The 56,356-nt window shown below is 64.5% G+C and carries 54 protein-coding genes and 10 pseudogenes (1 of these 64 cut by a window edge); 39 read left to right on the forward strand and 25 right to left on the reverse strand.

Features of this window, described 5'->3' with window-relative positions:
- The coding region (locus LH62_RS25525; protein ID WP_043366759.1) for an IS6 family transposase at positions 1-531 on the reverse strand (531 nt) is incomplete at its 3' end.
- A 263-nt stretch (positions 532-794) separates the two neighbouring features.
- Positions 795-1,205 carry a cupin domain-containing protein gene (locus LH62_RS25530; protein ID WP_043366625.1) on the reverse strand — a complete coding sequence of 137 codons (411 nt, stop codon included), beginning with the start codon at positions 1,203-1,205 and terminating at the stop codon, positions 795-797.
- A 634-nt stretch (positions 1,206-1,839) separates the two neighbouring features.
- On the opposite strand from LH62_RS25530, the gene LH62_RS25535 reads away from it, so the two are divergent.
- The 3 genes from LH62_RS25535 to LH62_RS25545 all read left to right on the forward strand — a co-directional run bounded on the left by LH62_RS25535 (position 1,840) and on the right by LH62_RS25545 (position 3,837).
- Positions 1,840-2,301: a carboxymuconolactone decarboxylase family protein gene (locus tag LH62_RS25535; protein WP_043366626.1), complete on the forward strand. Its 462-nt coding sequence runs from the start codon at positions 1,840-1,842 to the stop codon at positions 2,299-2,301.
- A gap of 2 nt (positions 2,302-2,303) precedes the next feature.
- Positions 2,304-3,239, forward strand: a complete 936-nt coding sequence (locus LH62_RS25540; RefSeq protein WP_052215061.1) for a sigma-70 family RNA polymerase sigma factor — start codon at positions 2,304-2,306, stop codon at positions 3,237-3,239.
- Positions 3,240-3,528: 289 nt separating this feature from the next.
- Entirely contained in the window at positions 3,529-3,837 is a 309-nt protein-coding gene (locus tag LH62_RS25545) for a hypothetical protein (RefSeq protein WP_043366628.1), read from the forward strand.
- Positions 3,838-3,972: 135 nt separating this feature from the next.
- On the opposite strand, the gene tnpC is transcribed toward LH62_RS25545, so the two are convergent.
- From tnpC to tnpA, 3 genes are all read right to left on the reverse strand, one after another.
- On the reverse strand, positions 3,973-5,493 hold the full coding sequence (gene tnpC, locus LH62_RS25550; protein ID WP_043366629.1) for an IS66 family transposase: 1,521 nt from the start codon (positions 5,491-5,493) through the stop codon (positions 3,973-3,975).
- A 78-nt stretch (positions 5,494-5,571) separates the two neighbouring features.
- Positions 5,572-5,922, reverse strand: a complete 351-nt coding sequence (gene tnpB, locus LH62_RS31650) for an IS66 family insertion sequence element accessory protein TnpB (RefSeq protein ID WP_043366630.1) — start codon at positions 5,920-5,922, stop codon at positions 5,572-5,574.
- Positions 5,919-6,320, reverse strand: coding sequence for an IS66-like element accessory protein TnpA (gene tnpA, locus LH62_RS31655; RefSeq protein ID WP_043366631.1), 402 nt, complete (start codon positions 6,318-6,320; stop codon positions 5,919-5,921). Before tnpA ends, tnpB begins: the two co-directional genes overlap by 4 nt.
- Before the next feature lie 92 nt (positions 6,321-6,412).
- On the opposite strand from tnpA, the gene LH62_RS25565 reads away from it, so the two are divergent.
- A complete protein-coding gene (locus LH62_RS25565; protein WP_082012909.1) occupies positions 6,413-6,904 on the forward strand; it encodes a transposase in 492 nt (163 codons plus the stop codon).
- A gap of 78 nt (positions 6,905-6,982) precedes the next feature.
- On the opposite strand, the gene LH62_RS25570 is transcribed toward LH62_RS25565, so the two are convergent.
- Positions 6,983-7,711, reverse strand: coding sequence for a CBS domain-containing protein (locus LH62_RS25570; protein ID WP_052215062.1), 729 nt, complete (start codon positions 7,709-7,711; stop codon positions 6,983-6,985).
- A 353-nt stretch (positions 7,712-8,064) separates the two neighbouring features.
- The gene (locus LH62_RS25575) at positions 8,065-9,099 is read right to left on the reverse strand and encodes an IS110 family transposase (protein WP_043366763.1); all 1,035 of its coding nucleotides are present in this window, start codon (positions 9,097-9,099) and stop codon (positions 8,065-8,067) included.
- Positions 9,100-9,396: 297 nt separating this feature from the next.
- Here LH62_RS25575 and LH62_RS29580 point away from each other — a divergent pair.
- A pseudogene (locus LH62_RS29580) lies at positions 9,397-9,681 on the forward strand (transposase); the annotation flags it as partial.
- Between the two features lie 50 nt (positions 9,682-9,731).
- Positions 9,732-9,989, forward strand: a pseudogene (locus LH62_RS32190) (transposase); the annotation flags it as partial.
- A gap of 69 nt (positions 9,990-10,058) precedes the next feature.
- Here LH62_RS32190 and LH62_RS25580 read toward each other — a convergent pair.
- The 3 genes from LH62_RS25580 to LH62_RS25590 all read right to left on the reverse strand — a co-directional run bounded on the left by LH62_RS25580 (position 10,059) and on the right by LH62_RS25590 (position 12,585).
- Positions 10,059-10,775, reverse strand: coding sequence for an IS6 family transposase (locus LH62_RS25580; RefSeq protein WP_043366635.1), 717 nt, complete (start codon positions 10,773-10,775; stop codon positions 10,059-10,061).
- Positions 10,776-10,976: 201 nt separating this feature from the next.
- Entirely contained in the window at positions 10,977-11,687 is a 711-nt protein-coding gene (locus LH62_RS25585; protein ID WP_043366765.1) for an IS6 family transposase, read from the reverse strand.
- Positions 11,688-11,823: 136 nt separating this feature from the next.
- Positions 11,824-12,585, reverse strand: a complete 762-nt coding sequence (locus LH62_RS25590; RefSeq protein WP_043366637.1) for an SDR family NAD(P)-dependent oxidoreductase — start codon at positions 12,583-12,585, stop codon at positions 11,824-11,826.
- Positions 12,586-12,775: 190 nt separating this feature from the next.
- Here LH62_RS25590 and LH62_RS25595 point away from each other — a divergent pair, with 190 nt between their 5' ends.
- Both LH62_RS25595 and clpS read left to right on the forward strand, forming a co-directional pair.
- A complete protein-coding gene (locus LH62_RS25595; RefSeq protein WP_043366639.1) occupies positions 12,776-13,750 on the forward strand; it encodes a zinc-binding dehydrogenase in 975 nt (324 codons plus the stop codon).
- 113 nt (positions 13,751-13,863) lie between these two features.
- The gene (clpS, locus tag LH62_RS25600; RefSeq protein WP_082012910.1) at positions 13,864-14,160 is read left to right on the forward strand and encodes an ATP-dependent Clp protease adapter ClpS; all 297 of its coding nucleotides are present in this window, start codon (positions 13,864-13,866) and stop codon (positions 14,158-14,160) included.
- A 304-nt stretch (positions 14,161-14,464) separates the two neighbouring features.
- On the opposite strand, the pseudogene LH62_RS25605 reads toward clpS, so the two are convergent.
- Positions 14,465-15,520 (reverse strand): annotated as a pseudogene (locus LH62_RS25605) (IS3 family transposase); the annotation flags it as partial.
- 100 nt (positions 15,521-15,620) lie between these two features.
- Between LH62_RS25605 and LH62_RS25610 the strand changes: the two are divergent.
- Positions 15,621-16,649, forward strand: coding sequence for an IS110 family transposase (locus LH62_RS25610; RefSeq protein WP_043366769.1), 1,029 nt, complete (start codon positions 15,621-15,623; stop codon positions 16,647-16,649).
- Positions 16,650-17,454: 805 nt separating this feature from the next.
- Here the strand turns inward: LH62_RS25610 and LH62_RS25615 are convergent.
- From LH62_RS25615 to LH62_RS25630, 4 genes are all read right to left on the reverse strand, one after another.
- Complete coding sequence (locus LH62_RS25615; RefSeq protein ID WP_082012912.1) at positions 17,455-17,685, reverse strand: hypothetical protein; 231 nt, start codon at positions 17,683-17,685, stop codon at positions 17,455-17,457.
- Between the two features lie 750 nt (positions 17,686-18,435).
- On the reverse strand, positions 18,436-18,735 hold the full coding sequence (locus tag LH62_RS25620) for a hypothetical protein (RefSeq protein WP_043366644.1): 300 nt from the start codon (positions 18,733-18,735) through the stop codon (positions 18,436-18,438).
- Between the two features lie 377 nt (positions 18,736-19,112).
- Positions 19,113-19,607, reverse strand: coding sequence for a transposase (locus LH62_RS25625; protein WP_201445652.1), 495 nt, complete (start codon positions 19,605-19,607; stop codon positions 19,113-19,115).
- Positions 19,608-19,756: 149 nt separating this feature from the next.
- Positions 19,757-20,491 (reverse strand): IS6 family transposase, encoded by a 735-nt coding sequence (locus LH62_RS25630; RefSeq protein WP_052215065.1) that lies wholly within the window; start codon positions 20,489-20,491, stop codon positions 19,757-19,759.
- A 222-nt stretch (positions 20,492-20,713) separates the two neighbouring features.
- Here LH62_RS25630 and LH62_RS25635 point away from each other — a divergent pair, with 222 nt between their 5' ends.
- From LH62_RS25635 to LH62_RS31315, 14 genes are all read left to right on the forward strand, one after another.
- Entirely contained in the window at positions 20,714-21,652 is a 939-nt protein-coding gene (locus LH62_RS25635; RefSeq protein ID WP_201445653.1) for a sterol desaturase family protein, read from the forward strand.
- A gap of 67 nt (positions 21,653-21,719) precedes the next feature.
- Entirely contained in the window at positions 21,720-21,845 is a 126-nt protein-coding gene (locus LH62_RS32470; protein ID WP_255360031.1) for a hypothetical protein, read from the forward strand.
- Between the two features lie 111 nt (positions 21,846-21,956).
- A complete protein-coding gene (locus tag LH62_RS25640) occupies positions 21,957-22,604 on the forward strand; it encodes an IS6 family transposase (RefSeq protein WP_236552696.1) in 648 nt (215 codons plus the stop codon).
- Positions 22,605-22,612: 8 nt separating this feature from the next.
- Complete coding sequence (locus tag LH62_RS25645; protein ID WP_201445654.1) at positions 22,613-23,422, forward strand: LLM class flavin-dependent oxidoreductase; 810 nt, start codon at positions 22,613-22,615, stop codon at positions 23,420-23,422.
- Positions 23,419-24,396, forward strand: coding sequence for a tripartite tricarboxylate transporter substrate binding protein (locus LH62_RS31310; protein WP_052215066.1), 978 nt, complete (start codon positions 23,419-23,421; stop codon positions 24,394-24,396). The genes LH62_RS25645 and LH62_RS31310 overlap by 4 nt, the downstream gene beginning before the upstream one ends.
- A 333-nt stretch (positions 24,397-24,729) precedes the next feature.
- Positions 24,730-25,563 (forward strand): ABC transporter permease, encoded by an 834-nt coding sequence (locus LH62_RS25655; RefSeq protein WP_082012915.1) that lies wholly within the window; start codon positions 24,730-24,732, stop codon positions 25,561-25,563.
- Between the two features lie 3 nt (positions 25,564-25,566).
- Complete coding sequence (locus tag LH62_RS25660) at positions 25,567-26,307, forward strand: ABC transporter ATP-binding protein (RefSeq protein WP_043366645.1); 741 nt, start codon at positions 25,567-25,569, stop codon at positions 26,305-26,307.
- Between the two features lie 31 nt (positions 26,308-26,338).
- A complete protein-coding gene (locus LH62_RS25665) occupies positions 26,339-27,277 on the forward strand; it encodes an ABC transporter substrate-binding protein (protein ID WP_043366647.1) in 939 nt (312 codons plus the stop codon).
- A 2-nt stretch (positions 27,278-27,279) separates the two neighbouring features.
- Positions 27,280-28,224 (forward strand): ABC transporter substrate-binding protein, encoded by a 945-nt coding sequence (locus tag LH62_RS25670; protein ID WP_043366648.1) that lies wholly within the window; start codon positions 27,280-27,282, stop codon positions 28,222-28,224.
- A gap of 3 nt (positions 28,225-28,227) precedes the next feature.
- Entirely contained in the window at positions 28,228-29,223 is a 996-nt protein-coding gene (locus tag LH62_RS25675; RefSeq protein WP_043366649.1) for an isopenicillin N synthase family oxygenase, read from the forward strand.
- A complete protein-coding gene (locus LH62_RS25680; protein WP_043366650.1) occupies positions 29,223-30,200 on the forward strand; it encodes a tripartite tricarboxylate transporter substrate binding protein in 978 nt (325 codons plus the stop codon). Before LH62_RS25675 ends, LH62_RS25680 begins: the two co-directional genes overlap by 1 nt.
- Before the next feature lie 31 nt (positions 30,201-30,231).
- A complete protein-coding gene (locus LH62_RS25685) occupies positions 30,232-31,542 on the forward strand; it encodes an O-acetylhomoserine aminocarboxypropyltransferase/cysteine synthase family protein (protein WP_043366651.1) in 1,311 nt (436 codons plus the stop codon).
- 4 nt (positions 31,543-31,546) lie between these two features.
- Positions 31,547-31,735: a hypothetical protein gene (locus tag LH62_RS25690; protein ID WP_043366652.1), complete on the forward strand. Its 189-nt coding sequence runs from the start codon at positions 31,547-31,549 to the stop codon at positions 31,733-31,735.
- 5 nt (positions 31,736-31,740) lie between these two features.
- Positions 31,741-31,911 carry a hypothetical protein gene (locus tag LH62_RS31315; RefSeq protein WP_160299893.1) on the forward strand — a complete coding sequence of 57 codons (171 nt, stop codon included), beginning with the start codon at positions 31,741-31,743 and terminating at the stop codon, positions 31,909-31,911.
- A gap of 330 nt (positions 31,912-32,241) precedes the next feature.
- Here LH62_RS31315 and LH62_RS25695 read toward each other — a convergent pair whose 3' ends face one another.
- On the reverse strand, positions 32,242-33,276 hold the full coding sequence (locus tag LH62_RS25695; RefSeq protein WP_236552697.1) for a YhcG family protein: 1,035 nt from the start codon (positions 33,274-33,276) through the stop codon (positions 32,242-32,244).
- 138 nt (positions 33,277-33,414) lie between these two features.
- Here LH62_RS25695 and LH62_RS29585 point away from each other — a divergent pair, with 138 nt between their 5' ends.
- Positions 33,415-34,062 (forward strand): recombinase family protein, encoded by a 648-nt coding sequence (locus tag LH62_RS29585; protein ID WP_043366653.1) that lies wholly within the window; start codon positions 33,415-33,417, stop codon positions 34,060-34,062.
- A gap of 28 nt (positions 34,063-34,090) precedes the next feature.
- On the opposite strand, the gene LH62_RS29590 is transcribed toward LH62_RS29585, so the two are convergent.
- A complete protein-coding gene (locus tag LH62_RS29590; RefSeq protein WP_082012943.1) occupies positions 34,091-36,019 on the reverse strand; it encodes an ATP-dependent endonuclease in 1,929 nt (642 codons plus the stop codon).
- A gap of 281 nt (positions 36,020-36,300) precedes the next feature.
- Entirely contained in the window at positions 36,301-36,924 is a 624-nt protein-coding gene (locus tag LH62_RS30620; protein ID WP_144404695.1) for a hypothetical protein, read from the reverse strand.
- Positions 36,925-37,811: 887 nt separating this feature from the next.
- Between LH62_RS30620 and LH62_RS25710 the strand changes: the two are divergent.
- Positions 37,812-38,336, forward strand: a pseudogene (locus tag LH62_RS25710) (IS5 family transposase); the annotation flags it as partial.
- Positions 38,337-38,440: 104 nt separating this feature from the next.
- Here the strand turns inward: LH62_RS25710 and LH62_RS25715 are convergent.
- A complete protein-coding gene (locus LH62_RS25715) occupies positions 38,441-39,691 on the reverse strand; it encodes a glycosyltransferase (RefSeq protein ID WP_043366655.1) in 1,251 nt (416 codons plus the stop codon).
- 265 nt (positions 39,692-39,956) lie between these two features.
- Here LH62_RS25715 and LH62_RS25720 point away from each other — a divergent pair.
- From LH62_RS25720 to LH62_RS29595, 4 genes and pseudogenes are all read left to right on the forward strand, one after another.
- Positions 39,957-40,666, forward strand: a pseudogene (locus tag LH62_RS25720) (IS6 family transposase).
- 60 nt (positions 40,667-40,726) lie between these two features.
- Positions 40,727-41,110 (forward strand): annotated as a pseudogene (locus tag LH62_RS25725) (DDE-type integrase/transposase/recombinase); the annotation flags it as partial.
- Between the two features lie 67 nt (positions 41,111-41,177).
- Entirely contained in the window at positions 41,178-42,212 is a 1,035-nt protein-coding gene (locus tag LH62_RS25730) for an IS110 family transposase (RefSeq protein ID WP_043366656.1), read from the forward strand.
- Between the two features lie 249 nt (positions 42,213-42,461).
- Positions 42,462-42,710, forward strand: a pseudogene (locus LH62_RS29595) (transposase); the annotation flags it as partial.
- 205 nt (positions 42,711-42,915) lie between these two features.
- Here LH62_RS29595 and LH62_RS25735 read toward each other — a convergent pair.
- Positions 42,916-43,917 carry a LysR family transcriptional regulator gene (locus LH62_RS25735; protein WP_201445655.1) on the reverse strand — a complete coding sequence of 334 codons (1,002 nt, stop codon included), beginning with the start codon at positions 43,915-43,917 and terminating at the stop codon, positions 42,916-42,918.
- A gap of 122 nt (positions 43,918-44,039) precedes the next feature.
- Here LH62_RS25735 and LH62_RS25740 point away from each other — a divergent pair, with 122 nt between their 5' ends.
- Positions 44,040-44,681, forward strand: coding sequence for a hydrolase (locus tag LH62_RS25740; protein WP_043366660.1), 642 nt, complete (start codon positions 44,040-44,042; stop codon positions 44,679-44,681).
- 180 nt (positions 44,682-44,861) lie between these two features.
- A pseudogene (locus LH62_RS25745) lies at positions 44,862-45,827 on the forward strand (IS5 family transposase).
- 57 nt (positions 45,828-45,884) lie between these two features.
- Here LH62_RS25745 and LH62_RS29600 read toward each other — a convergent pair.
- Positions 45,885-46,262: pseudogene (locus LH62_RS29600) on the reverse strand (hypothetical protein); the annotation flags it as partial.
- Between the two features lie 298 nt (positions 46,263-46,560).
- Here LH62_RS29600 and LH62_RS25750 point away from each other — a divergent pair.
- The 7 genes and pseudogenes from LH62_RS25750 (at position 46,561) to LH62_RS25775 (ending at position 53,358) form a co-directional block, all read left to right on the forward strand.
- Positions 46,561-47,280, forward strand: a complete 720-nt coding sequence (locus LH62_RS25750) for a response regulator transcription factor (RefSeq protein WP_043366661.1) — start codon at positions 46,561-46,563, stop codon at positions 47,278-47,280.
- A 204-nt stretch (positions 47,281-47,484) separates the two neighbouring features.
- A pseudogene (locus tag LH62_RS25755) lies at positions 47,485-48,340 on the forward strand (IS5 family transposase).
- Positions 48,341-48,516: 176 nt separating this feature from the next.
- Positions 48,517-49,434, forward strand: a complete 918-nt coding sequence (locus LH62_RS25760; protein ID WP_052215071.1) for an AraC family transcriptional regulator — start codon at positions 48,517-48,519, stop codon at positions 49,432-49,434.
- Between the two features lie 192 nt (positions 49,435-49,626).
- Positions 49,627-50,772, forward strand: a complete 1,146-nt coding sequence (locus LH62_RS25765; protein ID WP_201445656.1) for an alpha/beta hydrolase — start codon at positions 49,627-49,629, stop codon at positions 50,770-50,772.
- Between the two features lie 21 nt (positions 50,773-50,793).
- The gene (locus tag LH62_RS29605) at positions 50,794-51,816 is read left to right on the forward strand and encodes an ATP-grasp fold amidoligase family protein (protein WP_144404696.1); all 1,023 of its coding nucleotides are present in this window, start codon (positions 50,794-50,796) and stop codon (positions 51,814-51,816) included.
- A 493-nt stretch (positions 51,817-52,309) separates the two neighbouring features.
- Positions 52,310-52,714 carry a PRC-barrel domain-containing protein gene (locus tag LH62_RS25770; RefSeq protein ID WP_082012921.1) on the forward strand — a complete coding sequence of 135 codons (405 nt, stop codon included), beginning with the start codon at positions 52,310-52,312 and terminating at the stop codon, positions 52,712-52,714.
- A gap of 137 nt (positions 52,715-52,851) precedes the next feature.
- Positions 52,852-53,358 (forward strand): hypothetical protein, encoded by a 507-nt coding sequence (locus LH62_RS25775; protein WP_043366662.1) that lies wholly within the window; start codon positions 52,852-52,854, stop codon positions 53,356-53,358.
- Positions 53,359-53,437: 79 nt separating this feature from the next.
- Here LH62_RS25775 and LH62_RS25780 read toward each other — a convergent pair whose 3' ends face one another.
- From LH62_RS25780 to LH62_RS25795, 4 genes are all read right to left on the reverse strand, one after another.
- Entirely contained in the window at positions 53,438-53,917 is a 480-nt protein-coding gene (locus LH62_RS25780) for a hypothetical protein (RefSeq protein ID WP_201445657.1), read from the reverse strand.
- Complete coding sequence (locus LH62_RS25785; RefSeq protein ID WP_052215073.1) at positions 53,914-54,327, reverse strand: hypothetical protein; 414 nt, start codon at positions 54,325-54,327, stop codon at positions 53,914-53,916. Before LH62_RS25785 ends, LH62_RS25780 begins: the two co-directional genes overlap by 4 nt.
- A gap of 157 nt (positions 54,328-54,484) precedes the next feature.
- Positions 54,485-55,003: a hypothetical protein gene (locus tag LH62_RS25790; RefSeq protein ID WP_201445658.1), complete on the reverse strand. Its 519-nt coding sequence runs from the start codon at positions 55,001-55,003 to the stop codon at positions 54,485-54,487.
- Positions 55,004-55,233: 230 nt separating this feature from the next.
- Positions 55,234-55,767, reverse strand: a complete 534-nt coding sequence (locus tag LH62_RS25795) for a hypothetical protein (protein WP_043366664.1) — start codon at positions 55,765-55,767, stop codon at positions 55,234-55,236.
- A 214-nt stretch (positions 55,768-55,981) separates the two neighbouring features.
- Between LH62_RS25795 and LH62_RS25800 the strand changes: the two genes are divergently transcribed.
- On the forward strand, positions 55,982-56,356 hold the 5' portion of the coding sequence (locus LH62_RS25800) for a hypothetical protein (RefSeq protein WP_144404698.1). The gene runs 219 nt beyond the window's last position; only the first 375 of its 594 coding nucleotides appear in the window; it begins with the start codon at positions 55,982-55,984; its stop codon lies beyond the right edge, outside the window.

The raw sequence follows: 56,356 nt of genomic DNA on the forward strand, positions 1-56,356 counted from the left end.
TCGTCGCGTCGGCTGATGTGAATTCTCGGCCCGGTTATTAAGGCCCTTGTGCTGGCGATGCTCGACCCCAGGCATCACCTCCCGTTTGGCTGCCCCGTAGCTTGGGAGCTTGTCAGTGACCATGACGCGTGGCGCCCGACATTGCCGCTTCAGCAGCTTGCGCAGCAGGCGCTTGGCGGAACGCTTGTCGCGTCGGCTCTGCACCAGCACGTCGAGCACCACCCCGGTTTGGTCCACGGCACGCCAGAGCCAGTGCTGCACCCCAGCGATCTTGGCCGCTACCTCGTCAAGGTGCCACTTGTCTCCGGCACGGGGCAGCCGCCGCCGGATGCGACAGGCGAACTCCCGGCCGAACTTGAGCGCCCACTGCCGCACCGTCTCGTGGCTGACCACGATGCCGCGCGCTGCCAACATCTCCTCGACCATGCGCAGGCTGAGTGGGAAGCGGAAATACAGCCACACCGCCTGGCTGATGACCTCGGCCGGGAAGCGATAGCCGGCATATAGGGACTTGATGGCTGGCGGGCTCATTTCGGCCGTCTACCGGACCGAACCCGGCCAGCCAAGCCCCGCTTAACCTGACGGTGCCCCTGACGCGACTGCCTCCATGGTGATGGCCAGGGCGGCGCCGCCGAGCAAGCGGCGGCGCGAAGGACCGGCCCCAATGATCGTCTCCACTGTTGTCGTCCTTGTTGGAGGAAATGTGCCGTCGCCGCTTCGGTCGAACGTAGGAACATGGACCCGCACGTCGGCGTCAGGACGCTGCCATTGAAGCCGGCCATTATCGCCACTGGTCAGTAGGGCAGCACTAGGTTCCTTTCGCCGGTGTCCACGACGAAGACGGCGAGCAGCTTCGCGGATTCGGTCGTACTCGCGTTGCGGCTCACTGCGTGCCGGTCGCCTGGGTTTTCGGAGAAGTTCTGCCCGGACCGGTACACCGTCTCGGCACCATCGTTCACTTGGCTGACGATGGTACCCTCAAGAACAGTTGCGTAGATGAAGGCCGAGCTTGGATGCCGGTGGGCCGCCGAGGAGCCACCCGGCCCATATTCGACCAGCACGCCCACGAGGCTCTTGCCGGGTACGTTTGGCAGCGGGTGCTCATAGACCTTGGTAACCTTGGCCTCCCCGGGCCCGGCAGCGAATGCCGAAGACATGGCAAGGACCGTCGTAGCCACAGCGGCAAGGAGGGAGTTTCGGAGCATGCTAAAGTTCCTTTTTCAGGTGAACAGGAAGGAATGGTGGTGTCTGTCGCGGCTGACCACGACCGTGGACAAAATGTCGGGCGGGGCCTTCAACGCTCGGGGTCGAGGGCGCCGAAGCACCTCGTGATGCTTGCGACGCAGCCGCTGCACAGTTCTCGGACCAACAAGGCCACCGCCTCGACCAACATGATGCTCATCTGCCTCGTCCTCGCTTCTCGCCACGTTCCATCGGAAATCGCTGGCTTACTTGATAGGACGAGTGGGAGACGGCGGATGTGACATGCCATCGGCAATTTTCTTCAGGCGCCGAGGGCTGCGCTTGGAGTCCGGCGAGGGGTACCATTCGGTCAGGTGGAGATTTAAAACCCCAAAGAGATTGAACGTGGACTGGTCAAGACCGCCCAGGAGGTCGAGGTTCGTCGCGCAACTAGGGCTGGTCTTCCGACCCCAATGGCGATGGTGCGTCCCATGACGCCGCAGGTCTTCGCCCCGTTCCCGCAGGATCGCGCCGGATGGTCTCATGGCGCAACCGCCTGCCAGTCTCTTTCCTTACCCGGGAAAAATCTCAGCGGGTCGCGTCACATCCGGTGTTGCCACCTCGTCTTATGGGCGGAACCCTAGAGAGGATGCCCTTATGACGCCCCGCCTGAACTATTTTGCCGCCGCGCCCAAGCTTCTGCAGGCCATGATGGCCCTGGAGAAGGCCGTGATCTCCAGCGGCCTGGAGCATGGCCTGATCGAGCTGGTGAAGACCCGCGCTTCTCAGATCAATGGCTGTGCCTTCTGCATCGACATGCACACGCGCGACGCCTTGAAGGCTGGCGAAAGCCCGACGCGGCTTTTCCTGCTGGATGCTTGGCGCGAAGCGCCGCACTACACGGACCGTGAGCGCGCAGCCCTGGCCTGGACTGAGGCCCTGACGCTGGTCGCCGAAACCCATGCGCCGGACGAAGCGTATGAGGGGCTGCGGTTCCACTTCTCCGACGAGGAGATCGTGCAGCTGTCGGTCCTGATCGGCACCATCAACGCCTGGAACCGTCTGGCGATCGGCTTCCGCAGCGTTCCCGACCAGCTCCCTGTCGCGGCGGCTGCCTGACCGTGACCGGCGAGCCCGATCCCACGGAGCATTTTATCCCGTTGCATGCCGAGCTGATCGGGCTCGCCTACCGCATGACCGGTTCTTTCGCTACGGCGGAGGATATTGCTCAGGAAGCTTTCTTGCGCTGGAACGCCGCCGACCGGGCGCAGATCGAGATCCCTCGTGCCTGGTTGCTGAAGACTGCGGCGCGGCTGAGCCTCGATCACCTGAAGTCCGCCCGGCACCGGCGCGAAACCTATGTCGGTCCGTGGCTGCCCGAACCCATGCTGGAAACAGAAGAGCCACCCCAACAGGCCGCTCATGAGCAGGCGCAGGACATTTCAGTTGCATTCCTGCTCACCCTGCAGCGCCTTTCCCCGGCTGAGCGCGCCGCGTTCATCCTGCACGACCTGTTTGAAACGTCCTTCGCCGAGATCGCGTCCCTTCTCGGCCGGAGCGAGGCCGCGTGCCGCCAGCTAGCCACCCGCGCCCGAATGCATCTCGGTGAAGCCCAGCCCCGCCACACCGTGACCAAGGAACAAGCGGAGCGCATCGCCCGAGCCTTCTTTGCCGCCTCGCGCGACGGGGACGAAGTTGTCCTGCGCCAAATCCTGGCCGGCGAGGTGATCCTACACACAGATGGCGGTGGTATTCGCAACGCCGCCTTGAACCTGATTAGGGGCGCTGAGAAGGTTACTCGCTTTTTTGCCGGTCTGTCCCGCAAGGGCCGACAGGCACGCGTGCCCCTGCTCCATCTCGGTCGTATCAACAGTTTGCCGGGCTACATCACCCTCGAGGCCGATGGTCTGCCGCAAACCACGGCCCTGGACATAAAAAATGGGAGAATCGTCGCGATTTACATCGTGCGGAATCCAGAGAAGCTAGGTGCGGTACAGGCAAGATTGAGCGCCGAAGTTGCTACTGTTCAGCAGGGCATCGCTCCAATCGCTGAATGAATCAAGTTTGTCTCAGATCGAAGTTGGCCACTTAAGCAGCGCGACAGAGGGCGTAAGCAATGCCTTGGCGGAAGGCAGGCGGGAGTTTCGTAGCGACGAGGGAGTGGCGGGACAGTGCGGAACGCTGATCACTCCAGATTTCCCACAGTACGGCGGCAAGGCTGTCGGCAAAGGCGAGCCGCTGCTCGTGGTACAGGCACTGTGACCTGCCCTTGCTTTGTTGAAACCCTTGGCTAAGTCTGGCGATTGGACTGGCGTTCGACGGAGCTGGGGTGCAAGCGATGCGAGGATGTCGAAGTCGGCGGTGCGAGTTGCCCGCGAGGCGCTAGCGGCGGGCCGGGCAGCCCTGCCGGAGTATGGCAGCCGCTTTTCGCGGCGGGACTACACGCAAGCCCAGCTTTTTGCCCTTCTCGTGCTGCGCCAGTTCCTCCGGACCGACTACCGGGGCGTTGTGGTGCTCGTCGCGAAGTGGGCGGAACTGCGCCGCGCGCTCGGCCTCTCGAAGGTGCCGCACTACTCGACGCTCGCCTATGCTTCGCACCGGATCCTCGCTGACGCCGAGGCTGGGGGGCCTACCGCGAGGCTCAGGCCGTGGTGACCCGGCGTGCCAGCGGGCACGACCTGATCGACGCCGCCCCCGTCGCGGCGGTGGATGCGACTGGCCTCGAGACGCGGCACGTCAGCGCCTATTTTGGGCTGCGGCGTAAGAGTCCGGTGACGCGACGACCGAGTGTCAGCTTGCTGCGGCAGCTGCGTCGCTTGGCAGGTTCCGCGACAGGAACTCGACGACCCGACTGACAAGATGGTCGGCGATGCGCTCCAGCACGCGGCGGAGGTAGGCCTCCGAGTCGAGGCCGTTGAGCTTGGCGGTGGCGATCAGCGAGGCGATTGCCGCAGCACGGTGGCCGCCGGTGTTGGAGCCTGCAAACAGCCAGTTCTTCCGGCCGAGGGCGAGCGGCCGGATGGCCCGCTCGACTGGGTTGTTATCCGCCCCCGGCCTGCCGTCCGCGACGTAGCGTGTCAGCGCGTCCCATCGGCTGAGGGCATAGCGGATGGCCACGGCCAAGTCGCTGTGCCCGGAGACCCGGGCGAGGGTCGCGTCGAGCCAGGTGCGCAGGCCCTCGAGGATCGGCCCCGCCCTCGCTTGGCGCTGCTTGGCCCGCTCATCGGGCGGCTGGCCACGGATGTCCTGCTCGATGGTGTAAAGCAGGCCGATGCGGCGCACCGCCTCGGTCGCCAGCGGCACTTGGCCGGTGGCGTGCAACTCGAAGAAGTAGCGCCGGACATGCGCCCAGCACGCGGCCTCCTGCACCTGGCCGCCGTCGTACAGGCCGTCGAACCCACTGTAGCCGTCGGCCTGCAGCACGCCGCGGAACCCGGCGAGGTGCGCTTTGGGATGCTCGGCCCGGCGGTCCGGACTGTAGCGGTAGAGCACGGCGGGCGGGATCGTGCTGCCATGCGGCCGCTCATCGCGCAGATAGACCCAGAGCCTGCCGGTGCTGGTCCTGCCGAGACCAGGGGCGAGGACCGGCACCGGCGTGTCGTCAGCATGTAGCACAGCGCCCGCCAGGACATGCTGGGCCAAGACGTCCAGCAGCGGCCGCAGCAGTGCCGCCGACTGGCCGACCCAATCGGCCAGGGTCGAGCGCTGCAGGTCGACGCCGTCCCGGGCATAGATCTCGCTCTGCCGGTACAGCGGCAAGTGGTCGGCGTATTTGGCCACCAGCACATGGGCCAGCAGCCCCGCCGTGGCCCGGCCGCGACGGATCGGCAGGCTCGGCGCCGGGGCCTGGGTGATGGCCTCGCAGCCGCGGCAGGAGAACTTCGGCCGCACGTGCCTGAGCACCCGAAACCGGCCCGGCACGTAATCCAGCACCTCGGTCACGTCCTCGCCGAGGCGGCGCAGCGTGCCGCCGCAGACCGCGCAGGCATGGGCCTCCTTGCCGTGCTCCACCACCTCGCGCGGCAGGTGCTCGGGCAACGGCCGCTGGGCAGGCTTGCGGCGCTCCGGCCTGGCCGCGGCGTCCGCCGGATCCTCGGCGGGTGGCGGGGTGGGCGCCTCCGTCTCCAGCTCCTCGAGCGCCGGTTCCAGCTGGTCCGCCTCGGCCGACAGCCGCTCCGACGATCGGCCGAACTGCAGGCGCCGCAGCCGGGCCAGCTGGAGCCGGAGCCGCTCGATCAGCGTGCGCTGATCGGCCAGCGCCTCAGCCTGCGCCAGCACGATGGCGCGCAACGCGTCGGCGTCATCGGGCAGGGCGGCAAGATCGAGGACTACGACAGCATGATGTTCGACACCGCGCGTCGTGCCGAATGAATCTCGTGCGAGCCAGTGCTATCCCGCCATCTCCGGCCGCCAGGTGCGGGTGGGCATGCGCCAGTCGATGCCCTCCAGCAGCATCGAGAGTTGCGCGGGCGTGAGCGACACCACGCCATCCTTGGCCTGCGGCCAGACAAAATGCCCGCGTTCCAACCGCTTGGCGTAGAGCACCAGGCCCTGGCCGTCCCACCACAGCGCCTTGACCAGATCCCCACGGCGGCCGCGGAACACGAACAACTGCCCGCTGAACGGGTCCTGCCCGAGCGCCTCCTGCACCTGCCGCGCCAGCCCGTCGAAGCCGCGCCGCATGTCGGTCGGGCCCGCGGCCAACCAGACCCGCACCCCCGGCGGTGGCCCCGGGATCACCCGCGCAGCGCCGCCAGCACCCGCCGCAGGGCAACGAGGCCGACCTCTTCGCCCATTCGCACCCGGATGCCGTCGGGCAGCTCGATCTCGATCGCCGCAGCCTTGCGGGATGATGGTGGCGGCGCAGGCTCCGGGTCGGGCAGCACCTCGTCCTGACGACCGGCGACGGTAACGCGGACCGGCACGAACTCCGGCGTCGGCTCGGCCACCAGCAGGCCATCCCGAGCCTGGCGCCGCCACTGGAACACCAGGCTGCGGTAGATGCCGTTTCGAGCCGCCACCTCTGCCACCTGCACGCCCGGTGCATCGCATTCGGCCAGGATGCGGAGCTTGTCGGCCAGGCTCCAACACCGACGCCGCTCACGCCCGGTGATGATCTCGGCCGTCCCGCTGCCCATGACTTTACAGACGACCTTACGCCCGACGTTAAGGCCCCCAGCCTCAACGGACGCCAAAGACCAGGGAAGGCGATGGAGGCCGGACGCTTACGCTGCGGCGAGGCGGCGAGGGACATCGCCAACGCGTTTGGCCGAAACTCACCGCCGTAGTCCATGCCCACTCGCACCTCATTCTCGGCGCGGTGCCCGGCGCTGGCCCGAGCCAAGACTCGCCGGACGTTACCCCGGCCATGCGGCAAGCCGCAGCGCCCATCCGGATCGACACAGCCCTTGGTGATGCGGGCTACGATGCGGAGCATAACCACCGCCTTTGCCGCGAGTACCTCGGTGTTCGGCAGGCAGTGGTCCGCCTCAACCGCCGCAACACGGGCTGCCGCTGGCCCAAGACACCCTATCGGCGCGCCATGCGACATCGCTTTCCGAAGACCACCTACAATCAGCGTTGGCACGCGGAGAGCGGTTTCAGCCAGCACAAGCGCCGCCTCGGATCAGCCTTGACCGCCCGCGGCGACGCTTCCCAGGCACGCGAACTCGTCCTCCGTGTCCTTATCCACAACCTCATGCTCCTCGCCGGAGCCGCATGAGCCTTTCAACAGAGCAACTGTCAGTCCGAACCCCGTAAGCTTGGAAAGTTGTACCCAGCCATAGGCGCCGCTTACGGCTCAAGCCGGCTCCCATCTGTTCCGACTGCTGGTGCGGTCCACGACGCGCTTCACCCCTGGTACATTTTCGGCCAGCACATAGAGCGCGCGGCTGACCGCTTCTGAGCGGCTGAAGCCGAAAATTTCCACCACCCCGTCCTGCACATGCACGGCGGTATGAACCGTGTCCGCCCAAGGTTCTCGCTGCATGGCAGCGATAATGGCGCGGTGGATTTCGTCGTCGGTGGTGTTATCGGCCTGAGGCAACTCCTGCGAGACGAGAGCGCGGACAAGATCGGAGCGAGCAACGACACCAAGCAGCTTCCCGTCGTCGGTGATCGGCACGCGGCGAATTCGATGGTTCTCCATGATGCGGGCAACGTGGGCGGCGCTGTCCCTGGGGCTCGCCGTAACCACTCGCTCGGTCATGACCTCGCTTGCCTTGACACCGTGGCTTCGGGCGTAACGGTCTGCCCTTCCAACCGGGCTGTCGAACAGACGCGATAACCATCCGGACGGCTGGTCGTCCTCATCGGCCAAGCGCCGGATCAGATCTGATTCCGTAACGATGCCGAGCAGCGTTCCCGCCGCGTCAGTTACCGCGACAGCGGAAATGCCGCGATCGGAAAACATGCGAGCGATGGCGGCAACCGGCGTTTCGGACGAGACCGTCGTCATCCCAGCCGTCATTACGTCGCGGGCACAAAGCGAGGTCATGATGTCCTCCTTGTTCTTGCGCCTGGGCAGCATGCTCCTTCAGCGAGCGGCTGTTCTAGCGCCAACTTGGGGTAGTCAGGGCTATTCATGCTTCGCACCGCTCTTTTTTCATGTGTGGACGGTCCCCTCGATGCAAGGGCTTTGTGGTGTGATGGCGCCGCGGTCGGGTGCGGTCATGTGTCCGGCCTCGATGTGCGGTACGCATGACCGCGGGCCTTGATGGAATCCGCGAACCCTGCTCCCAATCAACGGATCGCGCTCAATCGCGCTTTGAAAAACTCGGGTTTGGCAGGGTTTCGGGATCGACCGGTGTTGCCATCACTCCGCTTCGCCCTCACGCCCCCATCGGCCGCGGCAGCTCCGATGAGGAAGCTCTACACCCTCGTTTACGCGGCGGCCGGCACGGCTCCTGCGAGCTTGGGCGCCCGGTACGCGTCACCGCTGCGCAGCATGGCCCAGATCACCCGGGCGGTCTTGTTCGCTATGGCGATGGCCGCAACCTTAGCTGGCCGGCGCTCGAGCAGCCTCCCCAGCCAGCTTTCGGCCTCCTGCGCCCTCTGGCTGCGGATCACCGCGACGGCACCGATGAACAAGAGACGTCGCAAGTAGGCGTTCCCTGCCTTGGAGATGCCGCCTTGCTTGGCCTTGCCGCCACTGCTGTTCTGCTTCGGGACCAGCCCCCATGCCGCCGAGAGGTGCCGGGCGGAGGTGAAGTTCGAAGCATCCCCGATCGTCGCCACAACGGCGGAGGCGGTGATCGGTCCGACGCCCGGGATCTTGGCCAGCCGCCGGCTCGCCTCATTGCCCTTGTGCCACTCCAGGATCAGCGCCTCGAGTTTGTCGATCTGCGTCTCCACCGCTTCGATCTGGGCAGCGAGGCAGTTGAGCGACGCCCTGGCGAGCGGGGGTATCCTGGTGTTGTCCGCATCGACCAGCTCCGCCAGCAGATCGGCGACACGACGGATCCCCTGGGCGGCGATGATGCCCAGCTCGGCCAAGTGACCCCGAAGCGCGTTCACCAGAGCGGTTCGCTGCCCGACCAGCAGCTCACGGGACCGGTGCATCATCAGTGCCGCCTGCTGTTCAGGCGTCTTGATCGGCACGAAGTGCATGTTGGGTCGGGTGACCGCTTCACAGATGGCTTCGGCATCGGCAGCGTCCGTCTTGCCGCGCTTGACGTATGGCTTGACGTAGGTGGGTGGCAGCAGCCTCACCTCGTGCCCGAGAGCGGCGATCTCGCGGGCCCAGTAGTGCCCTGTGCCGCACGCCTCGATACCCACCAGAGCCTTGGGTCGGTCCTTAAAGAATGAGAGCACATCCCCGCGGCTGAGCTTGCGGCGCAATACGACCTGGCCGGCGGCATCGACCGCATGGACCTGGAAAAAGTTCTTGGCGATGTCGAGACCGATGGTGGCCGGGATGGCTGTTGCGCTAGTCTTCACGGCGGACGGCTCCTTTCGCTCGGTGTCCTCAACAACCCGAGTTTGGCACATAGATGCCGCTCAGGGGCCGTCCACCCCATCAACGGAGCTAGCTAGAGGCTGTTATGAACCGCGGATAAGTTATTGAGACTCAAGGCTTTTCTGACCCAGCCTCCTGAGCAAAAGCTGAACGAAATCAGTGGGTTGGGTTGAGGTCCATAACACCCTCTAAGGACAAAACCCGGGCTGAGGTGTTGAGGAGGGATGGCTCTCCTCGTTCCTGATGACCTCTGAGCGGTGGTGGAACCGCTGCTGCCGCGGGAGCGGCCGAAGCCGAGAGGTGGCAGGCCGCGTGCGCCCGACCGTGCGGCGCTGGCGGGCATCTTGTTCGTGCTGCGAACGGGCATCCAGTGGCATGAGGTGCCGACCGAACTGGGCTGCTGCGGCAAGACCTGCTGGCGAAGGCTGGGCAAGTGGCATGCCGCCGGGGTCTGGAGAGGACTGCACCGTGTGCTGCTGCAGCGGCTGCAGGACGTGGGCGCCCTGGACTGCAGCCGGGCGGCGCTGGACAGCACGGGACTGTCTGATTTTCTGTGTATCGGGCCGTACGATGCTGCTGAGGGAGCCACCGTATGCCGAGACGCAAACAACCCCACATCCCGGATGAGTTGCTGGACCAGCTCCTGGCCGGGTCTGACGCCCGGGCCGCCCTGGCCGACGGCGGGTTGCTGGACGGGCTCAAGAAGGCGCTCGCGGAACGGGCGCTGAACGCCGAGCTGGACCACCACCTCGAGGGTGGCGAGCCGGATGGCCGGGCCAACAGCCGCAACGGCTATGGCAGCAAGACGGTGCTGACCGGCACCGGCCGGCTGGATCTGCAGGTGCCGCGGGGGCACCGTCAAGTTGTCGGCGCAAGGCCGACCGAGTTGACTGGCCGAGCTCCGGCGCGGGGTTGGAGTTCAGGCCGCGGCGGTGACCTCGCTGACGTCCGCCCATACTTGGAACCTACGCGCCCTTGCGGCTCGATGTTCACTGGCGGTGATGTGGTCGCGGCGGAGATGAAAGAGATTGGCGATCTGATCGTGGGCGGAGAGGAAGCGCTGTACATGCCGCGCTGACTTGAAGCGCTTCATCTGCCGTTCTCGGCGTCGCAGCGGCTGGTGTGAATTCTCGGCCCTGTTGTTGAGGCCCTTGTGCTGGCGGTGCTCGACACTGGGAATCAGTTCTCGCTTGGCGGCGCCGTAGCTTGGGAGCTTGTCAGTGATCATGACGCGGGGCGCCCGGCACTGCCGCTTGAGCAGCTTGCGCAGCAAGCGCTTCGCCGCACGCTTGTCGCGTCGGCTTTGCACCAGCACATCGAGCACCATCCCGGCCTGATCCACGGCGCGCCAGAGCCAGTGCTTCACCCCGGCGATCTTGATAGCCACCTCATCGAGGTGCCACTTGTCACCAGAACAGGGCAGCCGCCGCCGGATCCGGTTGGCGAACTCCTGGCCGAACTTGAGCGCCCACTGCCGGACGGTCTCGTGGCTGACCACGATGCCACGCGCCGCCAGCATCTCCTCTACCATGCGCAGGCTGAGCGGGAAGCGAAAGTATAGCCAGACCGTTTGACTGATCACCTCGGCGGGGAACCGATACCCGGAGTAGGGCGACTTGGCGGCTGGCGAGACCATCCGGAGCCACTACCGGACCAGGGTCCGCCCGCCAAGCTGCGCTCGACTTGACGATACCCCCTCGAGACCTGACTGGGCGCCTCGGCCTGCGACTACGGACCGGTGTTCCGCAAGGTCGACCGCTGGGGCAACATCGAGCACGCTCGACGGTTGCGTTGCGAAGTTTGCGGCAAGTCGCAGCTGGCCGCGACAGGCTTCGGATCAGGCGGCGACTTGGAACAGCTCAGCGACAAAGGTAGCTTGGGTCCGCATGTTGCGTCCGCCAACTCCTCGAACCTGCCCCTTCCTCCTCATCGCTATCGTCTCGTAGCCTGCCAGGGTTCGTCGTGCCGTGTGGAAACTGCCGAAGCCCAGACCCGGCCTGACCAGGCGTTTCAAACGCCGATGGTCTTGTTCCACAATGTTATTGAGGTACTTACATTGCCGTAGACGAAAGAAGCGCCATAGCTCGCCGTCTGCCTTCATCTCCGCCGCGGCGCACGGGTAAGCTGGGTTCTTGTCCACCGTGATCGTGCGCGGGTTCACCGTATGCGGCTGCTTAAGTGCCTTGCGGAAGAAGCGCTTCGCAGCCTCCGCGTCGCGCTTGGCCGAGAGCAGGAAGTCGATGGTCTGCCCACGGCTGTCCACGGCCCGATACAGGTACATCCAGCGGCCTTTCACCCGGACATAGGTTTCGTCCACCCTCCAGGAGCCGTTGCCCAGGCGCAGGTGCGGCCGAATGCGCTTCTCGATCTCCGGTGCATAGGTCTGCACCCAGCGGAACACCGTAGTATGCGCCACCTCGACGCCGCGGTCGGCGAGCATGAGTTCGAGGTCACGGTAGCTGACCGGGAACATCAGGTACCAGCGGACCGCCCAAAGGATCACCTCGGCGGTGAACTGTCGCCCCTTGAAGGACTGATCCGGCCTCACCGAGGCCGTTCGCCGCCGTCTCGACATGCCCTGGTTTGTACCTGCTCAGGGCGGCGCCGCAAGAATGCAACAGAACCAGCGTATCGGCAAGCTTGGCATAGCTCCGATGAGCCGGGACGCGTCGTGCATCCGTCGGCTACATCTTCTTGCCCGTGGTCCAGCCTCCGTCCACGGTCAGGATGCTTCCCGTCATGAAGCCGTTCTCCTCGGCCGCCAGGAACAGGATGGCGAGGGCGATCTCATGCGGTTCGGCCCAACGGCCTAGCGCATGGATGTCGCGAATGGCCTGGGTGTAGCTCTCATCCTGGAAGTAGCGCTCGGTCAGCGGCGTGCGCACGACACCCGGCGCCACCGCATTGACGCGGATGTTGTGCTCGCCCAGCTCCAACGCCATCTGCTTGGTCAGGCCGACGACGCCGTGCTTGGAGGCCGTGTAGGCGGCTCGTTTGGGCGCCGCCATCAGGCCAAGGGTGGAGGCCAGGTTGACGATGCGCCCCGGCTGGCCCAGCGCGACCAGGCGCCGCGCGAAGGCTTGGCTCGGCAGGAAGGTGCCCGACAGGTTTACGTTGATCACCCGCTGCCACTCGTCGAAAGAGAGGTCGAGCAGCGGGACGATCTCCCGCACCCCGGCCGAGTTGACGAGAACATCCAGCCTGCCAAGAGCGGCCTCAGCCGCGGCAACGAAATCCGCCGCCGAGGCCGGGTCGGCAACATCGATGCGGAAGGCCTGTGCCTCGCCCTTGCGCCGGCGGATCTCGGAGGCTGTTGCCTCTGCGCGCTCGTGGTCGAGGTCACCGACTGCGACACGCGCGCCTTCCGCTGCTGCCGTGTAACACACTTTCTGGCCGATCCCGCTGCCGCCGCCGGTCACCAACACGGCCTGATCCTGAAAGCGCATGGCGTTCCTCCATGTTTTTCGGAAGACTACGAGCGGGCCAGGGATCGCGCAATCTTCGCCGCTCCCGCTCGACAATCCCGGCGCGACGCCCCTTGGTCAGCCGGTACGGCATGCGGAATTCCCGCCACTGGCCTGCGAAGCTGTTTCACGCTCTACTCGCCGCCTTCCATGCAGCAGAGAGCAAGCCGCGATGAAGGCAGCCGTTGTTACCGAGTCCGGCGTCGAGGTCCGCGACGTGCCGGAGCCGAAGCCGAAGCCGAACGAGGTGCTGGTCCGCGTTTGCGCCGCCGGGCTGAACCGCGCCGATCTGGCCGTGGCCGCCGGGCAGGCGCATGGCAGCATCGGCGGCGCCGGGACCATCGTCGGGATGGAGTTCGCCGGCGAGGTCGCCGAGGTCGGGGCCGAGGTGCCCGACAGCATCCGCCCCGGCATGCGCGTGATGGCCAGCGGCGCGGCAGGCTATGCCGAATATGCGGTGGCGGATTGGGGGCGCGTATCCCCTCTCCCCGATGCGAACATGGGCTGGGTGCAGGCCGCGACGCTGCCCATCGCGTTGCAGACCATGCATGACGCGGTGGTGACGAACGGCGCCCTGAAGCCTGGCCAGAGCATCCTGATCCAGGGTGCGAGCTCCGGCGTCGGGCTGATGGGAATGCAGGTGGCGAAGGCGATGGGTGCGTCGCTGGTACTCGGCAGTTCCTCCGATGCGGACCGGCGGGGGCGGCTGGCGGAGTTCGGCTGCGACGTCGTGGTGGACACCGGCGATGCCGGCTGGCCCGACCGCGTGCTGGACGCGACAGGCGGCCGGGGCGTCGACGTCATCGTCGACCAGGTCTCGGGGAGCGTCGCCAACGGCAATCTCCGCGCCTGCGCGATCCTGGGGCGGATCGTGAATGTTGGGCGCCTCGGCGGCGCCCGGGGCGAGTTCGACTTCGACCTGCATGCAATGCGCCGCATCAGCTATATCGGCGTCACCTTCCGCACCCGCACCTTGGAAGAGGTGAGGGAAATCAACCGCCGCATGCGGGCCGACCTGTGGCCTGCGGTGGAGGCGGGGAAGCTCCGACTGCCGCTGGACCGCACCTTCCCGCTGGCGGAGGCGGCAGCGGCGCTAGCGCATATGAAGGCCAACGCGCATTTCGGGAAGATCGTGCTGGAGTGTTGAGGCCCGGCGCCGGCTCATGCCTTTCAGCGCATCCTCCGCCCTTGCAGCCTCCTTCAAAGGCAAGTAGCTGACCTGCCACCAGCGACGGGAGCGGTGCGATGCCGGAACCTGACATGACGACCATTCCGCGGGTGAAGCCAGAGCTGAAGGTCGAGCGGCCGAAGCTGCACAAGGTGCTGCTGGTGAACGACGACTTCACCCCGCGCGCCTTCGTGGTCACGGTGCTGCGGGCGGAGTTCCGCATGGGCGACGGGCAGGCGCAGCGGGTCATGATGACGGCGCACCAACGCGGCGTCTGCGTGGTCGCCGTCCTCACCCGCGAACTGGCGGAGGAGAAGGCGACGGCGGCGACGGAGATGGGCCGGAAGCAGGGCTATCCGTTGCTCTTCACCACCGAACCCGAGGAGTAGACGGCCGGCTTCTCCTGCCGATACGCTGTCCGCAACGGGGGCTACACCCGTGGGCGGAGACGTGCATGCGACCGATCATCGGGCGCCGCCAGACCATGGGCCTGGCTGTTGGAATGCTGGCCGGGGCGGCGCTGCCGGCGCGCGCCATCCCGATCGCGGATGTGCCGGCGCCGCGCCTCGACCCGGAGCCGGGCGCGAGGCTCCGGGTGCTGCGGCCGGCGAAGTACCGGTGCGCGTCAAGATAGTTGTCGCCTTGGTCTCGTAGTATCCTCCCCTCACCGGTCTGCTTCGACGTGCTGAGCGCGACGATGCTGTCGCGCTCTGGGTTGAGGGTGACGGCGCCGATCGGGGTCCAGTTGCGGGTCGGCCCGCTCCAGCGGCGAGGATTGGCCTCGCGTGCCTGCTGGTACAGCGCGTGACGGGCGGCCAGGATGGGCCGGTCCTCGGTGGCATGGCGCTGGGCCGGGGTGACGTAGCGGATGCCGCTGTGACGATGGTCGTGATTGTACCAGTGCACGAAGGCGGACGCCCACTGCCGCGCCTCGGCGAGGTCGGCAAAGCCTGCGGCGGGGAAGTTGGGGCGGTACTTGGCGGTGCGGAACAGCGCTTCGGCATAGGAGTTGTCGTCGCTGACCCTGGGCCTCGAGTGCGAGGGCGCGATGCCGAGCCAATGCAGCATGGCCAGCACGGTGGTGCCCTTCATGCTCGGGCCGTTGTCGCCGTGCAGCACCGGACGGTGCGCGCGGGTATGGATGCCCTCGGCCAGCGCCGTACGGCGGACCAGATGCGCGGCGTGCTCGGCCTGGTCGGTCTCATGCACCTTGTGGCCGACGATCTTGCGGCTCCAGAGGTCGAGGATGAGGAACAGGTAGAACCAGCGCCCCTGCACCCGGGCCCGCAGGAAGGTCACATCCCAGCACCAGACCTGCCCAGGCGCGGTGGCCACATGCGTCCTGGGCAGTCCGGCGCTCCGTGGCGGGCGAGCCCGGCCGCGGTACCGCATCTGGCCATGGTCGCGCAGCAGGCGGTGGAAGCTGGCCTCGCTGGCGACATAGACGCCCTCGTCGGCCAGCGTCGGGACGATGCGGGCCGGTGGCGTGCTGGCAAAGCGCGGCTGGTTGGCCAACTCTACAATCCGCGCCCGCTCCGCCTCGCTGAGTGCGTGTGCCGGCCGTGGCCGAACGGCCCCGGGCCGGCGGTCGGCCCGGACCTGGCCGTCCTCGGCACGCCAGCGCTGGACGGTACGCTGGTCGATGCCGGCCAAAGCACAGGCCGGGGCGAGCCGGGCGCCGGCGGCGCAGGCCGCCGTGATCTCAGCCATCAGGGTCTGGCGGTCCTCCAGGCGGGTCATTCGTCCTCGCCGTCACGGAAGACCGCATCCAGTTTTTGTGGGATGGCCCGCCCCTCCTTCCCGCTGGCGTAAGCTGGCCGGGCAACCGGGGTAAGGGAGCGGACCCATGTTGGCGATCGCGGTACTCGGAGTGGATCTGGGCAAGAACAGCTGCAGTGTGGTGGGGCTGGACGCGGCGGGTCGGATGGTCTTGCGCCGACGTCTTCATCGGGACGGGGTGGTGAAGCTGGCGGCGGGCTCACCGGGCTGCGTGGTGGCGATGGAGGCCTGCTGCGGAGCGCATCACCTCGGCCGCAGGCTGCGCGACGCGGGGCACGAGGTGCGGCTGATGTCGCCCGAGTACGTCCAGCCCTATGTGAAGGCGCAGAAGAACGACGAGCGAGATGCCGAGGCCATCGCCGAGGCCGCGACCCGGCCCACTATGCGGTTCGTCGAGCTCAAGAGCGAGGCGCAGCTCGACATGCAGAGCCTGCACCGCGCCCGTGACCGGCTGGTGGGGGAGCGGACGGCGCTGATCAACCAGCTGCGCGCCATTCTGCTGGAGCGGGGAATTATCGTGCCCCAGGGTCGGCGCAAGCTGGAGGTCTACCTGGAAACCCTGCTGTCCGAGGAGCGAGTTTCGCTCAGCCCACGGATACGGCTGCTGGTCGAGGATCAACGGGCTGAATGGCGTGAGCTGGACCGGCGTATAGAAGCCTTTGACGAGGAGTTTGCGGCTGCGGCCCGGAGCGACGAGGCTGCCCGGCTACTGACGACGATCCCCGGCATCGGACCGCTGAACGCGACAGCTCTGGTGGCGGCGATCGGGCGGGCCGCGACCTTTGGGCGGGGACGGGACTTGGCCGCCTGGCTGGGGCTGGTACCACGGCAGATGACCACGGGCGGCAAGCCGAAGCTGCTCGGGATCAGCAAGCGCGGCAACGTCTACCTGCGCAAGATGCTGATCCACGGGGCGCGGGCGGCACTGCCGGCGCTGCTCAAGAGTGAGGGCTTGCTTGGCGGGTGGCTACGCGGCCTGAGCGCCCGGGCGCACGTGAACACGGTGGTCGTGGCGCTCGCGGCCAAACTGGCGCGCATCATCTGCGCCGTGCTGCGCAGCGGACAGCGGTTCGAGATGAAGGTGGCGACGGTGTCGTAGCCCAGAGGATCAGTCAGTCGCGCTGACCTGGCGCGAAGGGCTGGATGAGGTCTGCGGGTGGTGGAAGCGAGATGGCCTGACAGTCAACCGGTGTCCTGGAACCCTGGTCAGAAAAATGGCGCTCTGACGCCGCTAGTTTTATGAGGACCGGGACGCGCGGATCTCCATCTTGGCGGGGAGCTTGTCTCCCACGCCGGATACGTTGGCGTAGACCGTTCAGACCAAGCTGTGAAAACCCTTGCAGACGGGGCGGGCCATACGTTTTCTGAGCACCAGCAAGGCAGCCGTTTCGGCCAATGCCTTGTCCTTGCGGTGCAACTCGCGCTCAAGCTCCCGGACCCGCCGGTCCTCCCGCGCCTCGACGGCGCTCGCCGCTCGCCGGGGCCGGCAATCGCATCATGCTTCCAGGCCTCCAGCTCAGCGGGGTAGAGGCCCTGCTCGCGGCACCAGGCACTGCGGGCAGCCTCGTCCATCGTCGCCGTGACGATCACCGCCTCCAGCCACGCCGCCGGCGTCCAGCGCTGGTTGTTCGTCAGCTCACCAGGTTGCGGCCAGCGCCTCAACTCGCCAGCGCTCCAAAGTACCAACGCTGACCCCGACCTCGCGGAACACCAGGTCGATCGCCGCGCTCCCTGGTGGCAGCAGCCGCGCCACGATGCGCTCCCTGAAGGCTTGTCCCTATCTCGCCATTCTCGATCATCCACGCCCCATCATTGCGTGATCCTATCCACGCGACAACTGCTCTGACACCGGGGGACCCTGGCCAAGCCATAGGCGCGGCTCGTGACCGGAGAGATGGCCCGGCTCACCGCCTCGACCTTTGGCGGCCCAAAGGGCGGCCGCCCTCCAGAGCCGCAATCTTCTGCTCCAGCAACTCGTTGGCCATGGTGACCTCGCCGAGCTTGGCCTTGAGCCGGAGCAGTTCCTCATCGCGGCTGCTGCGCTCGCGCTCCTTCATCGCCGCCTCCGCCGCGATTAGGGCACGGTCGCGCCACTCGCTCAGCCGGGCAACGGTGACGTTGAGCTCGCGGGCCACGGTCTCCAGCGGCTCGCCGCGTAGCAGGCGGGGGACGGCAGCCAGCTTGCCGAGCGGGGTTGCGACGCTCCGGCCCGGCCGCGCCCGAGGGGCCGCCGGCGTTAGCGTTCTGGCCGCACGCCGGCGCCCCCTCGGGCTTGTCGCTGTGGTTCTGGTCCATTGGTCTGACCTCCGGTTGCGGTGATCTCTACCGCAGCCGGCTGTCTCATCGAACCGTGCCGCACCCCAGGCGATGCGAGCTTGGGCGATGCTGGCGGATGGCTGAATTTTTACCGTAATTTTTGTTTGAGAAAACAGATTTTTTCCGCTGCATTCAAGTAGTCGCCTCTTTCTAACCGCATCCTGTTAGCATTACTTAAAATACAACTGTTGTATGTTGCATTATTTGTAAAGGCAGAAGCATAATTAGGCGCCGATTTTTTGAAAGAAGTTAAAGGATCATCTCTCAAAAAGGCAGATAGCCCCATAAGTGCCATAATACCAATCGAGAAAAAGAGAATTTTGAATTTATTAAGCATTGTTTTACAAAACCGGGAAACCTTAGCGCCAATATTAAGAGGCAATGACCCAGCCCTCTCAGATTTCTAAAAAACTGATAACATGCGATGAAACAACTGTGTTTGGGTGTGTGCCTTTTTATTAGCCGTACCTCACCTGCGATAACACTCGCGTAATGCAATCAAGCCATGTGAGGTGTGGCGCTGCGAGCTTGAGCCAAGGTGGCGATGGGCTAAACCTTGTCCTTTCGTATCAACCATCTCTCTGCTGCCTCGAGAGCAAGGCGGTGGGAATAAACGGCCTCGATGAACTGCTTTGCTTGACCGACAGGCTTTTGAACTTCGCATCAAGTTCCATCAACCGTACCGCGTCAGCCGTAGTCATGCGGCCGGCCCAACGCTTAACAAAAAGCGACTTCATCTCGGCTAAGACTGCGTTCATCTGCAGTCCAAACCAAGCATTCCCCTCAACCACAGCGGCATCCATCGCCGTATAAATGGTCGGGCCGGAAAGGCGCTGGCTGTACTCGGAAGAGGACATCTTGGCTGACATAGCCACTTCTTGCTTTGGGTAACTATTGCAGAAAACGTCTTTTTGGCTCGAGAGGGGGCCACTCAGCCCCAGCCTGCTTACCTTAGGACAAGGGCAGCGCGAGCTCCTTCCAGCTCCCAGTAGGAGTGAATTAACCCGAAGCCAAATCGGCTGGAAACGTCATTGCGCCATTCTGTGCCTCAAATCATGCACTGCGATAACCGCCACACTCCGCAGATTAGCCGCTGCCCTTTCTGCGAGGTGGCGGGGGGCCACCAACCCCCGCCGCCAGTGGGAGACGCAAACGGTTCTTTGCAGCTCCGGCTTACTCCCTGACGACCATGCCCCTCGACCGCTTCCGCCGCCTTCGTTTTGCCTGCTTAAGAAGCTGTACGCGATTAAACTCCTTGCTGCGCCTGGGTTTGGGCGACGAGACGGCATGCGATGATGGAGATCATCGCATTCCAGATGTGCCCGGCAAAGAGATCCGCGGCGCGGTCGTACACGATATTGAGCCGCCGGTAGCGGCTGAGCCAGGCGAACAACCGCTCCACAACCCATCTGATCCCGTTCGGCAGGAAGCGCCCGTCGCGCGTGCCGCCGGGCGAGACCGAGACATGGATGTCATGCTCGAGCGCTGCCGCGGCGAAGGGCGCGCCTTTGAAGCCACTATCGCCGAGTAGGTCACCTTCGAAGCCGAGCGCGGCCAGCCGCGGCAGCATCGGCAGAACGCCCGCGCGGTCGTCTGTGTTGGCCGGCTGCAGTTCGAGATCGAGCAGCGATCCATGCTTGTCGCAGACCGCGAACAGCTTCACGCCTTTGACCAGCTTGCTACCATCGATGCCGCGTACCCAGGCGGTTGGGGCTGACCGCAGGGAGCGGCTGTCGGCCACCACTGCCGAGGGCAGCACCTCGTCGCCGCAGGCCAGTCGCCAATCGAGCGCGAGACGTTGGCCCAGCCGTCGCCACAGGCCCAGGCGGGTCCAGCGGGTTCTGTTGCAAAGTTTGCAGCAAGTCGCAGCTGGCCGTGGTAGGCTTCGGATCAGACGGCGACCTGGAACAGCTCGGCGACAAAGGCGGCTTGGGCCCGCATGTCTCGTCGGCCTACCTTGTTTACCTGCTCCTTCCTGATCATCGCCATCGCCTCATAGCCTGCTAGGGTTCGTCGTGCCGTGTGGAAGCTGCCGAAGCCAAGCCCTGGTCTGACCAGGCGTTTCAAGCGCCGGTGGTCTTGTTCCACAATGTTATTGAGGTACTTACATTGTCGTAGCCGCGAGCGTCGCCACAGCTCGGTGTCCGCCTTCATCTGTTCGACAGCGCAGGGATAGGCCGGGTTCTTGTCTACCGTGATGGTGCGCGGGTTCACCGTATGCGGCTGCCCAAGAGCTTTGCGGAAGAAGCGCTTCGCAGCCTCGGCATCCCGCTTGGCCGAAAGCAGGAAGTCGATTGTCTGGCCGCGGCTGTCGACAGCGCGATACAAGTACATCCATCGGCCTTTCACCCGCACATAGGTCTCATCGACCCTCCACGATCCATTGGACATGCGCAGATGGGGTCGGAGCCGCTGCTCCAGCTCAGGTGCATAGGCCTGGATCCATCGAAAGATGGTGGTGTGCGCGATATCGACACCGCGCTCCTGCAGCATGAGTTCGAGGTCGCGGTAGCTGATTGGGAACATCAGATACCAGCGCACTGCCCAGAGGATCACCTCAGCCGTAAATTGCCGCCCTCTGAAGGTGAGATCCGCCCGGAGTTTCGCCAGTCGCCGCCGTACCATGCCCCAGCTTGGCCTCGATCGCGCCAAGCCGCAAAGGATGCAACGGAACCCGACCGTCCGCTCCGCGTGGGTGAGGGGCGGATTAGCGGCTATCTTTCAGTCGCTTTGGGCACACTGAGCGTGCTAGCGGTCTTGTGCTTCCTGTTCCCAGACGTTTTGACCACCCCGTCGCTCCGAGCGTCCTATGACCTGCCGCTGCTACGGAGGCTGTTGGCCGGAGGGATGATCTTCTCGGCCGCATTTGGCCTTTTGACCTTCATCTTGGGTCGGCAACGTCGGCTGGGTGCGCTTGGCATCTTGCTGACCCTCGTCGCTACCTATCTCGGCGGCAGTTCGGTCCCGGTCGGTCCGCGCTACGATACACCCGGCTTCATCGGGCTCGACTGGTTCATTCTCGATCTGCTGGCCTCTGCGGCAACGTACACCGCGTTGGAGAAGATTGTACCGCACCGGCGCGACCAGCCCATCTTGCGGCCGGACTTCTGGCATGACGGGCGCTATTTTATCTTCAACCATCTTGCGATCGGCATTTTCCTCTTCGTCAGCGTTAAGCTAGTCCCGTCGCTATTCTCATGGTCGGTCAACACAGACCTGCAATCCTGGTTTAGATCGCTGCCAGGTGTGATGCAGTTCCTGGCGATTTTGGTGACGGCCGACTTAATGGAATACGCCATCCACCGAGCGATGCATGAGGTCCCAGCGCTGTGGCGCTTCCACGCTGTGCACCACAGCGTGGAGCGGATGGACTGGGTGGCAGGCTCGCGCCTGCACTTCCTGGAACCATTGGTGACCAGGATGGCAGTGATGCTACCTGCCTTTGTGCTGGGCGCGTCCGACACGCCTCTGCTCTGCTACATCGTTTGGGCCGGGTTTCAGGCCGGACTCGTGCATTCAAACTTCGGTCTGAACTTCGGGCCACTAAAATACCTGATTGCCACGCCGCAATTTCACCATTGGCATCATGCCAGCGATAGGGAAGCGATCGACACCAACTACGCTGCCCACCTCCCAGTACTCGACCGTCTATTCGGAACCTACCATATGCCGCTCGATCGCTGGCCGAAGCACTACGGCGTGGTAGGTGACCCGCTTCCCAAGGGTATGCTGCGGCAGTTTTTCTATCCGTTCCAGCGCAAGGATCCGACCCCGCCGCCAGTGTGATGCTTACGCTACTAAGCGGGCCATCAAATAGGTATCATCTTGCTGTGCGCTGTGCGACGGTTCGGGCATGGTGCTGCGTCGTGACTTCCGCAAGCTCGATCCGACCGCCCAGGCAGAGCTCCGCCGGGTGGCGGTTGGCATGGTCGAAGCGGGCAAGACGCGGGTCGAGGCCGCGGCGGCACCGTCAGGTTGAGCGGGGCTTGGCTGGCCGGGTTCGGTCCGGTAGACGGCCGGAATGAGCCCGCCAGCCATCAAGTCCCTATATGCCGGCTATCGCTTCCCGGCCGAGGTCATCAGCTAGGCGGTGTGGCTGTATTTCCGCTTCCCACTCAGCCTGCGCATGGTCGAGGAGATGTTGGCAGCGCGCGGCATCGTGGTCAGCCACGAGACGGTGCGGCAGTGGGCGCTCAAGTTCGGCCGGGAGTTCGCCTGTCGCATCCGGCGGCGGCTGCCCCGTGCCGGAGACAAGTGGCACCTTGACGAGGTAGCGGCCAAGATCGCTGGGGTGCAGCACTGGCTCTGGCGTGCCGTGGACCAAACCGGGGTGGTGCTCGACGTGCTGGTGCAGAGCCGACGCGGCAAGCGTTCCGCCAAGCGCCTGCTGCGCAAGCTGCTGAAGCGGCAATGTCGGGCGCCACGCGTCATGGTCACTGACAAGCTCCCAAGCTACGGGGCAGCCAAACGGGAGGTGATGCCTGGGGTCGAGCATCGCCAGCACAAGGGCCTTAATAACCGGGCCGAGAATTCACATCAGCCGACGCGACGACGAGAACGGCAGATGAAGCGCTTCAAGTCGCCTCGGCAAGCACAGCGCTTCCTCTCCACGCACGACCAGATCGCCAACCTCTTCCATCTCCGCCGCGACCATGTCTCCGCCGTCCAGTATCGTGCCGCAAGGGCGCGGGCGTTCGAGGTGTGGGCGGGTATCAGCGGGGTCGCCGCCGCGGCCTGAACTCTGTTGTGCGTCGCCTTCGGCATGCCAGCGCGGCGGCAAAGGCCGGCAAGTTGACGGTGCCGCGCGGGCCGCTGAACGCGCCGCGCGTACCGCAGGGCCGACCCGTCTATGTGCAGGCCGGCTCCTCCGAGGATGGCCGCGGCTTCGCCGCCCGCTGGGCGGAGGCCATCTTCACCGCGCACCAGACCTTGGCGAGCGCCCAGGAATTCTACCGCGACATCAAGTCCCGCGCCCTCGGCCTCGGCCGCCGGCCGGAGCATATCAAGGTCCTGCCGGGCCTCAGCCCCTTCATCGCCGGCACGGAGGCGGAGGCGCGGCGGCTGCAGGCGGAGTTCAACGACCTCGTCCAGCCCGGCTATTCGCTGCAGCAGCTGCGCGGGATGCTCGGCATCGACTTCACCGGCCATGACCTCGACGCACCCTTCCCGCGCCACCTGATCGCGCCCGACAATGCCCGCGCTGTCGCCAGCCGCTTCCAGGTCGTGCTCGACATCGTCGACCGGGAGAAGCCGACCCTTCGCGGCCTGCTGCACCGGCTCGCCGGGGCGCGCGGGCATTTCGTCATGGCCGGCACGCCGGAGCAGGTGGCCGACCACATCGAGACCTGGTTCACCCAAGGGGCGGCGGACGGCTTCAACATCATGCCGCCCTGGCTGCCCGGCGGTTTCACCGCCTTCGCCGAGGAGGTGGTGCCGATCCTCCGCCGGCGCGACCTGTTCCGCGAGGAATATGCCGGCGCGACGCTGCGCGACCATTACGGCCTGCCGCGGCCGAAGAGCCGCTTCGCCGCCGCCTCGCGGAGGCTCGCCTCGTGAGCCGCGCATCCGTCTCCCGCCGCGGCCTGCTGTCCGGCACCGCCGCCCTCGCCCTCGCCCTGGCGCGCCCGGCCCTGGCGACCGGCTTCCCGCAGCGCCCGCTGCGGCTGGTCATCTCCTCCGCCCCGGGCGCCAGCCTCGATGCTCTGGCCCGCATCCTCGCGCCGGCCTTCGGTGCCCGGCTCGGCCAGGCCGTCGTGGTCGAGAACCAGGGCGGCGCGAACGGCATGCTCGCAGCGCAGCAGGTCGCCCGTGCCGAGCCGGACGGGCATACGCTGCTGCTGACGGGCGATGCCATCGTGATCGCCAGCCTGGCCCAGCCACAGTCCGGCCTCAGCTTCGACACCGCCTTCGCCCCGGTGACCCAGGCGGTGCGAGCGGCGCAGATCCTCGTGACCCATCCCGCCAGCGGCATCGCCGATATCGCCGGCTATGTCGCAGCCGTGCGGGCGCGGCCGGGCGCGCTCAACGTCGGCCTGCCCGCCCAGGGTGGCATCGCGCAGGTGGTGCACGAGATGCTCGGCCTCAGGCTCGGCGGGCTGCCGGTGGAATATGTCAGCTACCGCGGCGGCGGCCCGGCCATCACCGACCTGATCGCGCGCAACACCCAGGCGCTGGTGATCACGCTGCCGGCCGTGACGGAACAGGTGCGCCAGGGCGCCATAATCCCGCTGGCGGTCAGCACCGCGGCGCGCGATGCCGCCCTGTCGGAGGTGCCGACGCTGGCGGAGACGGTGGCGCCCGGCTTCGACATCGAATCCTGGCAGGGCGTTCTGGCGCCGGCCCGCACGCCGCCGGGGGTGGTGGCGCAGCTCCATGCCGCGCTCGCGGCGGCGCTGCGGGACGCCCCGGTGGCGGAGCGGCTGACCGGCCTCGGCTTCGGCATCACCGCCTATGGTCCCGACGAGTTCCGGGAGCGTACCCGCCGGTCCAGCCACGAGTTCGAGCCGGTCATCCGCCGCATCGGCAGCTGACCATGGATGGATGGCCCGCGACCGCCATGGCAGCTCACAAAAACACTACGAACAGATGGGTTTTCAAATTTGACCACATCAGTTCGGCGTGGAATCCTGCCTTCACCCGATCGCAGCCGCGTCGGGTCCTGCCGGCAGGAGGTCCGATGCGTCACGCCCCTCGCGTTCCTGGCCCAGGCCCCCGCCTGGCCCGCCGCTGTCGCTGTCGGGCCTGACCTCCCCGGGGCCGCGCCGCGGCCCCTCCCTTGGCCTCCCGGGGCCGCGGCGCGGCCTCACCCCCGACCCTGTGACCGCCAGCGCCGCGAGCGCCGGCCTTCCCTCTGGAGTACCGCTATGTCCGGGCAGTCCCTCGGCGCGAGCCTGCCGCTTCGCCGAGCCCCCTCGCGGCCCGATCTCGGGGCCTTGCGCCTCGACCGGGCGCGCCGCTTTGTCGTCCCCGTCCTGCTGATCCTGCTGTGGCAGGCCGGGGCGGAGGCGGGGCTCTTCTCCATCCGGCTGCTCGCGCCGCCCTCGGCCATCCTCGCGGCGGCGTGGCAGCTCATCCTCTCGGGCGAGTTGCTGCACCACCTGCTGGTCTCGCTGCGGCGCGTCGCTATCGGCCTCGCCATCGCCCTTGGCGCCGGCGTCTCGCTCGGCCTGGTCGCCGGCCTCTCTCGCCTCGGCGAGGATGCGCTGGACGCCACGCTCCAGATGCTGCGGGCCCTGCCCTTCCTGGCGCTGGTGCCGCTGCTGATCCTCTGGCTCGGCATCGGCGAGGCGACGAAGATCGCACTCGTCGCCCTCGGCGCCACCTTCCCGATCTACCTGACGCTGTTCGGCGGCATCCGCAGCGTCGACCCGAAGCTGCTCGAAGCCGGCCGCGTCTTCGGCCTCGACCGGGCGGCGCTGATCCGCCATGTCGTCCTGCCGGCGGCGCTGCCGCAGGCGCTGGTCGGGCTGCGCTATGCCCTCGGCACCGCCTGGCTCAGCCTCGTGGTCGGCGAGCAGATCAACGCCACCGCCGGCATCGGCTACCTGGTGATGGATGCGCGGGAATTCCTGCGCACCGACATCATCCTCGTCGGCCTGCTGGTCTATGCCCTGCTCGGCCTCGGCGCCGATCAGCTGGTCCGCGTTATCGAGCGGCGGGCCCTGGCCTGGCGTCCCTCCCTGGTGGGGGAGGGCTGAGCGATGGCCGCCCCGATCCTCCGCCTCCGCGACCTCACCCGCCGCTTCCACGGGCCCGACGCGCCGCCGGTGCTGGACCGGCTGGACCTCACGATCGGTGCCGGCGAGTTCGTCGCCCTGCTCGGCCGCAGCGGCTCCGGCAAGACGACGCTGCTGCGCACGCTCGCGGGCCTCGACCCGGTGACCGAGGGCGAGGCATTGCTTCCCGCCCGCCGCGCCGTGGTCTTCCAGGAACCGCGGCTGCTGCCCTGGAAGCCGGTCTGGCGCAACGTCGCCCTCGGCCTGCCCGGCGCGGCGGAGGCGGTGCGGCAGCGCGCCCTCGCCGCCCTGCGGGAGGTCGAGCTGGCGCACCGCGCCGGGGCCTGGCCGCTGACGCTCTCGGGCGGCGAGGCGCAGCGCGCCGGCTTGGCCCGTGCCCTTGTTCGGGAGCCTGACTTGCTCCTGCTCGACGAGCCCTTCGCCGCGCTCGACGCGCTCACCCGGCTGCGGATGCAGTCGCTGGTGGCGGAGCTCTGGCAGGCGCATCGCCCGGCGGTGCTCCTCGTCACCCATGACGTCGAGGAGGCGCTGCTGCTCGCCGACCGGGTCCTGGTCCTCGCCGGAGGCCGGCTCGTGCAGGACCTGGCGGTGGATCTGCCGCGCCCGCGCCGCCGCGCTGCGCCCGGCTTCGACGCGCTCCGCATCCGCCTGCTCGCCACGCTCGGTGTGGACGAGGACGGCCATGACGCGGCGAGGGCCGCCTGACGCCATGCCACGCCAATATGGGAACCCCAGCATGACCATCGCCCGCCGCGCGCTTCTCGGCGCCGCCACCCTGCTCGCCGCGCCGGCCCTGGCGCAGCCGGGCCCCACCCTCCGCATCGGCAACCAGCGAGGCGGGCTGCGCTCGCTGATCGAGGCCTCTGGCGCCGCCGAGGGCCTGCCCTACCGGATCGAGTGGAGCGAGTTCCCCGCCGCCCAGCCGCTGCTCGAGGCGCTGAATGCCGATGCCGTCGACCTCGGCACGATGGGCGACCTGAATTTCTTCAGCGTCTTCTCCTCCGGCGCGCCGATCACGGCGATCTCCGCCTCGCGCTCGGACGGCGCCTCCCAGGCCATCGTCGTGCGCGGCGACAGCGCCATCCGCAGCGTCGCCGACCTTCGCGGCAAGCGCGTCGCCGCGGCACGCGGCGGCTGGACGCACTACTCCCTGCTGGCGATCCTGCATCAAGCGGGCATTCCCTTCTCGGATGTCCGCTTCTCCTGGCTGCTGCCGGCCGAGGCGGCGCTCGCCTTCCGCACCGGCGAGGTCGATGCCTGGTCGGTCTGGGAACCCTACACCTCGCTCGAAGTGCTGAATTTCGGCGCCCGCGTCCTGGCCGATGCGCGCGGCCTCACACCCTCGGCGAGCGTGCTGGCGGTCAACAACCGCGCGCTGGCCGCACGGCGCGACCAGTTGCTCGACTTCGTCCGGCGCGACGCCCGCGCCTGGGACTGGGCCCAGGCCAACCGCGCCGTCCATGCCGCGCTCACCGCCCGCATCATCCGCCAGCCGGAGCCGGTGCTGCTGCGCGCCTATGAGGTGAGCCAGACCCGCGCCGTGCCGCTCGACGAGGCGCTGATCCGCGAATTCCAGCAGGCCGTCGACCAGGCCCATGCCTGGGGCGTCGTGCCCGGCCGTGTCGACGTCGCCCGCGCCGTCGATCCCAGCTTCACCCGCAACCTGAGGGCCTGACCATGACCCCGACTATCTCCCGCCGTGGCCTCGCCCTCGGCGCCGCCACGCTGCTCGCCGCGCCGGCCCTGGCGCAGGCGGCGCCGGTGCTCCGCATCGGCAACCAGAAGGGCGGGCTCCGCTCGCTCGTCGAGGCCTCCGGCGTCGCCAAGGATTTGCCCTACCGCATCGAGTGGAGCGAGTTCCCGGCCGCCGCGCCGCTGCTCGAGGCGCTGAATGCCGGCGCGCTCGACCTCGGTTATCAGGGCGACCTCGCCTTCCTCACCGTCGCCGCCTCGGGTGCGCCGCTGCGCGGCATCGGCATCGCTAGGCCCTCGCCCGCCGGCCAGGGCATCCTGGTGCGGGACGACGCCATCCGCAGCATCGCCGACCTGCATGGGAAGCGCATTGCCGGCAATCGCGGCGGCTGGGGCCACTACCTGATCCGCGCCGCGCTGAAGCAGGCCGGCATCGCGCCGGATGCGGTGACCATCAACTTCCTGCCGCCCACCGACGCGCTGCTCGCCTTCCGCTCCGGCGCCGTCGACGCCTGGGCGATCTGGGAGCCCTACATCTCGGTCGAGGTGCAGCAATTCGGCGCCCGCACGTTGCTGGACGGCCGTGGGCTCACGCCCTCCATCATGTTCATCTCCGCACATGAACAGGCGATCCGCGACAAGCGGCCGCAGCTCGCCGACTTCCTCCGCCGCTTCGCCGCGGGCTGGGATTGGGCCCGCGACCACATCCACGACTATGCCCGGTACAACTCCGAGCTGACGCGCATCCCGGAGGCCGCGCTTCGCCGCGCCTACGAGATCGAGGCGACGGCCGCGGCGCCGCTCAACGAGGCGGTGCTCCGGGAGTTCCAGCACGCCGCCGACCAGGCCGTGGAATTTGGCCTGCTGCGCGACCGCGTCGATGTGCGGCGCACGATCGAGCTGGGCTTTGCGCCCGCGGCGGGGGGCTGAGCGATGGCCGCCCTACCGCTGCTCGACCTCCGCCGCCTGGAAACGGACCGCGCCGCCTTCCTCGCCCAGCTGCGCGCCGCCGCGCGCGACCCGGGCTTCTTCACTCTCACCGGCCATGGCGTCGACCCGGAGCTGGAGAGGTCGGTGGTCGAGGAGGCGCACCGCTTCTTCGCCTTGCCCGAGGCGGAGAAGCTTGCCGTCCAGATGGTTCATTCGCCGCATTTTCGCGGCTACAACCGGGCCGGCGCCGAGCTGACGCGCAGCCGCCCTGATTGGCGCGAGCAATTCGACGTCCATGCCGAGCGCGAGGCGGTGCCGCAACGCCCCGGCCTGCCGGCCTGGACCCGGTTGCAGGGCCCCAATCTCTGGCCCGCCGCCCAGCCCTCGCTGCGGCCGGCGCTGTTGGCCTGGCAGGCGGCGTTGTCGCGGCTTGGCCTCCGCCTGCTCGGCGCCTTCGCCGAGGCGCTGGAGCAGCCGGCCGATGTCTTTCATCCGCTGGTCGGCGAGGAGCCGGGGCAGAACCTGAAGATCATCCGCTACCCGGCGGTCGCCGAGGGCGAGCCCGAGCAGGGCGTCGGCCCGCACAAGGATAGCGGCCTGCTGAGCTTCGTGCTGCAGGACGCGGTTGGCGGCCTGCAGGTCGAGACGCGGGAGGGCTGGGTCGATGCCACGCCCATCCCCGGCAGCTTCGTCGTCAATATCGGCGAGCTGCTGGAGCTTGCTTCGGACGGCTACCTGCGGGCCACGGTTCACCGGGTGCTCAGTCCGCGCGGGGCGGACCGGCTCTCCGTTGCCTTCTTCCTCGGCGCCCGGCTCGACGCGACCGTGCCGGTGCTCGCCCTTCCGCCGCATCTGGCGCGGGAGGCGACCGGGCCGGAGGCCGACCCGGAGAACCCGCTGCTGCGCTCGGTCGGCGAGAACGTGCTGAAAGGCCGGCTGCGTTCCCACCCGGACGTGGCCCGGCGCCACTATGCCGACCTGCTGGCGGAGGCACGCTGATGCTGAACCGCCGCAGCCTCTTCGCCTCGGCCGGCGCCATGGCGCTGGCACGCGGGGCGGCCGCCCAGCCCGGCTGGCCAGACCGCCCCATCCGCATCGTCGTCCCCTGGCCTGCTGGGGGCCCGACAGACACCTTCGCCCGCGGCTTGGCGCGCGAGCTGGCGCCGCTGCTCGGCCAGCCGGTAGTGATCGACAACCGCGCCGGCGCCTCGGGCACGGTCGGCATCCAGCATGTCGCCCGCGGCCCGGCCGATGGCCACACCCTGCTGGTCGCCAACACCACGGCCTATATCGGCAGCGTCGTAGCGCTCGGCGAGGCCGCGCGCTTCGATCCGCTGCGCGATTTCCTGCCGGTCGGCCTCTTCGTCGAATCCTACAGCGTGCTCTGGGCCCATCCGGGCGTCGGGCTGCGGGACTTCGATGCGCTGCTGCGCCAGGCACGAGATCAGGCGCTGCCACGCCTCGCCTTCGGCACCACCGGAAGTGGCTCCGTCTCCGAGCAATCGGTGGAGCAACTGGCGCGGCACTACCGGCTCGACCTGACCAAGGTGCCGTACCGCGGCACCGCGCCGCAGGTGACGGATCTCGTCGCCGGCCATGTGCAGATTGGCGCGGCTGACTTCGCCACCGCCGCACCCTTCTTCCGCGACGGCAAGCTGCAGCCGCTGCTCGTTATCGGCAGTCGCCGCCTGCCGGAACTGCCGGATACGCCGGCGACCGCGGAGCTGGGCCTGACGGAGCCGGACTTCGCCATCTGGAATGGCCTCTTCGCCCCGGCCGGCACGCCGCCCGCCGTGCTCGCAGCGCTGGGCGACGCCCTCGGCACCGCGCTGCGGAGCGAGGCGATGCGCGCCCTCACCGAGGGCAATGGCAACCGGGCGGTGTTCCTCACTGGGGAGGCCGCCTCGCTGCGCCTCGCCCGCGACCTCGAGGGCCGCCGCGCCTTCGCCAGCAGCATCCCCGCCGAGGGAAGCTAAGCCCCACCCGCCGACGCAGGAGACAGCAGTCATGACCCAGCATCCCGAGACCCTCGTCCTTCATGCCGGCTGGCGGCGCGATGCCGGCACCCATGCCGTGGCGGTCCCGATCTGGCAGACCACGAGCTTCCAATTCGACGACACGACGCAGGCCGCTCGCCTTTTCGCGCTGGAGGAGGTCGGCAATGTCTATTCCCGCATCGCCAACCCCACCGTCGACGTCCTCGAGCAGCGTATCGCCGCGCTCGAGGGCGGCGCCGCGGCGCTAGCCGTGGGCTCCGGCCAGGCGGCCTCGGCCTTCGCGGTTCAGAACCTGGCCCGGGCCGGCGACAACATCGTCAGCAGCACCGATCTCTACGGCGGCACCTGGAACCTCTTCGCCAATCGGCTGCGCGAGCAGGGGATCGAGGTGCGCTTCGTCGATCCGGCCGATCCGGCGGCCTTCGCCCGCGCCAGCGACGACCGCACCCGCGCCTGGTATGCTGAGGCCCTGCCGAACCCGAAGCTGGAGCCCTTCCCAATCGCCGAGGTGGCGGCGCTCGGGCGCCCGCTCGGCATCCCGCTGATCGTTGACAACACAGCGGCCCCGCTGCTGATACGGCCCTTCGAGCACGGCGCCGCCGTCGTCGTGCATTCGCTGACCAAATATATCGGCGGCCATGGCACCAGCATCGGCGGCATCATCGTCGATGGCGGCAATTTCGACTGGGTCGCGCATCCGGCCAGGCAGCCGGGCCTGAATCAGCCGGACCCGAGCTATCACGGCGCCGTCTGGGTCGAGGCGGCGCGGCCGCTCGGGCCGATCGCCTATGTGCTGAAGGCGCGCACCACCCTGCAGCGGGACCTCGGCGCCTCGCTCTCGCCCTTCAACGCCTTCCTCTTCCTCCAAGGGCTGGAGACCCTGCCGCTGCGGATCCGCGAGCACAGCCGCAATGCCGAGGCGGTGGCGGACTGGCTGGCGGCGAGGCCCGAGGTCACCCGCGTCATCCACCCGAAGCACCTGACCGGCGAGGCCGCGGCGCGGGTGGCGAAATACCTGCCGCTCGGACGCGGCGGGCTGCTCGGCTTCGAGCTTGCGGGTGGGGCGGAGGCGGGGCGGCGCTTCATCGATGCGCTGAAGCTGCTCTACCACGTCGCCAATATCGGCGATGCGCGCAGCCTCGCCATCCATCCGGCGAGCACGACGCATAGCCAGCTCTCGCCGGAGGACCAGTGCGCCACGGGCGTCTCGCCCGGCTATGTGCGGCTGTCGATCGGCCTCGAGCATATCGAGGACATTCTGGCCGATCTCGACCAGGCCTTGGCCGCCACGACCGGCGGCCTGCGCCAGGCGGCGGAGTAGGCGCATGGCCGAAGCGACGACCCCCGCACCGGCAAAGCCGGACGACCCGAGGCGCGACGAGGCGACCAGCCGCCTCGCCACGCCTCGCGAGGCCGGCGCCATCGCGCTGGCTCTCGCTTCCGGCGGCAGCGCGGCGAGCCGCTTGCTGCGTGCCATGCTGCGCGGTGATCCCAACCTGGCAGCCTGGGGCTGAGGGCGATGGCAAGCCTCACCTTCATCGCCGCCGCGATGCCGGCCCTCGGCCTTCCGGATGCGGCCGCACTTCTGGCCTATGCCTCTGTTTTGCTTGCCTCGGCAACCGGCCCGCTTCTGGGATCCGAAAGAGACGACATGCCAGACATCCTTCTCGCCGCCAGTTGGGCCGTTTGATCATCTCGCGCCCGTCTCGGGCAGCGCTCCCTGCTCCGCTCCGTCGCCGGCGGAGGTGCCCGATCTTGGGCATCGCTTAGGCGGCAATTCGACTGGCGTTTCCTCCCAAACTTGGCCAGAGCTTCATAGCTCTGGTCCTTTTTTCCCATTTGCCTTATTGTGAGCTAATTTATCGCAAGGTCCGCAAATTCGATGGATAGATATATCTGTTCCGATTTACCGGTCTGACCTTTCCATAGTGCTGCCTTATGCGACAGCAGGTAGTTCAGACATTAGGCCAGTAGAACGTCTCAGGTGTGAGGCTTTGCCTTTCGGCAGCTGGTAGCGAGGTCAGGTGTCGTCATCCTGGCCAGGCGGCAAGAGAGTCATCCCAGGCTCCAGATCTTCAGACGTCGGTAGTGCCTCTGCCAGGGCGGCCGGCAGTGCCTCGGCGACCAACAGTTTGTATTCAGCCACCCCGATCGGGCTTGTGACACTGCGCAAGGCGTATTCGACCACCACCCGGTTGCGCTCGCGGCAAAGAATCAGCCCGATACTAGGATTGTCGCCTGGCTCACGATCCTGCTCGTCGAGAGCGGCGAGATAAAAGTTCATTTTGCCCGCGTGTTCAGGCTGGAAGGCGCCGATCTTGAGATCGACAGCAATCAGGCAGCGTAGGCGCCGGTGATAGAAGAGCAGGTCGACATACCAGTCCTGCCCGCCCACCTCGAGGTGATGCTGGTTGCCGATAAAGGCGAAGCCCTTACCCATTTCGAGCAACAGGTCCTTCACCCGGGTTACGAGGGCCCGTTCGAGTTCGCGCTCCTTGATGTCGGGCGACAGCGCCATGAAATCGAACTGGTAAGGGTCTTTCACGAGTTGCTGGGCGAGATCGGATGCCTCAGGCGGCAGCGCCCGGTCAAAGTTCGTAATAGCTTTGCCCTGACGGTCACGTAGCTGGGTTTGGATCTGCGTAGCGAGGACCGGACGGCTCCAACCATGCTCGAGGGTCGCCTCTGCGTACCAAAGGCGCTCGGCTGGATCCTTGAGCTTGGTGAGCAGCTCGATGTTCTGTCCCCAGGGCAATCGTCCAACGACCCGTTGGACAATTGTTGGATCAGGCCAAGCTTCAGCAAAGGCGCGCATATACAGTAGGTTGGCCCGCGAGAAGCCATGCATGCCGGCGAACTCCGCGCGTAAGTCCATAGCCAAGCGGTCGACAACCTTGGTCCCCCACCCATCCCGTTCCTGTCGGTCAAGGATCTCCTGCCCAATACGCCAGTAAAGGCCCATGAGCTCAGTGTTGACTGCAAGCGCCGTCCGCAGGCGGGCCTCGCGGATCTTCGCTTTGAGCCCGGCGAGCCATGGGCCATAGCCCTTTGGCATGTCTGAGATGTTTCTACCCATCCCCACCTCACTAAGGGAGTCCACATCGCTTGTCTTCAACTCGACCCCTTAGCCTGTCCACTCTTCAACGGTTGTTGGAGAGTGGACAAAGGGGCATTTTTCCGATACGAAGCGCTAATGGTTGGGTTCGTTGCGTACTACAGAGTATCCACTGATAGGCAAGGCCGAAGCGGCCTTGGCCTCGATGCACAACGTGCAGCCGTTGCGTCCTTCATGGTCAGCCGGGGCGAGCTATCAGCAGAGTTTGTAGAGGTCGAGAGCGGGCGGAAGAACGACCGGCCCCAGTTGGCCGCCGCACTCGAACAGTGTCGCCGCCAGCGAGCAATCTTGGTGATCGCTAAGCTTGATCGACTGGCGCGCAACGTGGCCTTCGTTGCAACGCTGATGGAAAGCGGCGCAGAGTTCGTCGCGGTCGATAATCCCCATGCTGACAAGCTCATGCTTCACATGCTGTCGGCCTTTGCAGAACACGAACAACGTCAGATCAGCTTCCGCACGAAGGCGGCCTTAGCAGCTGCCAAAGCGCGAGGCGTGAAGTTGGGAGGGCCGAATCCCGCTGCCGCAGCTGCGCGAGGACGTGCCGCTCTGAATATGAAGGAAGCACCAACGCGGTCCATAGCGCTGCCAATCATCCAACAAATGCGAGGAGAGGGGGCCAGCTTACGAGCGATTGCCGCAGCCTTAGTAACAAAAGGTGTGCCACCGCTAAGAGGACAAACCTGGCACCCAGAAACCATTCGCAAAATCCTACTAAGTTCTTTGTAGAGAACTCTTCATAGCGAAATTAGGGCAATTAGCTGGAGGGCTCACCCTCATTGATGATTTTAAAATCTCTCATTCCGGCATTCGTTTTATGTGAAATTATAACGTGCCGCCTAGATACTGAAGGCCCCGGCTTAATGACAATTTTGGCCGCAAAGTCTGTACCTGCTCCACGCTCAAATTCATCAATTTCAAAAATTCTGCCTCTTCCATCTGCCGCTTGAAATAACTGAGCTCGCATTTGATCGAGGGACCAAAGCGGCCGTTTGAGTGTAAGCTGCTGAAAATCTAATATGAGCTGCCCCAATATTGGCATTAGAAATTCATCAAAGTTGACTTCTTCTTTTGCTGGAAGCTTCTTTATGTTTTCGAGGAGCTCCCCATAACGTTCAAACAGCTCATCATCCGTAGGCTTACTCGAAAGATAAAGAATTTCTTTTTCTACTGTGCGTCGCTTTTGCCCCTCATCAATACGGAATGGGTTCCCATCATACGATGGCAGATAATTTTCTAACGCTCCCTTAGTGAGTAAAAGGACATTTTTCTGTGCAAGTGCATTTGCAATTTGCTTTAGACGACCATTAACCTCACTGAGCCTTTGCGCTGGAAACACTTTGCCGAGTGCATCTTGATCTCGCGCCAACTGGACTAAAACAGCAATTCGTGCGCGCTGCAGCGCTTCGCCAGCATAATTTCCGTTATTATCGACCGGTAATTTTTTCAAATAATTAAGCAACCCTGCGAGGGAGTTATCATAAACATCTTTCAGCTCTAGATTTGCAGACGCGGCAATAAAATCTTTAACCATCTTTGTAAGAACGCGGTCTAGATCGCCACAGTATTGGGAGAAGTCTGAACCAAGGCCTAGGCTCGAAAGAAAGCTGCTAACCTCTGTATCATTCCGAATGCATCCTCGAAGTGTTCCTGTAAAAAGGCTGTCGAGATCGTAAATGAAAAACGCCTTTTTTCCGAGTTTTTCGCAAAGCAATAGATATTTATTTACTTCATCACACCCACCGGCCTCGATAATACAGCTACCAGCGCCTGGCACAGACACATCACGAGCATCTTGAATGGCTTGTATTATCTGTGAGTCGAAAATTCCTTCAACAAAGACAGGATTATCTGAGAAGAAAAATTGTTTGTGATGAACATTTATTCGAGACACTAAAGTCGTGAGACTCTCAATCGACCTTTGATCCAGCGTCAGTAGATTGCGAGGAGGAAGATGGTCTATGCTAAAGCTAATTACAGATTGAAGTTCAAAAATACTCCTGAAATCTAAGATGAAAGGTGAGTGCGTAATCAGGATAATACCTTTCTTTCCTGGCTCCACTTTTGGATTGCCCGCCACCTTCCTGACTTCTTGCATGAAAAATGCTTGGAACTGCGGGTGCAGATTCAATTCTGGCTCATCAATGATGAGGAATTGGCTTTCATCGTTATAGAGATGCGTAAGCATGACAAGCAGCTCTTTGATGCCATGACATTCATCGCTATCTAGCCTATAAGCTGCGCCCCCAACTCCCAAAAATGCTTTTGGCATAAGGTTTCCAGAATTCCATTCGAGACTGATGGTTCTGTCAAATAGATGACTTAAGGTAGCCTCAACTTTGACTCTTATGTCTAATCTTTCTGCTAAAAGTGGAATCGTATCGATTCCCGAACCAGTAAGGAGTGAAAAACTTTGGAAGTGCTGGAAATACTGTTTTGGTAAACCTTCCGCAAAATTATCGCCGTACACCCCAAGGCCTCTGTTCCGCTGCATTCCATCCAAGCGATCAGTACCGAGTAGACGACATGTCTGAAGATGGTTCTTGAGACTTTCGGCAAAGCGTGATTTGCCGCTGCCGTTAGGCCCAACTAGGAATGTCAATGGCAGAAGCGGGGGAAGGACATAGTTTTGCTCTTTCCAGGGAACGGGAAGGGCAATTGAAACAGGATGTGTTATGGCGGCCATCAGGGAATTCCTTTTGCGGCAAGTTAAACCGCATTTGTCTCTTGCGCACACAATGGTTGTATATAATCGCTATAGTGCTTTGAAGAGACTTTTTGCATCCTAGCGTTCTCAATAATCTGCACGCGATAAACCGGATTATCACGTGCTCATTGAGTCGGCCGTAGGAGCATCGACTTCGCATCACTCAGCCTAACGGTGCCGTACCAAGTACAAAACCATGACGACAAACGTGTCACATAGCCTACCAATCCTACCAATAAAGGTTCGACGCGACCGTCATGTCATTTCACTGGGCATGCTTGAAGCGCACTCGGATCTTTTTTTGCTAGATTTTCAAATAGTTTTACTGCATTTTCTGAAAGCATCGGTGCGTCTATACGCAAGACTGTACCTGTTGCCGGTTTTTCTTTCAATTTTTGATTTATTTCAACAATAGCGCCTGTGCATGTCTTGCTCGCATCAAGTGACTGCTGAACCAAATAAGCAGACGCCACTAACGCCGAGACAAGTACTGGTAATGCGACTGGAGCACCCATACCGGATGCGGCGAATGTAGAACTAGCGGTGTAAGCTCCCATAATAATTGGCCCGAGAACTGCGGCATCTATCGCGAAACTACCAAGAGCGAATGCGCAATCGATAGCCTTGCTATCAAGCATCTTAAATTGACTTGAAAACCGTTTGACTAGATATGCAGTGACGGAGGCTTTATCAATTTTTCCGCCAGACTTCGCCGTTTCCACAATGAAAACTAACGTTCCATAAGTTAATTCCGTCAATGCCGTCAGAACGAGAATGTCTTGAGGACTGTTTTTGTCAAACGCTTTAGACGCGTATGCAGCTTTCATTAGCTCCTCCGCGACTTTGTCGCGAAGCGCTTCCATAACCTTCTCCTCACCAGCCATTTTCTGATCCTTTATTAATTTCAGGTTGGGCAAAGGCGCAAGACTGTAAACTAGGCGTAATGGATGCGCTGCCGGAGTTCTAGAATATTGGTAAAAGATGCAATGATCCGCTACCTAATTCGTACAACACATCCCTGAACCAAATGAGCGGCGCGAAGGGGATTTATAAAACTAAAGCGCGATCTCTCCACGCTAGTTAATACCATACGCAGCTCTTTGCAAAAATATGCCTGCTCGGGGATTGAGGCGTCTGCAGAGAGGTGCGCATTTTCGCAAAGAACTTCGGTAAATGCTAAAGACGTAGGCAAAGCGCGACGAGCGGACTTGGCCATGGCAGGAGTAACAGACATGCGATTGTAGAAGGGTGCCAACCGCTCAAGCTGGACATGAATCGCACTACCCGTAGCGTGCGGCACAGCTTACGGGCTCTCCCGATGACATGGTGACGAAAACCGGCCCAATCCGCTTCACCCAAGCCAAGGCGGCGAGCCAAGCCTCAGCGTGTGCACCGGGCAGGTCTCGGCCCGCTTGTCACGGGTGACGCCGAGCTCAAGTCCTCTCACTTCCTAATCCGTCTTGAGATTCGGCAGCGTCAGGCGGAGTCCTTCGCTGGTGAAGCGCAAATACTCACGGTCGATGCCGATCGGCCCAGAGCGGCGCCCCGGCAAAGCCCAGCAACAGTAGGGCACGGTCGCAGGGGCCAGCTGGGTCACCGCCGCAGGCGGCGACCAGTTTTCGAGAGTTCGGTCGAGGTCGGAGCTGTGGCCCGGCATCGGCGGCTGCCTCGCTCATGGTCCCCCTGCCCGCCCCCGGTCAGGCCTGGATTTTGGCGGTTACCCGGGATTGCGGCAAGCCTTGCGTCACTTGCGGTAAGCGCGCCTTATCGCATGTATGACCGGGAGCGAGCAGGACGCGAGGCGAGCCCGTCCGCCGGGGTCAACGACCGCTAGTCGGTCAAGGCTCCGACCGCCGGAGCGCGGCGAGGCTATGACGCCGGCAAGAAGGTTATGGGCCGCAAGCGCCACATCGCGGTCGATACTGACGGACGGCTGTTGATGGTCAACCTGACGACAACCGACATCTCCGACCGTGCCGGAGCCCAGACGATCCTGGACGGCATCCGCAAGCGCTGGCCCTGGGTCAAGCACATGTTCGCCGACGGCGCCTATGACCGGCTGAAGCTCATGGACAAAGCGGCCTTCCTCGACTTCACAATCGAGATCGTCCGCCGCTGCGATAGCGAACCCGGCTTCAAAGTCCTGCCGCGTCGCTGGGTCGTGGAACGCACTTTTGGCTGGATGACACGCTGGCGCCGTCTCGTCCGCTACTACGAACAGCGCCTCGACGTCTCCGAGGCCATGATTCTCATCGCCATGGCCGCCATCCTACTGCGCCGAAACGCTCATCCCTGATTTTTCAAAAGGGCTCTAAGCAGGTCACCCCATCAGTGTGGCGTTCAGGTCGGGCAAGTTGACCACGACGAACGTGCCCCGCCGCCACGCCCCAACTGCGCGGTTCAGCCTGTTCCCAGACGTGCTCCGAGAATTGTCTCGAAAAACCCGTAGAGTCGCTGCGCCTGTGTCTTACGGTTGAAATCGCGCTTGACCGTCATCCGCGCAGCCTCGACGAGTTTCGACAGATCCGGGCGCTGCGTTCCGATATCGCCCAAGATCTTCGCCAGGGCGGCCTCGTTCCGCTCCTCGACTAGGAAGCCAGTGACCTCATGCTCCACCAACTCGGGGATGCCGCTGTGACGGGTGGTGACCACCGGAAGCCCCTGCGCCATGGCCTCCATCAGTGCCACCGGAATGCCCTCCATGTCGCCGTCTTCGGCCGCGACGCTGTGCAGGATGAACCCATCCGCCTGGGCCAGCATTGCCTGGACTTCATCGTGTTGCACCGCGCCCAGCAGCCTGATGTGCTGCTCCATGCCAAGTTGCTCGACCAAGGCCTTCATCTTTGGCAAAAGTGGGCCATCTCCAACAATGCTGAAGGTCATCCGAAGCTTGGGATTGGCTCGCAGTGCTTGGGCAAAGCCGCGAATCGCGTATTCATGCCCCTTCTTCTCCGTCATCCGTCCGACTGAGATCCAATGAACAAAGGCATCCCACCGCCTCGGCGCGGCGCAGGCGATGAGGCCGTCGTAATCGACCCCCATATGGAGAACTGACGTCTTCTCCTTCGGGGCACCGAGGGCCCGGATTCGGCTCAGGAACACCTCGCAGACCGTGAAGATGTGCTCCGCCTCGCGGATTAGCAGGTCGTAGATGCCATCGGGGTTCTGGCGCATGTACTTCGAGATGTCATAACCATGCAGAGTCGTGGTGATCTTTGCCCGCGTTAGGCCCTTGTGCTTCATCATCGCTGCCAGCCGGCCAACGGTCCCGAAGTGGCAGTGGATGATTTGGGGCCTCCACCTAGGATCGTTGACCGCATCTGCGAGCAGCAGCATCTCGTGACGAGAAAAACCGCCATTCTCCCTGTCGAACAGGCATCGGCGCAAGTTCCTGAGTTGCCCCCTACGGATCATGCGCAACCCTGCCATCGCCATGTCGCGAACTTTCTTGCGACGACTGGGCGAGGGAAATGGGAAGTAGGTCACGATATCCAGCGCCTTCACGTGCTCTGGCAAAGCGAAGCTGTCCTTCGGCCTTCCGAGCGAGAGCACGCGGATATCCGCGCCCGCATCGATCATGTCGATGACTTCATGGGCGATGAAGGTTTCCGACAACGAAGGAAACCTGTCGACGAGATAGGCAATCCGCATGGGATGAATATTACCATTCTTCAAAGGACGCGCATAGAAATCGTGTTCACGTCGAGCCTCTTTGTCAATTCAGTCAACACTAAGCCGAAGGCATCAAACGCCCCATTAGTTGGTGAGCGTAGGACATGTGTCTACACCGCGACGGAGCAGCCGTGGCTTACAAGTCGGCGGTAAGTTCCTCATTGTCGTTGTGTGACGTGCTTGCTGGGCATCGCCACGTTGGCGGGCTATAGCCGGAATGAAACGGCTGGGCCAAGCCGGGTTGATGATGCCAAACTTCGATGCCTATCCCGCTTATCGCTTCCCGGCCGAGATCATCAGCCATGCTGTACGGCTTTATCATGTCTTCAGCCTGAGCCTGCGGGACGTCGAGCTGATCCTGGCGGAGCGCGGGATCATGGTCACCCACGAAAGCATCCGGCGCTGGGTCCTGAAGTTCGGGACCGATTTCGCCACAAGGCTGCGTAAGCGACGGCCACGGCTGGGGGACACCTGGCACTTGGATGAGGTCTTCCTGCGGATCAACGGTGTGCTGCACTACCTCTGGCGCGCGGTGGATCAGCACGGGGTGGTGCTCGACATCCTGGTGCAGGGCCGGCGGAACGCAACTGCGGCCAAACGCTTCTTCAAATACCTGCTGGCCGGCCTGAAGTACAGCCGAAGCGCATCGTCACCGATGGCCTGCGCAGCTACGGCGCGGCAAAGCGCGAGATCCTGCCCGATGTACGACATCGGACCAGCCGATACCTCAACAATCGTGCCGAGAACTCACATCGCCCGACCCGGCGCTGGGAGCGCCAGATGCAGCGCTTCAAGTCGCCTCGGCAGGCACAGCGGTTCCTGTCGCCGCACAGCATGATCTACGGTCACTTCCGACCGCAACGGCACCTCATGAGCGCTGCCCAGTATCAGCATGCCCGCGCCGAGGCTTTCGGCGTCTCGCAGCAGGAGACCTGCGCCCGGTCGGCGGTGTGACGACGCATGCGGTCACGCAATGCGTCCCAGCGCCGCTGTAGAGCAGACAAGTTGGCAATGCCGGAGGGGCTGAAGTTGCTGGAGCGGCAGCCGAGGCGCGCTAGGCTGTGGCTGACGGATGGCTCGTGCATCCGGTTGCGGCCGGAGAGGCCCCGGCAAGTCTGGGCGTATGACTTCGTCGAGGACCGCAGCCGGGATGGCCGGAAGTTTCGGATGCTCTGCGTGGTGGACGAGTTCACGCGCGAGGCGCTGGCGATCCGCTTTGCGCGCAGCCTCAGCTCGACCGACGTGATGGACGTGTTGGCTGACCTGTTCTTAGCGCACGGGACGCCGGCGCACATCCGGTCGGACCAGGGGCCGGAGTTCGTCGCCAAGGCGGTGAAGGCCTGGATCGCCGGCGTCGACGCCAAGACGGCCTATATCGAGAAGGCGAGCCCGTGGGAGATGGCGTAATCGGTCTGGAGGCGGGCAACCTCTCCGGACTGCTCCACTCACCCGAAAGGCTTCCAGGATGAACCAGCACTATGTTGGCCTCGACGTCTCTCTGGACCAGACGAGCCTGTGCGTCCTCGACGGCGCTGGCCAGGTTGTCTGCGAGACGAAAGTAGACACCGATCCGGCCGCGATCGCAGCCTGCCTTTGTCGGGCAGGTGTTTCCGTCGCACGGCTCGGCCTGGAGGCGGGCCCGCTCTCGCAGTGGCTCTACGCCGGGCTGATGGCCTCAGGCCTGCCTGCCATCTGCATCGAGACACGCCATACCAAGGCGGTGATTGGGGCGATGCCGGTCAAGACCGACCGCGGCGATGCGCGTGGAATCGCCCAGCTCATGCGCACGGGATGGTTCCGCGCCGTGCACGTCAAGACGCGGCAGGCCCAGGAGTGGCGCCTGCTGCTGACCCAGCGCCGCCTGCTTGTGAGCAAGCTGATCGACGTCGAGGCCGAGATCCGCGGCACACTGCGCGGCTTTGGGATCCGGATCGGGCGTGTCGGTCGCGCCGGGTTCGCGGGCCGCATCCGCGAGCTGCTCGCTGACCAGCCCAAGCTGCTGCAGGTCATCGAGCCCGTGCTGGTGGTCCAAGCCGCACTCCTGGCGCAGCGAGACGTTCTGCATCGCCTGGTGCTGCAGGCTGTCCGAGAGGAGGAGGTCTGTCGCAGGCTGATGACAGTGCCGGGGGTGGGACCGATCACGGCACTGGCCTTCCGGGCCACGGTCGACAGGGCCGACCGGTTCACCCGCTCCAAGGACGTGGGGGCCCACTTCGGCCTGACACCACGCCGGTACCAGTCAGGCGAGACAGACCGCTCGGGTGCGATTGCCAAGACCGGGGACGTCCTCACCAGGCACGCCCTATACGAGGCTGCCACCAGCATGCTGGTGCACGCGAGCAAGCCCTCGGCTCTGCGCAGTTGGGCCCTGGCGATCGCGCAGCGTCGTGGTCTGCAGAAGGCCCGTGTGGCGCTCGCGCGTCGCCTGGCTGTGGTCCTGCACCGCATGTGGTCCGACGGGACCACGTTCCAGCCGCTCGGGAGGGCCGCCGCCGCGTAATCGGACCAGCCGCTCCAACGAGATCCGCGCGCGTCGCGGAGTGGTGTCCCCGTGGGGACGAGGGTGAAGCGAGGACGAAGCCGTTCCTGCTCCGGGCATCCCTGGGTGCCGAGGGCGCGTAAGGGAGATTGGTCCCGCCCCCCCCCTTTAGAACCCCATCCTGGGGCGGCCGGTGCGCCGACCCCGAAGAGAAGCGTGAAACCCACGCGCGACAGCACCACTGCTTGACGCACGTGCCCACGATTAGAGAAGAACGGATACGTGGAAAGCTTCAACGGCAAACTGCGCAACGAGCTACTGAACACCGAGGTGTCCAACACGCTTAAAGAAGCCCAGGTGCTGATCGAACAATGGCGCCAGCGCTTCAACACCGTACGGCCGCACAGCGCCCTGAGGTATCGGCCACCTGCTCCTGAGGTGATTATGCAAGGACGAACGGTGCCGCTCCGCGGCCCAAACCCGACCGGCTCAGCACCACCTACCGTCATGCTCCACTAGATTGCAGATGGACCACCCTATGGGGGCTGGTCACACCCATCCCGGCCGTTCGCTCGGCGTTGTCGCCTTTTGGAAAGCGGGCATCGCCATCCAGACGGCATATAGCCGCTTGTTGTGCAAAAGAGGCTGACAGCTCTCAGGTGAAAGACATGCGACGCCAGCATTCCTTTTATCGCAGTGACGAGAGCGACGGTGCACTCTGCAGCTACGGCGACTGGTTTTCGGTTAGGCAGTTGAACAGCTCTCGATCCCAAAACGGATCGCCAAATGCATCGACCAGGAAGTCGATGAACGCGCGCACCCGCGCTGTCTGGTTGCGCATCGATGGGTGCAGCGCATGCATTGCGATCGGCGGTCGCATGTGCTTTGCGAGCACGATCGAAAGCGCGCCGCGCCTCACCGCGTCGTGGGCAATGAACGTCGGAAGCACCGCTACGCCAAGTCCGGCAATGGCCGCCTCCCGGACGGCATCGCCGTTTGCGAAGTCAATCTGGCTGGTCACGGACGGCACGACGTTGTCGGCGAACCGCCAATAGGAGGCTTCCTCGACGTTCGAGTAGGCCACCCCGGGAAAGCGTGAGAGGTCCTCAGGCCTTTGCGGCGTCCCGAGACGCTCGAGCAGCGCGGGGCTGGCAACACAGGCGTGCCGAATGGTGGCGAGACGGCGCGCCACAAGCGACGAGTCAGGTAGCCGCGCGATGCGGATTGCAAGATCAAAGCCGTCGCGCACCAAATCGACCATGCGGTCGTCTGTGTCGATCGACAGCGTGACGGCAGGATGACGTTCCAGAAAGCGGCCAACTACCGGGGCCAAGCAATGCGTGGTGAACGAGACCGGCGCAGCAACACGGATGCGGCCCCTCAACTGGCCGCTTGCGCTTGATGCCGCCTCCTCTGCTTCGCCGAGCCCTGCCAGAAGCTCGACCGCACGATCATGGAACTCGCGGCCGGTCTCGGTAAGCTGGATACGACGCGTCGTCCGGTCGAACAGCCTCGCGCCGAGCCGATCCTCAAGTTCACGGATGCGGCGGCTCACCGCTGATTTGGCGACGCCGAGGCGCTCCGCTCCCGCAGCAAATCCGCCGCCAGATACGACCGCAACCAACGCTCGTAGATCTTCGAACCGATCGGCCATCGACGCAGTTTGAGCGCGTGGGAACCGAATATCAATGTGAAGGGCACGGCAGCAGAACAGTTTGTGCTCCATGCGGTGCCTTCTCGAGAACGATGAATGGCGTAGATCGTGCCCAAGCAGTTCGCCTCACCCACTTCGCCTGAAGTTGGCCGGCCTGAGCTGACTTCCACTTCAACCGAGAAGGAGACCTACCCATGACAAGCGAGCCGATCCGCAACCCTCAGACCGACCATCTTCTCACGCCTGAGAACTCGGCACTCGTCATCATCGACTACCAGCCGGTCCAGGTCTCCTCAATCCGTTCGATGTCGCGCGAGGAACTGGCGTTCAACATCGTGAGCACCACCAGGGCAGCAGTTAACTACAAGCTCCCGATCATCCACTCGACGGTCAATGTCGAGACAGGCCGTAACAAGCCGCCGATCCAGGAACTCCAGGGAATCATCGGGCATCTGCCGGTCTATGACAGGACGACAGTCAACGCCTGGGAGGACCTTGGCTTCAAGCAGGCGGTCAAGGCGCTCGGCCGCCGAAAGCTCATCATGACCGCGCTGTGGACCGAAGTTTGCTTGGCGTTCCCTGCGCTCGACGCGATACAGGAAGGCTACGAGGTTTATGTCCCCGTGGACGCTGTGGGCGGCACGTCGGTCGTCGCGCACGATACGGCGCTGCGTCGCATCGAGCAGGCGGGTGCCAAGCTGATCAGCCGCGTCCAGATGTATTGCGAACTCCAACGGGATTGGGCGCGCGAGGCGACCCTCCCCGGCTTCATGGGTGTCTTCGAAAACTTCGATGGCTTCAACCCCGAGAAGGCTATGGCGGCACGCGCATCCTGAATAGCGGCTGCATCAGAAGGCGGCGGCGATCACGATTGCTGTCGCCGCCTCTCTGGGCTGAGCGGTCAGGAGCCCCGTCCCTTGATGGCAGTTCTGACCTTGGTGCATGGGTCGCCCGGTTGGGCATCCTCGGGTAGGCTGGGGTGAGGGCTAACCTTGATGGCTCATGAGGCGCCCACCGTGCCGTACAAGGCTAATGCCGACCGCCGGCACCGCATCCCGAAGCAGCGGCACCGGGTGACGAACTGGCCGTCCTACGAGGCTAGTCTGCGCGCCCGCGGCAGCCTCACCGTGTGGTTCACGGCGGCGGCAATCGCGGCGTAGCGTGCTGAGCCTCGCACTGGCCGTGGTGGTCAGCCCCGCTACTCGGCACTGGCGATCACCACGGCGCTGACCCTGCGGGCGGTGTTCCGCCTGGCGCTGCGCCAGACGGAAGGCCTCATCGCCTCCATCATCGCCCTGCTTGGGTTCGACCTCGCCGTGCCCGACCACAGCACCATAAGCCGCCGGGCCGAGACGCTGGAGGTGCCGCGTCCTCGCCCTGGGCGCGAGCCCGTGCACCTGCTGGTGGACAGCACGGGATTGAAGCTCTGCGGCCCCGGCGAGTGGCTCGTGGAAAAGCATGGCACGAGGACGCGGCGCGGGTGGTGCAAGCTCCATCTCGCCACCGACGCCAACACCGGGCGGATCGTCGCGTTGGTGCTGACCGACAAGGGTACCGATGACGGCTCGCGGGTCGGGCCTTTGCTCGGCCAGCTTGGCGGACCAGTGGCGTCCTTCACCGGCGATCGAGCCTACGACCGGGACGACGTCTACGCCGCTGTTGCCGCGCGGCATCCGGCGGCCGGTGTCATCGTTCCACCCCGATCGAGTGCGGTTCAGAGCGATACAGCCAGGATCGAGCCGACGCAGCGGGACCGACATCTGCAGACCATTGCCGAGCGCGGCCGCATGGGCTCGCAGCGGGCGTCAGGATATAACTGGCGCGCCCTTGTGGAGGCTGACATCTCGCGATGGAAGCGCGTCATCGGCAACGGCTTACGCTCGCAGACCGACGGGCGCCAGAAAGCCGAGATTGCCGTCGCCGCCGACGCTCTGAACTGCATGCTCGAGCTCGGACGCCCGGAGTACGTCCGCCTCACATGAGCCCAGATCAGAGTAAGACGCCATGCGCCTACACCCGCGAGCCATGCAACACGGTGACTTGGAGCGGCTTGGCTTGTCGCCCTCGGTGTCCGGCAGCCGGCTGATGCCGTGGCGCTGGAGGCAGCGGTGCAGGCTGGAGCGGGTGAGGTGCGGCAGGGTAGGCTGGAGGGCATAGAGGCAGTCGTCGAGCGGCAACAGCGTGTGACGGCGAAAGGCAACGACGACGGCCTCATCCTCGGCCGACAGGACCGTTGACCTGGGCTCCTGAGAGCCGGTGCGCAGGTCGGAGACGGTGGACCGCCTCCGCCACTTCGCCACAGTCTTAGGGTTGATCCCGTAGCGCCTGGCGAGCCCCCTCAGGCTCTCTTGACTATGCCGTATCGCTCGACGGACCGCCGCTGTCGTTGTGGTGCTCCCGTGGTGAACCTGGCCCATAGCGCGTCCTTCCACGCCTGTTGGAAGACTGCACCATCAAACCCCGGGATCAAACATCTAGAGCCCAAACCACCGCCGATTGGGCATTCTCAAACGGGGTCTTAAAAGAAATGAAGACGGCAAGGGGCCACGCGTGACGGGGAGGAGGGACCAAGATCGGTTTGAGTAAGAGCTGAACTGTCTGTAATATTTTTGAGATAAACCTCGCACTCGAGTGACTTGTGTGCTGTAGTCTCAACCTGTAGACGCTATTTCGAAGTCGATCTGAGGCCGTTTTTTTAAACTCCGGGAAATCTCCATGCCTGTCCCCCGCCATATCCTCATCATCGAGGACGATGCCGCGCTGCGTGCCACCCTGGCCGAGCAGATCCTGTCCGGTGGCGAGTTCAGTGCCGATGAGGCGGAGAGCGCAGCCGAGGCTGAGGCCAAGCTGGCCAGCGCAGGCGCCCGCTACGATGCCATCCTGCTGGATGTCGGGCTGCCGGATGCCGATGGCCGGGAGTTCTGCGCCAAGCTGCGCCGCGACGGGCGTCGGATGCCGGTCATCATGGTCACCGGTGCCGATGCCGAGCAGGACGTGATCCGCGGCCTCGACTCTGGCGCCAACGACTACCTGGCCAAGCCCTACCGGCTGCCGGAGCTGCTGGCACGGGTGCGGGCCCAGCTGCGGATGTTCGACAACTCCGAGGATGCCACCTTCCTGATCGGCCCCTATGTCTTCCGTCCCAGCCTGCGGCTGCTGCAGGAGGCGGTCCGCAACCGCAAGATCCGGCTGACGGACAAGGAATGCGCGATCCTGAAGTTCCTCTACCGCGCTGGTGGCAAGGCGGTAGCACGGCAGTCTCTGATGAGCGAGGTTTGGGGCTACAATAGCGCCATGACGACCCACACGCTGGAGACCCACGTTTACCGCCTCCGCCAAAAGCTCGAGGCCGATCCTGGGGAACCGCGGCTGCTGCTGACCGAGTATGGCGGCTACAAGCTGGATGCCACCGTATTCGAGGTTGCCAGCCGCTAATGGCTTTGCCCTGCAGCCTGAGCTGTTCAGTGCTAACAGCCCGTTTGAGAATGCCAGAGCACTACAAAATCTTGGGCCTGTCATCGCCACACGCCGCTGTGACCTGACAGCTTGCAAAGTCTCAGTGTCTATGCGGGAACAGATCGAGTGATTTGAATCGGTTGTGATTGGCTGCCGGCGGCTGGTGCGGGAAGAAGGGCGTCCATGTGGACGCCCGAGAACCGGCCAAAATACGACCACAGCAAGCTGCGCTACCCGAGCGACCTGACCGACGAAGAATAGTCGATCATCGGTCCGGTTGATCGCCTTTGGCGCTCAACCCCGGATGCAAAGGGCGGCGGCAACAAACGGACGGTGGATATACGAGCGGTGCTGAACGGTGTGATGTACATCCTGAGCACCGGCTGCCAGTGGGCCGCGCTGCCGAGGGACCTGCCGCCGCGGAGCACCGTGAACGACTACCTGCGGCGCTGGGACGAGGACCGGACGCTCGATCGCATTCACCATACGCTCTACGTGCTGTGCCGGGAGCAGGCCAGGCGCGACGCCAGCCCGACAACCGCGATCATCGACAGCCAGAGCGTTAAGAGCGCGGAAAAGGGAGCGCTGCATCGATCCCTCGGGCTACGACGCGGGCAAGAAGATCAAAGGCAAGAAACGGCACGTCTTGGTCGACACCCAAGGGCTGCTGATGCAGGCCATCATCCACGCCGCCGACATCCAGGACCGCGATGGTGGTGTGCTGCTGATGGGTTTGCTGTTCGGCCTCTACCCCTTCCTGCTGAAGCTCTACGCCGACGGCGGATATCAAGGTGCCAACTTCCAGGCCGGATTGCGCACGGCCTGTCGCCAGATCGACGTTGAGATCGTCAAGCGATGCGGGCTGCGCAAGTTCGTCGTGCTGCCGAAGCGCTGGATTGTTGAGCGCACTATCGCCTGGCTCAATCGCTGCCGACGATTGGACAAGGATTGGGAGTGCCTGAACCGCCGAGCGCTCGCCTTCCTGCGCTGGGCATCCGTCCGCCGCATGCTGCGAAGGCTATGTCAGAAAACCACATGATCCCGGATGGACTCTCAACTCGGCTCCGCATAGAACGCTCGTTGCTGTCTCGCCGCGCCCCGGTTTGTGCCGGCGCAAAAGTTTGGCGAGGCCACAACAAAAGCACATCTACTGTCGACGAGAAAAAGTCTCCGACCGACAGACTTTGGCATGAAGGTTTGGAGACGCGAAGCGGCATGACCAGCGTTCTCGACCGGCTGCTGACGACCCTTGCCGGACGGCCCCGCGCCTTTTCCGTTTGCGAGATCCAGGGAGGGTGGCGCCTCGCCTTTGCTCCCCTTGACGCGACCATCATTCATTGCGTTCTCAAAGGATTCGGCGGCTTGAGTGTGGGCAATGGGCCGTGGCGTGCTTTCGGTCCCGGGAGCATCCTGGTCGTGCCGCCTCGGCGGCCACATGCGTTGGGTGAACCCGGATCGCTCGTCAGGGAGGTCCGCGGCGAGGACCATTGTTCGCTCCTGGGCGACGGCCTCGTCACCTTCACGGCCGGCAACGGCGCCAGCGACACCCTGCTAGTCTGCGGCGCCATCCCCGCGGTCCACGGCACAGCCCTTGGGCTGCTTGATCTGCTGCGTGATCCCCTCGTCGAGGAGGCTTGTGCGAGCGGCGCCTACCGTCAGGCATTCGACCTCATGCTTGCCGAAGTGACCAACCCAGGCCTTGGGACACAGGCGATGACGGAAGCGTTGATGCAGCAGTGCCTCGTCTTGCTGCTGCGCCAACACCTACAGGTTGGTAGCGCCAGCTCCGTGCTGTCCGGGGCTTTGAACGATCCCAGGATGGCGCATGCGGTGGTAGCTATCCTCGAGAACCCGGCGGCCCTGCATAGCGTCGAGAGCTTGGCCTCGCTGGTTGGCATGGGCCGCGCCTCTTTTGCCGAACATTTTTCGCGGGCGTTCGGGCAGGGCCCGATCGACTTCGTCCAAAAGGCCCGCCTTTCTGTTGCAGCGCGCCTGCTTAGGACGACAGACCTGCCAGTCAAAGTCATCGCCAGCAGCGTTGGATACGCCAGCCGGAGCTACTTTTCCCGAGCCTTCCTTGAGGCTTACGGCACCGGCCCAAGGGTGTTCCGGAGCGGCAAACAAGAAACCTGACGGGTTTGCGACAGGGTGGCGGGCCTGCGGGTGCCAAGAAAATCCAGCAGCAGATGAACCGCCGCCCCAAGCCCAAACGTCCATAAAGCGTGCCTTATCGTCCAAGGCTGGCCAGATAGCGCAACCGCGACAGCTGCTGGTGCGTAACGACGCCATAGTGCCACGAACAGGCTGGTCTCGGAGGAAATGCCCTTGTTCCATCGCCATCGTCGAGCGCGGGTTGCCGTCGCTTTAGTGGGCGCCCTCGTCCTCGCCGGGTGTCAGCAGGCGCAAAACTTGGCTGGTGCCGGCACGGTGAAGGGGCACCCGACCGGCGGGGTCGGTCCATCGACTGGTGGCATTGCTACTGCTGCTCGCACCGACCCAGACATGTCGCAGGTGATCAGCACGCTGTCAGCCCTCGGGGCAAAGCCCATCGAGTCCCTGTCTGTCGAGCAGGCGCGCCGTCAGCCAAGCTTCGCCGACGCCTACCGACGCGTGCTCCAAGAGGAGCGTGGCACGGCGTCACCCGGCCCTGCAGTTCGGACGCGAGACATCACCATACCCGGCCCCGCCGGCCCCATTCCAGCCCGACTCTACACGCCGGCACAGAGCAGGTCCGGCGCCCAGCCCTTGGTAGTGTACTGGCACGGCGGCGGCTGGGTCATCGCTGACCTCGACACCTACGATGCCTCGGCTCGCGCGATTGCGTCCGCAACAGGAGCCATTGTCCTTTCGGCACACTACCGGCAAGCGCCGGAGCACAAGTTTCCCGCTGCACATGAGGACGCACTCGCCGCATACCGCTGGGCGGTACAAATTGCTGGCCGGCTCGGTGTCAATGCGCGCCGCATCGCCCTTGCGGGAGAGAGTGCCGGCGGCAATCTCGCCATCGGTACAGCTATCGCGGCACGTGACACTGGGCTGCCACAGCCGGTGCACATGGCGCTGATCTACCCCGTAGCCGGCACCGACACGAACACGCCGTCCTACCGCGAGAACTCCGCGGCCGTGCCGCTGTCGCGTGCGGGGCTGCTATGGTTTGTCGACAAAGCGACGCGCTCCTCGGCCGATTTGCAGGATCCGCGGTTGGACGTCGTTGGCCGATCGGATTTGCGCGGATTACCCCCGACCACAATCGTGAACGCTGAAATCGATCCACTGCGCTCGGAGGGTGAGGCGTTGGCCGTACGGCTGCGCGAGGCGGGTGTACCCGTGGAGCAGCGCACCTACCCGAGTGTGACGCACGAGTTCTTTGGTATGGCGCCGGTTGTGGCCAACGCCACAGCGGCGCAGGGCCTTGTCGCAGAGCGGCTGCGCGGCGCCTTTGATACGCGGACACCGATGACGGCCCGCTGAGGTCCAGCAAAGGAAAACCAAGTGATACAGACCGGTGGTCGCGCTCCTCGCTCGCTTCGGCAGTTCAATCCTGCGCTGCTGCGTCGAGCCTTTCACTTGGCGGCTGACAAGATCGTATGGTTGAACCACCTGCGCCTCGTCCGCCGGCGCCGCCGGATGATGCGGGAGGCGCTGGGCTATCAGCCCAATCTTCACCACCCTCGCAGCTTCAATGAGCGGATTGCCTGGAAGATTCTACATGATCGGAACCCGCTGATCCCTCTGACCCTAGATAAGGTCGCGGTCAGGCCCTGGGCTGCTGAGCGGATCGGCGGGCAATACATCACGCCGATCGTCGGCGTTTGGGACAGCGCCGGGGAGATCCCTTGGGCAGCCCTGCCGCAGCGGTTTGTTCTCAAAGCCAATCATGGCTCGGGTTACAACATACTCGTTCCCGACAAGGCCTTGGCCTGCCGCGGTACCATTCTGGCTCAGGCCGAAGCTTGGCTCGCCGAGAACTACGGCGAGCAGACCGGGGAGTGGGGCTATCGCTCAATCCAACCACGCCTGCTGATCGAGGAATTCTTGCCTGGTTCAGCCGGCGGTGCGCCCGAGGACTACAAGGTTTACGTCTTTGGCGGCCGGCCATATCTGCTGCAGGTTCATCTCGGGCGCTTCACCGAACAGCGGCGTGAATTGTTCTATAATCCCATCACATTGAAGCCGCTTGCCTTTGGTCGTCATCGCCACGCCGACTGGCCGGATTACCCAGGTCCGCCACCGGCGGCCGCAGCACTCTACGACCTCGCCGCCCGGCTTGGTGCCGGCTTCGATGCCGTACGGGTTGATTTCTACCTTATCGATGGTGAGCCACGCTTTGGCGAGATGACCCACTACTCGGGTGGCTCTTCCGTAGCGCTTGGCACACCAGACGAGGATCGTACACTGGGCGATCTCTGGGCTGAGGCGAACGGCAAACGCACTACGCCGAAACGGACGCGCGCTATAAACTCATCGGCCTTGGCTCAACTTCTTCAGTCGGTCCAGAAAATAGGAGGAAAATAGTCGGGTCGGTTATGGAAGCAACCGCCCGCAGGCATTTAACTTAGCACCGCTTTACTGATTGTATAGAAGGGTGGATTCCAACGTGGGGCGTTGCCATACCTCAGTTTTCAAACCAAGACAGCTATACTGGATTCATTTGGCCGCCGCAGACTATTGATCTGAGCAACGCCAAACTCTCGGTCTGGTGTCGTTGCTTCCGCCTTTGTCAACGAAGGGACGACCGCTCAAGTGGCGCTGGCGCCTGATGGCAACCCCGTTGCAGCACGATCGGCTGCGTGTTTTCTCACGTTCAAGCCGAGCGGCCACAGTTCGAGCCTGTGGATCGTTGAGCAGGTGTTAACCCTCACGGCAGCCTACCTGACGATGCCCAATCAGGCGACCAATGCACCAAGGTCACCACTCGTGACACGCCACGTTATCAGGTCGCGGTCGCCCTGCATTGGCAACTCAGCGATGCTTGGTAGAATGCAGTAAGCAGCCAACGGAGACGGTAATGTCAGAAAGCAATGAAGGCGGCACCACAGGCGGCGAAGGTGTTGCCATAAACGAAACAGATCGACTGATTTCTTCCGACAAGGTCGAAGGCACGCCTGTCTATAGTCGTTCCGGTGATAGCCTTGGTTCGATCTATACGCTAATGATCGATAAGCTTTCCGGCCAGGTTTCTTACGTCGTCATGAGCTTTGGCGGTATCCTTGGGATCGGTGAACGCTACCATCCCTTGCCATGGAAGACCTTGACCTACGACACAGACTTGAGCGGCTATGTGGCGAATATCTCGCGCGAGCAGTTGGAAGCGGCACCGAACTATGGCCGCGACGAGACCCCGTGGACCGAGCCGGGTTATGGCCGCAGCGTCTATGACTATTACGGCATGGCCTATCCTGGCATCATGTGACCATGGCGAGGCACCGCCTCCCGGTTGGACCGCAACGTCATCGGACGGTGACATAACTACAAAGTCGCGGTCCTAAGCAGCACGCATGGTGCGCTTGGCAGCGTCTGCTCGACGCCAGCCGGAATGAGGAGCGCACCATGGCCTATGTTTTGAAAGCCGCGGCTATTGCAGCGATTTTTGCAGCTGCCGTTGGCGACACCGCCGCGCAGGCGCAGAGCGCGAAGCTCGAAATGAATCAGGTCCCGCCACACATCGCTGCGGCGGCGCGGGCTGCCGGCGGCTTTGATCAGATTACCGAAGCCGGCGTTGAGATCGAGGCCGGGCGAATGATTTTCGAGCTCAAGGGGCGAAGCCGGGACGGTCGCGTGCGCGAAGTGGATGTCCTAATGTCCGGCGAGATCGAGGAGATCGAGGAGGAAATCCAGCAGAACGACGTGCCGCCGCCGGTGATGCAAGCCGTGCAGCAGTGGATGGCAAACTTCAGGCCGACCAAGATCGAGCGGAGCGAGCGTCCAGTGCCAGGCGGCAACGGCGCAACCTTCATGGTCTATGAATTCGAAGGTCAGCACGGCGGCATGGATGTGGATGTCGAAGTGTCGGCGGACGGTAGCCGCTTGATGATTGTGGACGACACCAAAGGCTGACCGATGGTGTACGGATGGGCAAAATGCCCATCCGTACGAGACGGAGCTTAGTGGCTCCGCGTTAGGCGCAGCGGGGTCGTCAAGCGAGATCGAGGTCAACCCAGATCGCCGCATGATCAGAGCCGACATCGCGCTCATCCTCATGCTCTGGGAAGACATCCCAACGCTTCGGACGCACACCAGACCACATTGTCCGACGTTCAACGCCGCCCCCAGTGACCTTGTCAAAAAGGGCTGGGGAGAGAAGAAGGTAGTCGATCTTGTTCCTCTTGCCGCAGGACCCGAAGGTGCCGGGAAAGCCGCCGTCGTCGAAGGCAGGATGCAAGAAGGCGTCGCGTAGGTCGGTCGCTCCGAGGAGCGGGGCCAGCGGTGCGCTGTCGGGCGTATCATTCAGGTCGTCGATGACCGCGACATGTTCAGCGCCGTTGGCAGTCAGGTCACGGTAGATTTCCGCAACACGTGTGGCCTGAGCAAGGCGGCGCGCATTCGAGATACGCTGAGACCCACCCTTGCTTTTGAAGTGGCTGACCAGATCGGCTGTGGGCCGCCACCCGCTCACGGAGCAGGTCCCGGTGCCGTACAGCACCCGCACCCAGGCTCCGTGCCGCTCCAGCACCGCCACACCAGGTCACCCTCGACCAGGTAGGGCGTGCGCGGCGCTGGTGCACCAGCAGAGGGACGGAGTGCGGCCCGGTCCATCTGGACCAAGGCGACGTCGAGCCAGCCCTCGCCCGGGCGGTCGAGCAGGGCGCGGTAGGGCTCGCGCACCATGCTGCCCGTCGTCATCAGGCAGCCGCCATGGTCCTCGCGCAGCGTCAGGGACACCTGGGCATCCTCGAAGGAGATGTTGCCGGCGATCGGCTCCTCGTCGGGATACCGGGTTTCAACGACGCCGCGCCCGCTCCGCAGTTTGCCGCGCAGGAGGAACCAGCAAGTGAACTGCGGCGCGGCGTCTGTGCCGTTCCCCATGCGCCCCTCCGAGAAGACACCACTCACCGCATCGCCCCGGACCGCGAGGGTAAGGCTGCCATACTGGCCGAGGCCGACGCCTGCCCCTGCGCGGCGGCCGGCAAGGTGAATGTGGCAACCACCGCGATAAGGAGAGCTACGTGTGGGAGAGCAAGCTTCACAGATTGCGTTCCAGGAGCTGGGTCAACGCCTGCGTACGGTCCTGCACATCGGCGGTGTTGGAGTAGGGGCGCCAGTTGATGTCCAGTGTGCCGCCCTGGAAGGACAGGCCGTTGGGATAGTTCGAGGCCGGCGCCGTCTTCTCGTCGAAGCGAATGTGGATGCGCTGCAGCTTCGCGCGCAGCGCGTCCCGGCCCATGGCATCCGCGGTGATGCTTTTCAGGGACGCGGTCAGCGGCTCGAAGATCGTCTTCCCGAAGTAGTCATCGCGCGCGTAGTAAGCCGCATCCCCGGGCAGGGTCAGCTGATCCCACTCCACCTCCACCGGCACGGGGAAGCCGGCGGCCTGCTGGATGCCCGTCTCGATGGCCGGGTACTTCTCCGCGCGGTAGGCAGCGATTGCCCGACGCTCCGCCAGGCCGATCGTGCCCTGCGCGCGGAGGCGTGCGGACGCGAGGATCCCGGTGAAGGAAAGAGTGGCGGCAAGGCCGAAGATGCTGCGCCGCGTGACCATCATATTCTCCCGATCTGCTTCTGGAATGGAGCGTCCCACATCCATCGGGGCAAGCGGCCCGTCCGTGACGTTTGCGCGAGACTTCAGATGGTGCTGACCGCTGGTACCGCCTCCCGCCCCTCCCCGCAGCTGCTCCGAAGTGTCGGCGCCACGGCCAACCCGTTGCTAGCGTGCACCTCTCCGACAAGTAGGCCAAGCGAGCTCGTCGCATCGGCGGAGAACGAAGCCACCGGTCAGTCGGTGGTGGCGGGATTTCGTGTTGGCACAGCGTCCACACGTCCGTCCGGCGCGATGCGCCAAGCGAAGCGCTCCGCCTCCGCCCCGCTCGCCGGGGTCCAGCGGCTGACCTGCAGCATGCCCTCGCGCGCGTCCCAGGACGAACCCTTGTCCGACTCGATGGTCAGCCAGCAGGAATCGATGCGCAGCGCCACCGCTTCGCGCGGACGGGGGCGCAGGCGGTTGATGCGAAGGATTCTCTCCTCCCCAGCGCCGCACATTCCAGTCGGCATCCTGGGCCGCGAGGCATAGGTCGCCAGAAAGATGAGGGCCACGCCGAACCGCTCACCGACCAACTCGGCCTGTTGCAGGGCACACCCGGTGCAGGGACCATCGCGCGTGAGCGGTACGGTGCGGCCTTCGGGCAGACGCGCCACCGCACGGTCACCGCGCTGCTTCAGCGCCAGGCCTGGCCGACCCTTGACAGGGATCTGGCCTGCTTCGGCCGAAGCGGCGAGGAGCACGACGAGGACGCCGAGGATTGATCGCATAGCGGGTTCCATCGCCTATGCCCCGCGGAAAGCGGCATGACCCGTACAGTAGGGTAGTTCAAGACCGGTGATGTCGGCGGCGTCGGCTGCACATGCCCAGCTGGTAACGTCCAGTCGTAATCATTTCCCTCATCGCTTGATCGTGCTCACCAGCTTGCTTTTCCCAACCAAAGCACCGGTCCACAGTTACCGCTGTGTCTACTCGAGGAATCGCATGCTTCGCATCCTAGCCACGACGGCTATCCTGGCAGTCGTCTCGCTGCCGGCCGTTGCACAACCTGCCAACATGCGACCTACCCGCGACGTTACCGTCACCTACCAAATGACCGGCCTGGCGGGTGTGCCGCCCCAGGACATGCGCATGGCATTTTCGCCCAGCACCGGCAAACAACGTATCGACCCACCTGGTGGCGTGGGCTGGATGCTGATTGACCGGCAGGCCAACTCCGCCGTCATGGTCATGGATGCTCAGCGTGCCACCATGGCCATGCCGCCCAGCACCGTTGCGGCGATGACGCAAGATGTTCCGGCCGGCGCCACCTTCACCCGCAAGGGCACCGCCACGGTTGCTGGCACGACCTGCACCGAG

The sequence above is a fragment of the Belnapia sp. F-4-1 genome, from assembly GCF_000802185.1.
In the GTDB taxonomy this organism is placed as follows: domain Bacteria; phylum Pseudomonadota; class Alphaproteobacteria; order Acetobacterales; family Acetobacteraceae; genus Belnapia.

Coding starts and splice junctions, on each gene's coding strand:
- LH62_RS25785 (WP_052215073.1), bottom strand. CDS start 54,327: ATGGGGAACGGCACAGACGCCGCGCCGCAGTTCACTTGCTGGTTCCTC.
- LH62_RS25570 (WP_052215062.1), bottom strand. CDS start 7,711: ATGCTGCCCAGGCGCAAGAACAAGGAGGACATCATGACCTCGCTTTGT.
- LH62_RS25790 (WP_201445658.1), bottom strand. CDS start 55,003: ATGATGGTCACGCGGCGCAGCATCTTCGGCCTTGCCGCCACTCTTTCC.
- LH62_RS25670 (WP_043366648.1), top strand. CDS start 27,280: ATGACCCCGACTATCTCCCGCCGTGGCCTCGCCCTCGGCGCCGCCACG.
- LH62_RS29590 (WP_082012943.1), bottom strand. CDS start 36,019: ATGGCCGCCATAACACATCCTGTTTCAATTGCCCTTCCCGTTCCCTGG.
- LH62_RS25590 (WP_043366637.1), bottom strand. CDS start 12,585: ATGCGCTTTCAGGATCAGGCCGTGTTGGTGACCGGCGGCGGCAGCGGG.
- clpS (WP_082012910.1), top strand. CDS start 13,864: ATGACGACCATTCCGCGGGTGAAGCCAGAGCTGAAGGTCGAGCGGCCG.
- LH62_RS25750 (WP_043366661.1), top strand. CDS start 46,561: ATGCCTGTCCCCCGCCATATCCTCATCATCGAGGACGATGCCGCGCTG.
- LH62_RS25695 (WP_236552697.1), bottom strand. CDS start 33,276: ATGCCAAAGGGCTATGGCCCATGGCTCGCCGGGCTCAAAGCGAAGATC.
- tnpA (WP_043366631.1), bottom strand. CDS start 6,320: ATGGGCAGCGGGACGGCCGAGATCATCACCGGGCGTGAGCGGCGTCGG.
- LH62_RS30620 (WP_144404695.1), bottom strand. CDS start 36,924: ATGGCTGGTGAGGAGAAGGTTATGGAAGCGCTTCGCGACAAAGTCGCG.
- LH62_RS25595 (WP_043366639.1), top strand. CDS start 12,776: ATGAAGGCAGCCGTTGTTACCGAGTCCGGCGTCGAGGTCCGCGACGTG.
- LH62_RS25545 (WP_043366628.1), top strand. CDS start 3,529: ATGTCGAAGTCGGCGGTGCGAGTTGCCCGCGAGGCGCTAGCGGCGGGC.
- LH62_RS25760 (WP_052215071.1), top strand. CDS start 48,517: ATGACCAGCGTTCTCGACCGGCTGCTGACGACCCTTGCCGGACGGCCC.
- LH62_RS25535 (WP_043366626.1), top strand. CDS start 1,840: ATGACGCCCCGCCTGAACTATTTTGCCGCCGCGCCCAAGCTTCTGCAG.
- LH62_RS25620 (WP_043366644.1), bottom strand. CDS start 18,735: ATGTCAGCCAAGATGTCCTCTTCCGAGTACAGCCAGCGCCTTTCCGGC.
- LH62_RS25685 (WP_043366651.1), top strand. CDS start 30,232: ATGACCCAGCATCCCGAGACCCTCGTCCTTCATGCCGGCTGGCGGCGC.
- LH62_RS25680 (WP_043366650.1), top strand. CDS start 29,223: ATGCTGAACCGCCGCAGCCTCTTCGCCTCGGCCGGCGCCATGGCGCTG.
- LH62_RS25715 (WP_043366655.1), bottom strand. CDS start 39,691: ATGCGGATTGCCTATCTCGTCGACAGGTTTCCTTCGTTGTCGGAAACC.
- LH62_RS25655 (WP_082012915.1), top strand. CDS start 24,730: ATGTCCGGGCAGTCCCTCGGCGCGAGCCTGCCGCTTCGCCGAGCCCCC.
- LH62_RS25735 (WP_201445655.1), bottom strand. CDS start 43,917: ATGGAGCACAAACTGTTCTGCTGCCGTGCCCTTCACATTGATATTCGG.
- LH62_RS31315 (WP_160299893.1), top strand. CDS start 31,741: ATGGCAAGCCTCACCTTCATCGCCGCCGCGATGCCGGCCCTCGGCCTT.
- LH62_RS25675 (WP_043366649.1), top strand. CDS start 28,228: ATGGCCGCCCTACCGCTGCTCGACCTCCGCCGCCTGGAAACGGACCGC.
- LH62_RS29585 (WP_043366653.1), top strand. CDS start 33,415: ATGGTTGGGTTCGTTGCGTACTACAGAGTATCCACTGATAGGCAAGGC.
- LH62_RS25630 (WP_052215065.1), bottom strand. CDS start 20,491: ATGGTACGGCGGCGACTGGCGAAACTCCGGGCGGATCTCACCTTCAGA.
- LH62_RS25530 (WP_043366625.1), bottom strand. CDS start 1,205: ATGCTCCGAAACTCCCTCCTTGCCGCTGTGGCTACGACGGTCCTTGCC.
- LH62_RS25775 (WP_043366662.1), top strand. CDS start 52,852: ATGGCCTATGTTTTGAAAGCCGCGGCTATTGCAGCGATTTTTGCAGCT.
- LH62_RS25795 (WP_043366664.1), bottom strand. CDS start 55,767: ATGCGATCAATCCTCGGCGTCCTCGTCGTGCTCCTCGCCGCTTCGGCC.
- LH62_RS25665 (WP_043366647.1), top strand. CDS start 26,339: ATGACCATCGCCCGCCGCGCGCTTCTCGGCGCCGCCACCCTGCTCGCC.
- LH62_RS25740 (WP_043366660.1), top strand. CDS start 44,040: ATGACAAGCGAGCCGATCCGCAACCCTCAGACCGACCATCTTCTCACG.
- LH62_RS25580 (WP_043366635.1), bottom strand. CDS start 10,775: ATGGTCTCGCCAGCCGCCAAGTCGCCCTACTCCGGGTATCGGTTCCCC.
- LH62_RS25770 (WP_082012921.1), top strand. CDS start 52,310: ATGTCAGAAAGCAATGAAGGCGGCACCACAGGCGGCGAAGGTGTTGCC.
- LH62_RS25690 (WP_043366652.1), top strand. CDS start 31,547: ATGGCCGAAGCGACGACCCCCGCACCGGCAAAGCCGGACGACCCGAGG.
- LH62_RS32470 (WP_255360031.1), top strand. CDS start 21,720: ATGGTGCTGCGTCGTGACTTCCGCAAGCTCGATCCGACCGCCCAGGCA.
- LH62_RS25635 (WP_201445653.1), top strand. CDS start 20,714: ATGATCTTCTCGGCCGCATTTGGCCTTTTGACCTTCATCTTGGGTCGG.
- LH62_RS25660 (WP_043366645.1), top strand. CDS start 25,567: ATGGCCGCCCCGATCCTCCGCCTCCGCGACCTCACCCGCCGCTTCCAC.
- LH62_RS25730 (WP_043366656.1), top strand. CDS start 41,178: ATGAACCAGCACTATGTTGGCCTCGACGTCTCTCTGGACCAGACGAGC.